Source organism: Amycolatopsis sp. NPDC101161, assembly GCF_044768185.1.
Lineage (GTDB): Bacteria > Actinomycetota > Actinomycetes > Mycobacteriales > Pseudonocardiaceae > Amycolatopsis.
Map to the genome: position 1 here is coordinate 737,203 of NZ_JBIWPI010000005.1, position 56,445 is coordinate 793,647.

The 56,445-nt window shown below is 71.3% G+C and carries 56 protein-coding genes and 1 tRNA gene (1 of these 57 only partly in view); 43 read left to right on the forward strand and 14 right to left on the reverse strand.

All coding sequences use genetic code 11. The annotated features are described in order from the left end of the window. Positions 1-328 precede the first annotated feature (328 nt). Together ACIRSS_RS36905 and ACIRSS_RS36910 are read right to left on the reverse strand one after the other, a co-directional pair. The gene (locus tag ACIRSS_RS36905; RefSeq protein ID WP_400903489.1) at positions 329-2,308 is read right to left on the reverse strand and encodes an SDR family oxidoreductase; all 1,980 of its coding nucleotides are present in this window, start codon (positions 2,306-2,308) and stop codon (positions 329-331) included. A 59-nt stretch (positions 2,309-2,367) separates the two neighbouring features. Continuing rightward, positions 2,368-2,571 (reverse strand): hypothetical protein, encoded by a 204-nt coding sequence (locus ACIRSS_RS36910; RefSeq protein WP_372670508.1) that lies wholly within the window; start codon positions 2,569-2,571, stop codon positions 2,368-2,370. Between the two features lie 206 nt (positions 2,572-2,777). On the opposite strand from ACIRSS_RS36910, the gene ACIRSS_RS36915 reads away from it, so the two are divergent. Together ACIRSS_RS36915 and ACIRSS_RS36920 are read left to right on the forward strand one after the other, a co-directional pair. Further along, on the forward strand, positions 2,778-4,001 hold the full coding sequence (locus ACIRSS_RS36915) for an NAD(P)/FAD-dependent oxidoreductase (protein ID WP_400903491.1): 1,224 nt from the start codon (positions 2,778-2,780) through the stop codon (positions 3,999-4,001). A 57-nt stretch (positions 4,002-4,058) separates the two neighbouring features. Beyond that, positions 4,059-4,511 carry a hypothetical protein gene (locus ACIRSS_RS36920; RefSeq protein ID WP_400903492.1) on the forward strand — a complete coding sequence of 151 codons (453 nt, stop codon included), beginning with the start codon at positions 4,059-4,061 and terminating at the stop codon, positions 4,509-4,511. Here ACIRSS_RS36920 and ACIRSS_RS36925 read toward each other — a convergent pair. Then, a complete protein-coding gene (locus tag ACIRSS_RS36925) occupies positions 4,413-5,231 on the reverse strand; it encodes a MerR family transcriptional regulator (protein ID WP_400903494.1) in 819 nt (272 codons plus the stop codon). The two genes, ACIRSS_RS36920 and ACIRSS_RS36925, sit on opposite strands and share 99 nt — an antisense overlap. A gap of 54 nt (positions 5,232-5,285) precedes the next feature. Between ACIRSS_RS36925 and ACIRSS_RS36930 the strand changes: the two genes are divergently transcribed. Further along, the gene (locus ACIRSS_RS36930) at positions 5,286-5,540 is read left to right on the forward strand and encodes a hypothetical protein (protein WP_400903495.1); all 255 of its coding nucleotides are present in this window, start codon (positions 5,286-5,288) and stop codon (positions 5,538-5,540) included. Here ACIRSS_RS36930 and ACIRSS_RS36935 read toward each other — a convergent pair. Next, positions 5,530-6,735: a multidrug effflux MFS transporter gene (locus ACIRSS_RS36935; RefSeq protein WP_400903497.1), complete on the reverse strand. Its 1,206-nt coding sequence runs from the start codon at positions 6,733-6,735 to the stop codon at positions 5,530-5,532. The two genes, ACIRSS_RS36930 and ACIRSS_RS36935, sit on opposite strands and share 11 nt — an antisense overlap. Positions 6,736-6,940: 205 nt before the next feature. On the opposite strand from ACIRSS_RS36935, the gene ACIRSS_RS36940 reads away from it, so the two are divergent. From ACIRSS_RS36940 to ACIRSS_RS36965, 6 genes are read left to right on the forward strand one after another with little or no spacing between them, the layout of a single operon-like run. After that, positions 6,941-7,792, forward strand: a complete 852-nt coding sequence (locus ACIRSS_RS36940; protein ID WP_400903499.1) for a fumarylacetoacetate hydrolase family protein — start codon at positions 6,941-6,943, stop codon at positions 7,790-7,792. 2 nt (positions 7,793-7,794) lie between these two features. After that, positions 7,795-9,099 (forward strand): enolase C-terminal domain-like protein, encoded by a 1,305-nt coding sequence (locus tag ACIRSS_RS36945; protein ID WP_400903500.1) that lies wholly within the window; start codon positions 7,795-7,797, stop codon positions 9,097-9,099. After that, entirely contained in the window at positions 9,092-9,838 is a 747-nt protein-coding gene (locus tag ACIRSS_RS36950; protein ID WP_400903502.1) for an SDR family NAD(P)-dependent oxidoreductase, read from the forward strand. Before ACIRSS_RS36945 ends, ACIRSS_RS36950 begins: the two co-directional genes overlap by 8 nt. A gap of 36 nt (positions 9,839-9,874) precedes the next feature. Beyond that, complete coding sequence (locus tag ACIRSS_RS36955) at positions 9,875-10,915, forward strand: sugar ABC transporter substrate-binding protein (RefSeq protein WP_400903504.1); 1,041 nt, start codon at positions 9,875-9,877, stop codon at positions 10,913-10,915. Beyond that, a complete protein-coding gene (locus tag ACIRSS_RS36960) occupies positions 10,912-12,435 on the forward strand; it encodes a sugar ABC transporter ATP-binding protein (RefSeq protein ID WP_400903505.1) in 1,524 nt (507 codons plus the stop codon). The genes ACIRSS_RS36955 and ACIRSS_RS36960 overlap by 4 nt, the downstream gene beginning before the upstream one ends. Then, positions 12,432-13,445, forward strand: a complete 1,014-nt coding sequence (locus ACIRSS_RS36965; RefSeq protein ID WP_400903507.1) for an ABC transporter permease — start codon at positions 12,432-12,434, stop codon at positions 13,443-13,445. The genes ACIRSS_RS36960 and ACIRSS_RS36965 overlap by 4 nt, the downstream gene beginning before the upstream one ends. Positions 13,446-13,473: 28 nt before the next feature. Here ACIRSS_RS36965 and ACIRSS_RS36970 read toward each other — a convergent pair whose 3' ends face one another. Further along, a complete protein-coding gene (locus ACIRSS_RS36970) occupies positions 13,474-14,205 on the reverse strand; it encodes a FadR/GntR family transcriptional regulator (protein ID WP_400903509.1) in 732 nt (243 codons plus the stop codon). Between the two features lie 80 nt (positions 14,206-14,285). Here ACIRSS_RS36970 and ACIRSS_RS36975 point away from each other — a divergent pair, with 80 nt between their 5' ends. From ACIRSS_RS36975 to ACIRSS_RS36985, 3 genes are read left to right on the forward strand one after another with little or no spacing between them, the layout of a single operon-like run. Beyond that, positions 14,286-14,624: an L-rhamnose mutarotase gene (locus tag ACIRSS_RS36975; protein WP_372670518.1), complete on the forward strand. Its 339-nt coding sequence runs from the start codon at positions 14,286-14,288 to the stop codon at positions 14,622-14,624. 5 nt (positions 14,625-14,629) lie between these two features. Continuing rightward, positions 14,630-15,598, forward strand: a complete 969-nt coding sequence (locus tag ACIRSS_RS36980) for an aldo/keto reductase (protein ID WP_400903511.1) — start codon at positions 14,630-14,632, stop codon at positions 15,596-15,598. After that, the gene (locus ACIRSS_RS36985) at positions 15,595-16,446 is read left to right on the forward strand and encodes an amidohydrolase family protein (protein ID WP_400903513.1); all 852 of its coding nucleotides are present in this window, start codon (positions 15,595-15,597) and stop codon (positions 16,444-16,446) included. The genes ACIRSS_RS36980 and ACIRSS_RS36985 overlap by 4 nt, the downstream gene beginning before the upstream one ends. A gap of 31 nt (positions 16,447-16,477) precedes the next feature. Here ACIRSS_RS36985 and shbA read toward each other — a convergent pair whose 3' ends face one another. From shbA to ACIRSS_RS37005, 4 genes are all read right to left on the reverse strand, one after another. Beyond that, positions 16,478-17,134: an RNA polymerase sigma factor ShbA gene (gene shbA, locus ACIRSS_RS36990; protein WP_400903515.1), complete on the reverse strand. Its 657-nt coding sequence runs from the start codon at positions 17,132-17,134 to the stop codon at positions 16,478-16,480. A 254-nt stretch (positions 17,135-17,388) separates the two neighbouring features. Further along, positions 17,389-17,685, reverse strand: a complete 297-nt coding sequence (locus tag ACIRSS_RS36995; protein ID WP_400903517.1) for a DUF202 domain-containing protein — start codon at positions 17,683-17,685, stop codon at positions 17,389-17,391. 493 nt (positions 17,686-18,178) lie between these two features. Beyond that, a complete protein-coding gene (locus ACIRSS_RS37000) occupies positions 18,179-18,532 on the reverse strand; it encodes a YidH family protein (protein ID WP_400903519.1) in 354 nt (117 codons plus the stop codon). Positions 18,533-18,542: 10 nt separating this feature from the next. After that, the gene (locus ACIRSS_RS37005) at positions 18,543-19,022 is read right to left on the reverse strand and encodes a GtrA family protein (RefSeq protein ID WP_400903520.1); all 480 of its coding nucleotides are present in this window, start codon (positions 19,020-19,022) and stop codon (positions 18,543-18,545) included. Positions 19,023-19,173: 151 nt separating this feature from the next. Between ACIRSS_RS37005 and ACIRSS_RS37010 the strand changes: the two genes are divergently transcribed. Beyond that, entirely contained in the window at positions 19,174-19,584 is a 411-nt protein-coding gene (locus tag ACIRSS_RS37010) for a hypothetical protein (RefSeq protein WP_400903521.1), read from the forward strand. Positions 19,585-19,667: 83 nt separating this feature from the next. Next, positions 19,668-19,961 (forward strand): iron-sulfur cluster biosynthesis family protein, encoded by a 294-nt coding sequence (locus ACIRSS_RS37015; protein ID WP_400903523.1) that lies wholly within the window; start codon positions 19,668-19,670, stop codon positions 19,959-19,961. 77 nt (positions 19,962-20,038) lie between these two features. Here the strand turns inward: ACIRSS_RS37015 and ACIRSS_RS37020 are convergent, their stop codons facing one another. From ACIRSS_RS37020 to ACIRSS_RS37035, 4 genes are all read right to left on the reverse strand, one after another. Then, positions 20,039-21,157 carry a glycerate kinase gene (locus tag ACIRSS_RS37020; protein WP_400903524.1) on the reverse strand — a complete coding sequence of 373 codons (1,119 nt, stop codon included), beginning with the start codon at positions 21,155-21,157 and terminating at the stop codon, positions 20,039-20,041. Then, entirely contained in the window at positions 21,154-22,098 is a 945-nt protein-coding gene (locus ACIRSS_RS37025; protein WP_400903526.1) for a 2-hydroxyacid dehydrogenase, read from the reverse strand. The genes ACIRSS_RS37020 and ACIRSS_RS37025 overlap by 4 nt, the downstream gene beginning before the upstream one ends. Positions 22,099-22,128: 30 nt before the next feature. Further along, positions 22,129-23,016, reverse strand: coding sequence for an SGNH/GDSL hydrolase family protein (locus ACIRSS_RS37030; RefSeq protein ID WP_400903527.1), 888 nt, complete (start codon positions 23,014-23,016; stop codon positions 22,129-22,131). A gap of 106 nt (positions 23,017-23,122) precedes the next feature. Beyond that, positions 23,123-25,201: an alpha-galactosidase gene (locus ACIRSS_RS37035; protein WP_400903528.1), complete on the reverse strand. Its 2,079-nt coding sequence runs from the start codon at positions 25,199-25,201 to the stop codon at positions 23,123-23,125. Positions 25,202-25,277: 76 nt separating this feature from the next. On the opposite strand from ACIRSS_RS37035, the gene ACIRSS_RS37040 reads away from it, so the two are divergent. The 28 genes from ACIRSS_RS37040 (at position 25,278) to ACIRSS_RS37175 (ending at position 54,613) form a co-directional block, all read left to right on the forward strand. Continuing rightward, positions 25,278-26,468, forward strand: a complete 1,191-nt coding sequence (locus tag ACIRSS_RS37040; protein WP_400903530.1) for an ROK family protein — start codon at positions 25,278-25,280, stop codon at positions 26,466-26,468. A 20-nt stretch (positions 26,469-26,488) separates the two neighbouring features. After that, positions 26,489-27,757, forward strand: a complete 1,269-nt coding sequence (locus tag ACIRSS_RS37045; RefSeq protein WP_400904028.1) for an ABC transporter substrate-binding protein — start codon at positions 26,489-26,491, stop codon at positions 27,755-27,757. Then, a complete protein-coding gene (locus ACIRSS_RS37050; RefSeq protein WP_400903532.1) occupies positions 27,754-28,710 on the forward strand; it encodes a carbohydrate ABC transporter permease in 957 nt (318 codons plus the stop codon). Before ACIRSS_RS37045 ends, ACIRSS_RS37050 begins: the two co-directional genes overlap by 4 nt. Continuing rightward, positions 28,710-29,549, forward strand: coding sequence for a carbohydrate ABC transporter permease (locus ACIRSS_RS37055; RefSeq protein ID WP_400903533.1), 840 nt, complete (start codon positions 28,710-28,712; stop codon positions 29,547-29,549). Before ACIRSS_RS37050 ends, ACIRSS_RS37055 begins: the two co-directional genes overlap by 1 nt. A gap of 23 nt (positions 29,550-29,572) precedes the next feature. Then, on the forward strand, positions 29,573-30,880 hold the full coding sequence (locus ACIRSS_RS37060) for a glycoside hydrolase family 27 protein (protein WP_400903535.1): 1,308 nt from the start codon (positions 29,573-29,575) through the stop codon (positions 30,878-30,880). Between the two features lie 174 nt (positions 30,881-31,054). After that, a complete protein-coding gene (locus tag ACIRSS_RS37065) occupies positions 31,055-31,864 on the forward strand; it encodes a CoA transferase subunit A (RefSeq protein ID WP_400903537.1) in 810 nt (269 codons plus the stop codon). A gap of 352 nt (positions 31,865-32,216) precedes the next feature. Next, positions 32,217-32,942 carry a CoA-transferase subunit beta gene (locus ACIRSS_RS37070; RefSeq protein WP_400904030.1) on the forward strand — a complete coding sequence of 242 codons (726 nt, stop codon included), beginning with the start codon at positions 32,217-32,219 and terminating at the stop codon, positions 32,940-32,942. Then, positions 32,939-34,120: a thiolase family protein gene (locus tag ACIRSS_RS37075; RefSeq protein WP_400903539.1), complete on the forward strand. Its 1,182-nt coding sequence runs from the start codon at positions 32,939-32,941 to the stop codon at positions 34,118-34,120. The genes ACIRSS_RS37070 and ACIRSS_RS37075 overlap by 4 nt, the downstream gene beginning before the upstream one ends. A gap of 12 nt (positions 34,121-34,132) precedes the next feature. Further along, entirely contained in the window at positions 34,133-34,870 is a 738-nt protein-coding gene (gene pcaH / locus ACIRSS_RS37080; RefSeq protein WP_400903541.1) for a protocatechuate 3,4-dioxygenase subunit beta, read from the forward strand. Then, positions 34,867-35,421, forward strand: a complete 555-nt coding sequence (pcaG, locus tag ACIRSS_RS37085; RefSeq protein ID WP_400903543.1) for a protocatechuate 3,4-dioxygenase subunit alpha — start codon at positions 34,867-34,869, stop codon at positions 35,419-35,421. Before pcaH ends, pcaG begins: the two co-directional genes overlap by 4 nt. Before the next feature lie 14 nt (positions 35,422-35,435). Further along, positions 35,436-36,212 (forward strand): 3-oxoadipate enol-lactonase, encoded by a 777-nt coding sequence (gene pcaD, locus ACIRSS_RS37090; RefSeq protein ID WP_400903545.1) that lies wholly within the window; start codon positions 35,436-35,438, stop codon positions 36,210-36,212. Beyond that, a complete protein-coding gene (gene pcaC, locus ACIRSS_RS37095) occupies positions 36,209-36,610 on the forward strand; it encodes a 4-carboxymuconolactone decarboxylase (protein ID WP_400903547.1) in 402 nt (133 codons plus the stop codon). Before pcaD ends, pcaC begins: the two co-directional genes overlap by 4 nt. Positions 36,611-36,619: 9 nt before the next feature. Further along, positions 36,620-37,450 (forward strand): IclR family transcriptional regulator C-terminal domain-containing protein, encoded by an 831-nt coding sequence (locus ACIRSS_RS37100; RefSeq protein ID WP_400903548.1) that lies wholly within the window; start codon positions 36,620-36,622, stop codon positions 37,448-37,450. A 71-nt stretch (positions 37,451-37,521) separates the two neighbouring features. Continuing rightward, the gene (locus tag ACIRSS_RS37105; RefSeq protein ID WP_400903550.1) at positions 37,522-37,665 is read left to right on the forward strand and encodes a hypothetical protein; all 144 of its coding nucleotides are present in this window, start codon (positions 37,522-37,524) and stop codon (positions 37,663-37,665) included. A 121-nt stretch (positions 37,666-37,786) separates the two neighbouring features. Continuing rightward, on the forward strand, positions 37,787-38,374 hold the full coding sequence (locus ACIRSS_RS37110; protein ID WP_400903552.1) for an NTP transferase domain-containing protein: 588 nt from the start codon (positions 37,787-37,789) through the stop codon (positions 38,372-38,374). A gap of 26 nt (positions 38,375-38,400) precedes the next feature. Beyond that, a complete protein-coding gene (locus ACIRSS_RS37115) occupies positions 38,401-39,267 on the forward strand; it encodes an AAA family ATPase (protein ID WP_400903553.1) in 867 nt (288 codons plus the stop codon). 258 nt (positions 39,268-39,525) lie between these two features. After that, positions 39,526-39,599 (forward strand) — tRNA-Arg (locus ACIRSS_RS37120). A 112-nt stretch (positions 39,600-39,711) separates the two neighbouring features. After that, complete coding sequence (locus ACIRSS_RS37125; RefSeq protein ID WP_400903555.1) at positions 39,712-40,824, forward strand: VWA domain-containing protein; 1,113 nt, start codon at positions 39,712-39,714, stop codon at positions 40,822-40,824. After that, entirely contained in the window at positions 40,817-41,929 is a 1,113-nt protein-coding gene (locus tag ACIRSS_RS37130; protein WP_400903556.1) for an XdhC family protein, read from the forward strand. Before ACIRSS_RS37125 ends, ACIRSS_RS37130 begins: the two co-directional genes overlap by 8 nt. A 205-nt stretch (positions 41,930-42,134) precedes the next feature. After that, complete coding sequence (locus tag ACIRSS_RS37135; protein ID WP_372670547.1) at positions 42,135-42,659, forward strand: (2Fe-2S)-binding protein; 525 nt, start codon at positions 42,135-42,137, stop codon at positions 42,657-42,659. Further along, positions 42,659-45,100, forward strand: a complete 2,442-nt coding sequence (locus ACIRSS_RS37140) for a xanthine dehydrogenase family protein molybdopterin-binding subunit (RefSeq protein WP_400903558.1) — start codon at positions 42,659-42,661, stop codon at positions 45,098-45,100. The genes ACIRSS_RS37135 and ACIRSS_RS37140 overlap by 1 nt, the downstream gene beginning before the upstream one ends. Beyond that, on the forward strand, positions 45,097-45,951 hold the full coding sequence (locus tag ACIRSS_RS37145; protein ID WP_400903559.1) for an FAD binding domain-containing protein: 855 nt from the start codon (positions 45,097-45,099) through the stop codon (positions 45,949-45,951). The genes ACIRSS_RS37140 and ACIRSS_RS37145 overlap by 4 nt, the downstream gene beginning before the upstream one ends. Before the next feature lie 79 nt (positions 45,952-46,030). Continuing rightward, the gene (locus ACIRSS_RS37150) at positions 46,031-46,786 is read left to right on the forward strand and encodes an SRPBCC domain-containing protein (protein ID WP_400903561.1); all 756 of its coding nucleotides are present in this window, start codon (positions 46,031-46,033) and stop codon (positions 46,784-46,786) included. A gap of 672 nt (positions 46,787-47,458) precedes the next feature. Beyond that, the gene (locus ACIRSS_RS37155) at positions 47,459-48,685 is read left to right on the forward strand and encodes a diguanylate cyclase (protein WP_400904032.1); all 1,227 of its coding nucleotides are present in this window, start codon (positions 47,459-47,461) and stop codon (positions 48,683-48,685) included. A 670-nt stretch (positions 48,686-49,355) separates the two neighbouring features. Next, complete coding sequence (locus ACIRSS_RS37160) at positions 49,356-50,423, forward strand: NAD(P)-binding domain-containing protein (protein ID WP_400904033.1); 1,068 nt, start codon at positions 49,356-49,358, stop codon at positions 50,421-50,423. A gap of 452 nt (positions 50,424-50,875) precedes the next feature. Continuing rightward, positions 50,876-52,435, forward strand: coding sequence for a discoidin domain-containing protein (locus ACIRSS_RS37165; RefSeq protein WP_400904035.1), 1,560 nt, complete (start codon positions 50,876-50,878; stop codon positions 52,433-52,435). A gap of 10 nt (positions 52,436-52,445) precedes the next feature. Next, complete coding sequence (locus ACIRSS_RS37170; protein WP_400903563.1) at positions 52,446-53,675, forward strand: MFS transporter; 1,230 nt, start codon at positions 52,446-52,448, stop codon at positions 53,673-53,675. Continuing rightward, positions 53,672-54,613 (forward strand): hypothetical protein, encoded by a 942-nt coding sequence (locus tag ACIRSS_RS37175; protein ID WP_400903564.1) that lies wholly within the window; start codon positions 53,672-53,674, stop codon positions 54,611-54,613. The genes ACIRSS_RS37170 and ACIRSS_RS37175 overlap by 4 nt, the downstream gene beginning before the upstream one ends. On the opposite strand, the gene ACIRSS_RS37180 is transcribed toward ACIRSS_RS37175, so the two are convergent. After that, positions 54,603-55,175 carry a TetR/AcrR family transcriptional regulator gene (locus ACIRSS_RS37180; RefSeq protein WP_400903566.1) on the reverse strand — a complete coding sequence of 191 codons (573 nt, stop codon included), beginning with the start codon at positions 55,173-55,175 and terminating at the stop codon, positions 54,603-54,605. The two genes, ACIRSS_RS37175 and ACIRSS_RS37180, sit on opposite strands and share 11 nt — an antisense overlap. A gap of 79 nt (positions 55,176-55,254) precedes the next feature. On the opposite strand from ACIRSS_RS37180, the gene ACIRSS_RS37185 reads away from it, so the two are divergent. Then, positions 55,255-56,445 carry the 5' portion of a cytochrome P450 gene (locus ACIRSS_RS37185; RefSeq protein WP_400903568.1) on the forward strand. The gene runs 186 nt beyond the window's last position, so only the first 1,191 of its 1,377 coding nucleotides appear in the window; the start codon lies at positions 55,255-55,257; the stop codon falls past the right edge of the window.

The window sequence follows — 56,445 nt, forward strand, 5'->3', positions numbered from 1 at the left end:
GCCCGGCACTCTCCCGGAGCCCGGCCCGCCGGGGGCGCGGGTGTTGGTCTTTAAGTCCGGCGTACCCCCCTCTCTCCAACCCCCACGACCGCTGACCTGCGCGGAAGCCGGAGCCGGGCACCCTCGGCCCGGCCCGGTCGTGCTCAGCCGGCCGTGGTCCGGGCCGTGCCGATCGCGGCCGTCTCATCGGCCGCGGCGAATCGTTCCCCAGTGGTGATTTCCGGCATTTCGAACTCCCCAGTTCACGCCCGTACCGGTGTACGGGACTCGCGCGAGGGTAGAAGTACCGTCGTCTCCAGAGCCAGGGTTTCCGCGGAATTCGCGGGGATCAAGCACGACGGCGCCAGATCAGGCGGGTGATCGCCGCCGCGACCGCCGCCGGCGCGGGCCGGCGGGGCAGCCCGCGCGCCTCGGGCGCGGACTCCGGCATCGCCCGGTACGCGAGGTGCGCGGCGAACCGCGCGAGCTTCGGCGCGGCGAGCGTCGCCAGCTCGGCGGCCCGGCCCTCCGGCAGGCTCAGGATCTCCGGCCGGTCTTCCAAGGCCTTCACGACGAGCGCGGCCGCGCGCTCCGGGCTGCTCGACGGGATGCCGCGGTAGCCGGTCGGCGCGATCATCGGCGTCCGCACCAGCGGCATCCGCACCGAGGTGAACGTGATGCCGTCCGAGAGGGTCTCGCGCCCGGCCGTCAGCCCGAACTCCTCCAGCGCCGCCTTCGACGCCAGGTAGGCCGAGAACCGCGGGGTGTCGGTCTGCAGGCCCTGCGTCGTCACGTTGACGACGTGGCCGAACCGCCGCCCGGCCATCGACGGCAGGAAGCCGAGGATCAGCCGCACCGGGCCGAAGTAGTTGATCGCCATCGTGCGCTCGAAGTCGTGGAAGCGTTCGGTGGACAGCGCGACCGAGCGCCGGATCGACCGGCCGGCGTTGTTGACCAGCATGTCGACCGCGCCGTGCTCGCCGAGGACGTCCTTGACCAGCGCGTCGACGGCGTCGCCATCGGTGAGGTCGCACGGGTACACCGCCGCCACACCACCGGCCGCGGTGATCTCGTCGCGGACCTCGGCCAGCTCCGACTCCCGCCGCGCCACGAGGATCACCTTCGCGCCCTTGCGCGCCACGGCGAGCGCCGACGCCCGGCCGATCCCCGACGACGCGCCGGTGACCAGCACCGTCCGTCCGGCGAGCCCGTGCTGCCGCCGGGCGCGGTCGGGGTCGAGGTGGGCCTGCCAGTACCGGTGGAGCGGCGCGGCGTAGTCCCGCAGCTCCGGCAGCTCGATTCCGCTGCCGAACAACGCGGTCGCCGTCCGCGCGGTGTCGAACACGACGTCCATGCTGAGGTGCGGCAGCACGTCCAGCGGGATGCCGAGCTCGTCCAGGACGGCGGCGCGGGTGGCCCGGCCGCCGGGGACGCGGTCGACGCCGTTCGCCGCCGCGTGGGCGAGCCGGGTGCCCACCCGCCGGACCACGCCGGACGGCCGCGCCGGCAGCACGGCGCGGATCGTGGGTCCGCCCGCGGCGCGCGCGAAGGCGTTGTAGACGGAGTTGAGCGACTGCGGCCGCGCGGCGGCGAGGTGGTAGGTCGCCCCGGACGGCGCGTCCCGGTGCATCAGGAACTCCATCGCCTCGACGACGTAGTCGACGGGCACCAGGTTCGTCGCGCCGAGGTCGGGGGCGGCGAGCGGCAGCCGCGCCGGCAACGCCGCCAGCCGCGAGATGGCGGGCAGGAAGAAGTACGGGCCGTCGACCTTGTCCATCTCGCCGGTGCGCGAGTCGCCGACGACGGCCGAGGGCCGGTAGACCCGGAACGGCAGCGACTGCTCGCGGACGAGCTTCTCGGCCTGGAACTTCGTCGCGTGGTACGGCGAGGAGAAGCGCTGCCCCAGGTCGAAGTCGGCCTCGGTGAACCGCCCGGCGTGGTCGCCCGCGACGGCGATCGAGGACACGTGGTGCACCAGGCCCGCCCCGGCCGCGGCGGCGAAGGCGAGCAGGTGCCGGGTGCCCTCGACGTTGGCGCGCCGGTTGGCCTCCTCGTCCGCGGTCAGGTCGTAGATCGCGCCGAGGTGGACGACGTGGTCGAGGTGGGGCAGCTGCGCGGCATCGACGCCGAGCCGGGGTTCGGCGAGGTCGCCGACCACCGGGTGCAGCTTCTCCGCGCCGGGCCAGGCCGCGGCCAAGGCGGTCAGGCGCTCGCGGGAGGTTTCGCGGACCAAGGCGTGCACGGCGGACGTCTCCGGCCGCCGCAGCAGGCGGGCGACCAGGCGTTTCCCGATGAAGCCCGTCGCGCCCGTCACGAAGTAGGTCGTCATGGCCGGTCCCTTCGGTAGGGGACCGACTCTAACCTACTGGAAAGTAGGAACGGTAGTTGTCAGGTTTCCAGCTGGTCGTCGGCGGTCGCCACGACGGCGTCGCGCAGGGCGGCGCGCAGCCGTCCGACGTCGAGCGGGCCCAGTACGGCCGCTTCACCCGGCGGCGCGACCAGCACCACCTTGTCGTTGCTGACGAACACCGTCACGTCCCTGCGCCTGCCGGCCAGATCCCGGCAGCCGACCGACCATTCGCCCCGACTCATGGTCGCCGCCCTCCGTTTTCTCCTGGTGGTCGTGCTTCCTGCGCAGGGGGGAGCGCCGCGCCGGGGTGCTATGACGCCGGTTCACCCGATCTGCCTACTCGCGAGTTTTCTCTTGCGCTTCGCGGATTTCCGGCGTATCCCCCGGTCGTGGCGACGCCCGTTCGGGAGTACCGTCCGCACCGTCTCGTCGACGTGGGAGGTCACTGATGTCGGAGCCGCGGAAGATCGTCATCGTCGGAGCCGGCCTGGGTGGCGCGACCGCCGCGGCCGCGCTGCGCGAACGCGGGTACACCGGCGAAGTCCTGCTGATGGGGGCCGACCCGCACCGGCCGTACGAGCTGCCGGCGCTGTCGAAGGGCGTCCTGCTCGGCAACGGCGACGAGCCCGACTGGGTGCACGAAGAGAAGTTCTACGCGGAGAAGGACATCCGCTTCACCCGCGGCGTCACGGCGACGCGGATCGAGCTGGGCGCCCGCCTGGTGCTGGACGACGCGGGCGGCGAACACCGCTACGACCGCCTGGTCCTGGCGACCGGCTCGCGGCCGCGGTCGCTCCCGGTCCCCGGCGGCGACCTGCCGGGGCTGTACACGCTGCGCAGCCTCGACGACTCGCTCAAGCTGCGTTCGGCGTTCGCCGAAGCGGAGCGCGTGGTGATCGTCGGCGCCGGCTGGATCGGCTCGGAGGCCGCCGCGGCGGCCCGGAAGCACAACGCGGACGTGACGGTCGTGGACCCGGTGCCGGTCCCGCTGGCGAACGTCGTCGGCGAGACGGTCGGCGGGGTGTTCCGCGACCTGCACGTCTCGAACGGCGTGCACTACCGGCTGGGCGAGCAGGTCGCGGAGATCACCGGCGGCCCGGACGGCGTCCGCGGCGTGCGGCTGGCCGGCGGCGACGAGATCACGGCGGACGTCGTCCTGGTCGCGGTCGGCGCGGCACCCCGGGTCGAGCTGGCCCACGCGGCGGGCCTGGAACTGTCCGACGACGGCGGGGTGTGCGTGGACGCGGGCCTGCGCACGGCGGCCCCGGACGTGTACGCGGTGGGCGACATCGCGGCGCACTTCCACCCCCGCTACGGGCGCCGGGTCCGGGTGGAGCACTGGGCGAACGCGAAGGACCAGGGCGCGCACGTGGCGCAGAACCTGCTGGGGGAGAACGAGCCGTTCCTCGGCTCGCCGTACTTCTTCACCGACCAGTACGACCTGGGGTGCGAGTACCGCGGCCTCGCGGACCCGGCGTCGGACGAGCTGGTGGTCCGCGGAGACCTGGCTTCCCGGGAGTTCACGGCGTTCTGGCTGCGCGACGGCGAAGTGGCGGCGGCGATGAACGTGAACATGTGGGACGACGGAGACGCGCTGGGAGCGTTGGTCGACGGACGTCAGAAGGTGACGGCGGAACAGCTCAGGACGGCGGATCTGGCGTCGCTCGGCTGAGACGTTCGCGGATCAGCGCGTCGAGCCGCCGCCAAGCGGGCGTCGTAGTCTCGGCGCATGAACAACACGCCTGCTTGGCTGACCATCGCAGTTGCCGGGACAACTGCGGTGGTCGCCTTGCTGACGGCGTCGATCACCACGTGGTTGACGATGAGGAACGCAAACCGGAGGTCGGCGAACGAGCTGGCCCTCCAGCGGGAGAAGTTCGTCAAGGAACTCGAGCACCAACGGGAACTGGAACGCCGGAAGCTGCTTTTCGGGTTGAGGTCGGAAATCTATCTGAAGATCACCCAGGTGTTCGCGGATGCCGTGAGCGCCCTTTCCGCCTCTTATGCCGATCAGGCCGGTGGCCACACGGAAACCGATGCCGAGCTGGCCGGCGCATTGCGCAGGTTGCAGGATCTCGTCACGTCATGCGTCATCATCGCTTCCGAAGAGGTCACTTCGACGGCTCGTACTTTCGGCGGCCGGCTCCAAGCGAGCAGGGATTGGCTCGCGTTGCGCGGGTGACGCGTTCGCCAGGCGTTCGCGGATCAGCGCGTCGAGCCGCCGCCAAGCGGGTGACGACGCGTTGACCGCGCTCTGCACCAGCGCCGGGATCGCGGAACCCCTTTCGTACGAGGGGAGTTCGGCGCCGTAGCGCGCTCGGGTGGCGGCGACGAGCCGCTCGGCCAAGGCCTCGACGCACGGGTCGTGCGGGTCGAGGTCGTGCGCCCCGTCGTACTCGAGGACCAGGGCCAGCAGGGCCGGATCGGCCAGCATCGCCGACTGGTCCCGGAAGTTCCGGTGCGCCGTCTCCGGGTGGGTCGCGAACACCAGCAGCCACAAGTCGTTCTGCAGCGCGACCCAGCGGTCGCTGAACCCGAGGCCGGGCAGGCTGGACAGGAACTCCACGACGTCGGCGGGCAACGCGGACAGCCGGCCGTCGGCGAGCTGCCGCAGCCTTTCCCGGGTGGCCCGCAGACCACGGATGCGGGCGGCCAAGTCGTCGTCGATCTGCCGCAAGGCATCCGAGAGCCCGCCGGAGCGGAGTTCGCGGATCCGCGCCAGCGGCACACCCGCCTCGGCCAGCGTGCGGATCTTGATCATCTCGACCGCGGCGGCGGCGTTGTAGCGGCGGTAGCCGGACGCGTCGCGCGGCGGCTCGGGGAGCAGGCCCTTGGCGTGGTAGACGCGGATCGTCTTGGTCGTCACCCCGACGTACCCGGCGAGCTGTCCGATGGTGAGCACCCCGCCATCGTCGCACTTGACGTTGCCCCAGGGGCAAGGTTGCACGATGGAGGCATGACCGACCACGAAACCCTGCGCGCGCTCGCCGACGAGGGCAACGAGACCGCGCTCGACCGGCTGGCCGACCTCGCCGACGCCCGCGGCGACGTCGAGGAGCTGAGCGAGCTGCTCGACGAGGGCTGCGACCACGCCGGTGCGCTGCTGACCCGGCGCGCGGTGGCCGCGAAAGACCTGCTGGAGCTGCAGCGCATCGCCGACGCCGGCCACGACCCGGCCGGTGAAGAGCTGGAACGGCTCCTCAGGAAGTGACTTCGCGCGCCAGCGTCAGGTAAGCCAGCAGCGCCAACACCGCGAAGCCCGCCATGGTCGCGGCCATCGGCACCGCCGTCCCCGGGCCGCCGAGCCCGACCAGCGGTGTCGCCACCGCGCCCACCACGAACTGCAGCACCCCCAGCAACGCCGACGCCGCTCCCGCCGACCGCGCGTGCGACGCCAGCGCCAGCGAGCTCGCGTTCGGCATCACCAGCCCGATGCTCGACACCAGCAGGAACAACGACACCAACAGGAAGGCCAGCGGCGCCCGGGACAGCGCGCTCACCAAGACGAGAGCCCCGCCGAGAACCCCCAGCAGCAACCCGGAAAGCAGCAGGACGCGTTCGCGCACCCGCCCGACGAGCCGCCCGTTGAGCTGGCCCGCCAGCACGATCCCGACGCCGTTCGCGCCGAACACCACGCTGTACGCCTGCGGACTCAGCCCGTACACACCCTGCAGCGCGAACGACGACCCCGAGATGTAGGCGAACATCGACGCGAACAGCAGCCCGGACGCCAGCGCGTACCCCGCGAACGACCGGTCCAGCGCCAGCCGCCCGTAGGTCCGCATCACCTGGCCGAGCCGCGACGGAGCCCGCGAAAGGGACGGCTCGGGCAGGAAGAACGCCACCACCGCGAGCAGCAGCGCCCCGAACGCCGTCAGCACCACGAACACCCCGCGCCACGACGTCCAGTTCAGCAGCTGGCCGCCGATCAGCGGCGCCAGGATCGGGGCCAGCCCGCTGACCAGCATCAACGTCGAGAAGAACTTCGTCATCGCGGTGCCGGAGAACAGGTCGCGCACCGTGGCCCGCGCGATCACGACGCCGGCCGCCGCGCCGAGGGACTGCACGCCGCGCGCCGCGACCAGCAGCCACGCGTCCGGGCTCACCGCGCACAGCACCGACCCCACGACGTAGAGCACGAGCCCGACCAGCAGCGGGCGACGGCGGCCGAGGGAGTCCGACAGCGGCCCGACCACCAGCTGGCCCAGCGCCAGGCCGGCGATGAACGCGGTGAGCGTCAGCTGGACCGTCGTGTCCGGCGCGTGCAGGTCGGCCGCCATCCGCGGCAGCGCGGGCAGGTACATGTCGATCGACAGCGGCCCGAACGCCGAGAGCCCGCCCAGGATGAGGACGAACTTCAGCTGCGACCGCCGGCTCGGCGCGGTACGTTCCGCCGTGGTGGTCATGCGCCTCCTGTCGCTCTCGACTTCGAGCAGCGACGCGATGACCTGCGGTATTCCGGCCTGTGATCGGTGACACGCCGTGCTCGAACGAGTACTGGACCGGTACTGATCCGATCAATTTTCCGGCCGATTGGGCGTCAGCTCTGGATCGAGCGAACCGGCTGCGATATACATCGGATGTCTGGTCGGGCGGGTGAAGGGAAAATCCGTGCAGCTTGTGCGTCTCGGGGAGCCGGGGAGTGAGCGTCCGTTCGTGCGTGCCGGCGACGGCACGACCTACGAGCTGGGCGGGATGACCGCCGACATCGACGGCGGGTTCCTCGCCACCGGCGGCGTCGCCCGCGTGGCCGCCGCGCTCGCCGCCGGGGAACTGCCCGTCGCTTCGGAAGCCGGTCTCCGCGTCGGCTCGCCCATCGCCCAGCCGGGCAAGGTCGTCTGCATCGGCATGAACTACCGCCGCCACGCCGAGGAAACCGGCGCGACGCCGCCCACCGAGCCGGTCGTCTTCATGAAGGCGCCGGACGTCGTGGTCGGCCCCGGCGACGACGTCCTCATCCCGCGCGGGTCGGTCAGCACCGACTGGGAGGTCGAGCTCGGCGTCGTCATCGGCAAGACCGCGCGCTACCTCGACAGCGTCGACGAAGCCCTCGAGTACGTCGCCGGCTACGTCGTCTCGAACGACGTCTCCGAGCGCGCGCTGCAGTTCCGCACCGCCCAGTGGGACAAGGGCAAGTCGTGCGAGAACTTCAACCCGCTCGGCCCGGCGCTCGTCCCGGCGGGTGAAGTGCCCGACCCCCAGGATCTCGGCCTGCGGCTGTGGATCAACGGCGAGAAGAAGCAGGACTCGTCCACCAAGGACATGATCTTCTCCGTGGCCGAGATCATCCACCACCTGAGCCAGGTGATGGTGCTGCGGCCGGGCGACCTGATCAACACCGGCACCCCCGAAGGCGTCGCGCTCGGGCAGCCCGACCCGAAGCCGTACCTGCGCGACGGCGACGTCGTCGAGCTCGAGATCGACGGGCTCGGCCGGCAGCGCCAGGTCGCGAGGCAGGCCTGACCATGGCGAAGATCACCGGTATGGAGGTCCTCGACGTCCGGTTCCCGACGTCGAAGGAGCTGGACGGCTCGGACGCGATGAACCCCGACCCGGACTACTCGGCCGCCTACGTCGTGCTGCACACCGACGGCGGCCCGGACGGCTACGGCCTCGCGTTCACCATCGGCCGCGGCAACGACGTCCAGGCCGCGGCGATCCGCGCGCTCGCGCCGCACGTCGTCGGCCGGGACGTCCCGGAGGACGCGGCCGCGCTCGGCGACCTGTCGCGCACGCTCGTCGGCGACTCGCAGTTCCGCTGGCTGGGCCCGGAAAAGGGCGTCGCGCACATGGCCGTCGGCGCGATCGTCAACGCCGCCTGGGACCTCGCGGCCCGCCGCGCGAACCTCCCCGTCTGGCGGTTCGCGGCGCGGATGACCCCCGAAGAACTGGTGTCACTGGTCGACTTCCGGTACCTGTCCGACGCGCTCACCGAGGCCGAGGCCCTGGAGATCCTGCGCCGCGCGGAACCCGGCCGGGCCGAGCGCGTCAAGCAGCTCGAAGCGCACGGCTACCGCGCGTACAGCACGTCGCCGGGCTGGCTCGGGTACGCCGACGCGAAGCTCGTCCGGCTGGCCGAGCAGGCGGTCGCCGATGGCTTCGAGATGATCAAGCTGAAGGTCGGCGGCAACCTCGAGGACGACGTCCGGCGGATGAAGCTGGCCCGCGAGACGGTCGGGCCGGACGTCCGGATCGCCGTCGACGCCAACCAGCGCTGGGACGTCCGGGCCGCGGTCGACTGGATGACCGAACTCGCGCCGTACGACCCGTACTGGATCGAGGAACCGACGTCCCCGGACGACGTCCTCGGCCACGCGGCCATCGCGAAAGCGCTTGCGCCCATCCGCGTCGCGACCGGCGAGCACGTCCAGAACCGGGTGGTCTTCAAGCAGCTGCTGCAGGCGGACGCGATTTCGGTGCTGCAGCTGGACGCCGCCCGCGTCGGCGGGTTCAACGAGAACCTCGCCATCCTGCTGCTGGCCGCCAAGTTCGGCGTCCCGGTGTGCCCGCACGCCGGCGGTGTCGGCCTGTGCGAACTCGTGCGGCACCTCTCGATGTTCGACTTCGTGGCGGTGTCCGGCGCCGACGCGGACCGCTCGATCGAGTGGGTCGACCACCTGCACGAGCACTTCACCGACCCGGCCGTCGTCGAGCGCGGCCGGTACCTCGCCCCGACCGCCCCCGGGTTCTCCGCGCGCATGCACGACGCCACGCTGCGCCGGTTCCGCTTCCCGGACGGTCCCGAGTGGACGGAGACCGCAAGTGAGTGAATTCGAGGGCCTGGTGGCCGCCGTCACCGGAGGCGCCTCGGGGATCGGCAAGGCCGTCGCCACCCTGCTGGCCGAACGCGGTGCGCAGGTGGCGGTGCTCGACCTGAAGCCGGGCGACGACGGCTTCCGCTGCGACGTCTCCTCGGACGACGAAGTGCGTTCGGCCATCGACGCCGTCGTGGAACGCTTCGGGCGCCTCGACATCCTCGTCAACAACGCCGGGATCGGCGCGCAGGGCGACGTCACGGGCAACGACGACGACGAGTGGCACCGCGTGTTCGACGTCAACGTCGTCGGCATGGTCCGGCTCGCCCGCGCCGCGCTGCCGCACCTCAAGAACTCGCCGTCCGCGGCGATCGTCAACACCTGCTCCATCGCGGCCTGGGCCGGCCTGCCCAACCGCGCGCTCTACTCGGCCACCAAGGGCGCGGTGCTCTCGCTGACCCTGGCGATGGCGACCGACCACCTGCCCGACCGCGTCCGCGTCAACTGCGTGTGCCCGGGCACGGCGGACACCCCCTGGGTGGGCCGGCTGCTCGACGCCGCCGACGACCCGGCGGCGGAACGCGCGGCCCTCGCGGCGCGCCAGCCGATGGGCCGGCTGGTCACCGCCGACGAGGTCGCGAACGCGATCGTCTACCTCGCCAGCCCGCTGTCCGCGTCGACCACCGGCACCGCGCTCGCGGTCGACGGCGGCATGTACGGCCTGCGTCCCCGCGGTCCCGTTCACCACGACTGAGAAGACTTGATTTCCGCTGTCATCAAGGAGGATGCGGTGCGCACGAAGGTGATCAAGGTGGCCGTTGTCGCCGCCTGCGGCCTGGTACTGGCCGCCTGTGGGTCCACAAAGGACAATGCCGCGGCACCCGCGGTGGGCGGCGGCGCGGGCGGCAAGGTCGGGGCCACGCTGCCCCTGCTGACCTCGCCGTTCTGGCAGGCCTACAACAACTACGTGCCGAAGATGGCCAAGGAAGAGGGCGTCGACGTCCTCCCGACGGTCAACGCCGACAGCGACCCCGCGAAGCTGATCACCGACATCGGCACCTTCCTCAACCAGGGCGTCAAGGGCCTGGTCGTGACGCCGCTGGACTCGGCCGCCATCGTCGCCGGGCTCAAGCAGGCCGAGAACAAGGGCGTGCCGGTCGTCGCGGTCGACGTCGCCCCCGAGAGCGGCAAGGTCGCCATGGTCGTGCGGGCCGACAACAAGGCCTACGGCACCAAGGCGTGCGACGCGATCGGGCAGAAGGTCAAGTCCGGCAAGGTCGTGCAGATCATGGGCGACCTCGCGTCGGTCAACGGCCGCGACCGCTCGGAAGCCTTCCGCGACTGCATGAAGTCCAAGTACCCCGGCATCCAGGTGCTGGAGATCCCGGCCGAGTGGAAGGCCGACAAGGCGTCCTCCGGCCTGGACAGCATGCTGACCGCGAACCCGGACATCAAGGGCGTCTACATGCAGGCCGGCGGCGTCTACCTCGCCCCGACCGAGCAGGCGCTCAAGCGCAAGAACCTGTTCTTCCCGGTCGGCGACCCGAAGCACATCGTGCTCGTCTCCAACGACGGCATCCCGCAGGAGCTGGCCGCGATCCGCGCCGGCGAGCTGGACGCCACGGTGTCGCAGCCGGCCGACGCGTACGCGAAGTACGGCCTGTACTGGCTGAAGAAGGCCATGGCCGGCGAGACGTTCAAGCCGGGCCCGACCGACCACGACAGCACCATCGTCGAGATCAGCCCCGGCATCCTCGAGGACCAGCTGCCCGCGCCCGTCATCACCAAGGACAACGTGGACGACAAGGCCCTCTGGGGGAACAACCTGTGACCGCGCTGCCCGCCGGCGAATCCGCCGTCCCGGTGGTCAGCGCCGTAGGAGTCGGGAAGCGCTACGGCCCCACCGTGGCGCTCCACGACGTCAGCCTCACCGTGCACCCCGGCGAGTCGCACGCGCTCGTCGGGCGCAACGGGGCCGGCAAGTCGACGCTCGTCTCCATCCTCACCGGACTGTCCGCCACGGACACCGGGCACGTCGAGTTCGGCGGCGAGCCGGCCCCGCCACTGTCCAAACAGGACGACTGGAAGGCGCGCGTCGCCTGCGTGTACCAGCACGCGATGGTCGTCCCGCAGCTCACCGTCGCCGAGAACCTGTTCCTCAACCGGCAGGCGGCCGGCGGGTTCTCGATCGGCTGGAAGTCGTTGCGGCGCAAGGCCCGCGAGCTGCTCGACTCGTGGGACGTCCACGTCGACGTCGACACCCCGGCGGGCGAGCTGTCGGTCGAGGACCGGCAGTTCGTCGAGATCGCCCGCGCGCTGTCCTACGGCGCCCGGTTCATCGTCCTCGACGAGCCGACCGCGCAGCTGGACAGCCAGGCCATCGAGCGGCTCTTCGAGCGGATGCGCCAGATGCAGTCGGGCGGGGTGACGTTCCTGTTCATCTCGCACCACCTGCACGAGGTCTACGAGGTCTGCCAGGCGGTGACCGTGCTGCGCGACGCGAAGCACGTGCTCACCGCGCCGGTCGCCGAGGTCGGCAAGGCGCGCCTGGTCGACGCGATGACCGGCGAACCGGGTGGCCTTTCGGTCCGCGACGCCGCTTCCCGCGAGTCGCTCGAAGACGACGCCGAAGAGATCCTGTCGGTGGACGGGCTCTCCGGCGACGGCTTCCGCGACGTCTCGTTCCGGCTGCGCCGCGGCGAGGTCGTCGGGCTCGCGGGCAGCAACGCCAGCGGGAAGCACCAGGTCGCCGAGACCGTCTACGGCCTGCGGACGCCGTCCGCGGGCACGGTCCGCGTCGACGGCTCGCCGCTGCGGCCGGGTGACATCCCGGCGGCGCTGCGCGCGGGCATCGGCTGCGTGCCGCGCGACCGGCACCACGAAGGCCTGGTCCTGGACCACTCGATCGCCGACAACGCGACGATGTCCATCCTGGACAAGCTGGGCCGCGGCGGGATCGCGTCGCCGCGCACCCGGTTCGCGAGGGCGTCGCAGGCTTTGAAGGACTACGACATCGTCGCCGCGAGCGCCGAGCAGCCCGTGTCGGACCTGTCCGGCGGCAACCAGCAGAAAGTCGTGCTGGCGCGGGCCTTGATCGGCGACCCGCGGGTGGTCGTGCTGATCAACCCCACCGCGGGCGTGGACGTGAAGTCGAAGGAGGCGCTGCTCGCGGTCGTGGACCGGGTGCGCGCCGAGGGAAAGGCGGTGCTGATCGTCAGCGACGAGCTGGACGACCTGCGCCTGAGCGACCGGGTCCTGGTGCTGCGCGCCGGGGCCGTGGTCGCCGAACACCAGGCCGGGTGGTCCGACGGCGACCTCGTGGCCGACATCGAAGGAGTCGAGCTTTCGTGACCGACGTGATGACCTCCCCGCAGACGGAGCTGCCCGCCCCACCCCGGCGCCGCAAAGCCGTCTGGCTGCGAGAACTCGCCCTGCTGCCCGCCCTGGTCGTCGTGTTCGTCATCGGCGGCCTGGTCGACGACACGTTCGTCGGCTGGAGCAACATCGTCAGCATCCTGACCGCGTCGGCGGCGCTGTCGCTGGTCGTGCTCGGCGAGTCGCTGGTGCTGATCACCGGGAAGTTCGACCTGTCGCTGGAGTCGACGATGGGCCTGGCGCCCGCGCTGGGCGCGATGGTCGTGATCCCGGCGGCCTCGGCCGGTTTCGGCGTCGAGCTGCCCGCCGCGATCGGCCTCTTGGTGATCCCGCTCTGCGGGGCACTGGTCGGGTTCGTCAACGGCTTCCTGATCGTGAAGCTGAAGCTGAACGCCTTCATCGTCACCCTCGCCATGCTCACCGTGTTGCGTGGCGTGCAGGTCGGCTCGACCAAGGGCAAGACGCTGTTCAACCTGCCGGACTCGTTCACCAACCTGGCGACGACGACGTTCGCCGGGCTGCCGATGTCGGTCTGGCTGGCGGCGCTGCTGTTCGCCGTGGCCGGGTGGGTGCTGCGCTACCACCGCGTCGGCCGGGCGCTGTACGCGATCGGCGGCAACCGCGAAGCCGCGCGGGCGGCCGGTGTGCGCGTCGACCGGATCGCGTGGGCGGTGTTCGTCGTCGCCGGCGTCCTGGCCGCGATCGGCGGGCTCGCGTACACGGGTTACGTCGGGGCCTTGGGCGCGAACCAGGGATCCGGCATGATCCTGCAGGTGTTCGCGGCGGCGGTGATCGGCGGCGTCTCGCTCGACGGCGGCAAGGGCACCCTCGTCGGCGCCCTGACCGGCGTCCTGCTGCTGTCGTCGGTGTCGAGCCTGCTCAACTACGCGCACGTGACGGCGGAGTGGCAGGGCGCGATCTACGGCGCCATCATCCTGGTCGCGCTGATCATCGCCCGGTACGCGGGCGGGAAGCCCCAGACCTGATGGTCAGCCCGTGATCATCGGATCACTGTCAGGAAGCTTCGGCGGCCGGCCCGTCGTCCGAATCGGGCACCGTCGGGTCGTCCGCGGTGCCCAGGGCGTTGCGCAGCCACTGCTCCACGCCCGCGACGTGCACGGTCGCCCACGAGCGCGCGAGCTCCGGCTCGCGCGCCGCGATGGCCTCGTAGATCGCCGAGTGCTGCTCCCGCGTCTTCGCGACCGCGCCCTCCTGGGTGAGGCCGCGCCAGATGCGGGCGCGAGCCGTCGGCCCGGAGAGGCTGTCGAGCAGCGAGCACAGCACCGGGTTGCCGGAGCCGTCGGCGATCTTGCGGTGGAACTGCAGGTCGTTCGCGACGAGCGCCTCGACGGTCGGCGAGTCCTCCAGCTCCCCGAGGAGCTGGCCGAGCTCGGTGATGTCGTCGTCGCTCATGTGCAACGCGGCGAGCGCGGTGGCGGCCGGCTCGAGGATCCGCCGCACGGCGAGGAAGTCCAGCACGGTGTCGTCGCGGTGGAAGTCGACCACGAACGTCATCGCGTCGAGCAGCAGGTTCGGCTCGAGGCTGGTGACGTACGTGCCGTCGCCCTGGCGGACGTCGAGCACCCTGATCAGGCACAACGCCTTGACGGCTTCCCGCAGGGAGCTGCGCGAGAGCCCGAGCCGCTGGGCCAGCTCGGCCTCCTTCGGCAGCCGGTCGCCCGGCGCCAGCTCGCCGGAGATGATCATGTCCTTGATCTTGTCGATCGCGACATCGGTGACGGGCATCGCGTCCGCCCTCCCTGCAACAGACCTCGGATGTTTCGGTGTTCGACACCAGCGTGCCATGACCCGGCCAAGGAGTGGTGATGACCCACCAGCCCGCACCACAAAGAGTGGCTCTGCACACCCGGCTCAAGCCGGGCAAGGAAGCCGAGTACGAGTCCGTCCACGCGGTGATCCCGCCCGAGCTGGACACCGCCCTGCGCGAAGCCGGTGTCCGCACTTGGCGGATCTGGCGTAACGGTCTCGACCTCTTTCACGTCGTCGAAGTCGACGACTACGCGGCGATGCGGGCGGCCCTGCGGGACCACCCCGCGAACGTCCCCTGGCAGGCCAGGATGGCCGAGCTGCTGGCCGTCGAGGACGACTACTCCGGCGGCGACACCGGCATCGGGCTGGTCTGGGAACTGCCGGAAAAGGAGTGACGGCGTTGGAACTCTCCCTGTCCCCGCTGGGCCTCGGCTGCGCGCAGCTGGGCAACCTCTACCACGCGATGAGCGACGAGACGGCCGCCGCGACCGTGCACCGCGCGTGGGACGAGGGCATCCGGTACTTCGACACGGCACCGCACTACGGTCTCGGCCTCTCGGAGACCCGTCTCGGCGCGGCCCTGCGGTCCCAACCGCGCGACGAGTACGTGCTCTCGACGAAGGTCGGCCGCGTGCTCGAACCGAACCCGGACGGCGCCACCGCCGTCGACGACCAGGGCTTCGCGGTCCCGGCCGCGTACAAGCGACGGTGGGACTTCAGCCGCGACGGCGTCCTGCGCTCCCTCGAAGACAGCTTGACGCGGCTCGGGCTCGACCGCGTCGACATCGTCTACGTCCACGACCCCGACGACCACTTCGAGGAGGCCCTGCGCGGCGCCTTCCCGGCGTTGCGCGAACTGCGCGAGCAGGGCGTGATCGGCGCGTTCGGCGCCGGGATGAACCAGGCCCCCATGCTCGCGGAGTTCGTCCGCCGGACCGAGCTGGACGTGCTGCTGGTGGCGGGGCGCTACACGCTGCTCGACCAGCCGGCGCTCGACGAGCTGCTGCCGCTGTGCCTCGACCGCGGCGTCCGGGTGGTCGCCGGCGGCGTCTTCAACGGCGGCATCCTGGCGACCGCCGAGCCCGGCCGGGTCTACGACTACGCCGAAGCCCCGAGGGAGCTGGTCGAGCGGGCCGAGCGGATCGCGGCGATCTGCGCGCGGCACGGCGTCGAGCTGCCGGAAGCCGCGCTGGCGCTGCCGATGGCGCATCCCGCGGTGGCGTCGGTCGTCGTCGGCGCGCATGATCCTTCTCAAGTCAGCGTGAACGCGCGGCGCGCGCGGGCCGTCGTGCCGCCGGGGCTGTGGACCGACCTGGTCGACGCGGGCCTCTTGCGCGCCGACGTCGTCCTCGCCGAAGGAGTCTCATGATCGACGCGCACCACCACCTGTGGGACCCGGCGCGGCGCGAGTACCCGTGGATGGCGGGGGAGGCACTGGCCCCGATCCGCCGTCCGTACACGGTGGACGACCTGCGCGCGGTGACCAAGGCGGCCGGTGTGCACGCGACGGTGCTGGTCCAGACGGTTTCGTCGGCCGAAGAGACTTCGGAGTTCCTGGCGATCGCCGAGGCCGAGCCGGTGATCGCGGGCGTCGTCGGCTGGGTGGACCTGGCGGCCCCGGACGTCGCGGACCGGCTGGCTTCCTCGGACGGCCCCTTGGTGGGGATCCGGCACCAGGTGGAGAACGAGCCGGACGACGACTGGCTGCTGCGCCCGGAGATCGTCGCCGGGCTGAGCGCGGTGGCGTCGGCGGGCTTGGCGTACGACCTGCTGGTGCGCCCGGCGCAGCTGCCCGCGGCGGCCGAGGTCGCGTTGCGGCTGCCGCAGCTGCGGCTGGTGCTGGACCACGCGGCGAAACCGCCGATCGCGGCGGGGGAGTGGGAGCCGTGGGCGTCCGGCGTCGCGGCGCTGGCCGCGCGCGAGAACGTCGTGTGCAAGCTCTCCGGGCTGGTCACGGAGGCGGACTGGACGGGCTGGGAGGTCGGGCACCTGCGCCGGTACGTCGACCACGTGCTGGACGTGTTCGGCCCGGAGCGGCTGCTGTTCGGCTCGGACTGGCCGGTCTGCGAACTGGCCGCGTCCTACGAGGTGGTCCTGGACGCGGCGATCGCGCTGACCGGCTCGCTGTCGGACGCCGAGCGGCTGGGCGTGTTCGAGCACAACGCCCGCCGCGTCTACGGCTTGGATGCGAGCGGGGAAACCTCTTCCAGGGGGTAAAAGAGGTTTCCCCGCCCGCCGCTGGGGTGGCTCAGAACTCTTCGACGCTGATCATGCCGCGCAGCCGCGTCAGCGCGCGGTGCTGCGTGACGCGGACGTTGCCCGCGGAGATGCCGAGGGCTTCGGCCGTTTCCTGGGCGGAGAAGCCGACCGCGATGCGCAGGGTCAGGATCTCCTGCTGCACGCGCGGCAGCGAGGCGAGCAGCCGGCCGAGGCGGGCACCGAGGTCGAGGTGCAGGGCGTGGGACTCGGGCTCGTTGCCGGCCACGTGCGGGCTCTCCGGGAGCTCGGGGACGGGTTCGGAGCGGTCGCGCGCGACGGCGCGGTAGGCGTCGGCGACCTTGTTGGCCGCGATCGCGTGGACGAGGTAGAGGAAGGAGCCGCCGCGGTCCTGATAATCCGGAAGGGCCTTCAAGACGGCGAGGCAGACCTCTTGGGCGACGTCGTCGGCCGAGAGGTACGAGAGGTCGCGGCCGCCCATCCGCGCGCGGCAGTACCGCACGACGACCGGTTCGATCATCTGGAGCAGGTTGTGGATGGCGGCGGGGTTGCCCTCGCCGGCATCCTTCACCAGAGGGTCGAGGTCCTCCTTCGTCAGGCGTCCGCTCGGCCTGGGAGATGACTCCAGGGTGCGATAATCGCGAACGTCGGAAGCGGATTGCTCGGTGGTCCTCGGCGGTGCTGTCATGGTCGTCTCCCCGGCCGACCCTCGACCGTCGCTGCCGGGGGCTCCACTCTCCGTGACTTTTCGATTGCAGATCTTCCCGGGCTCCCCCGCTTGACCTGCGCTCGGTGCGACGCTCGGTAATCGTAAGCACCTCCCGGGCCATCAGTCCAGATTTCAACGACCAATACCCCGTTAGCAGCAGTGACCGTGATGTTCCCGCGACCCGGCCGCGCACATTGCGATTAATCGGTTTCAGGATGTGCCGAGTTCACCCGTCAGTGGAGGACGGCCACGGAAGCGGCAGTCACGGTCACGGCGAGCGACGCCACGGCGGGCAGAATCGGGCCCATCGCGACAGGCGTTTCGGTCCGAAGGGCGCGTTCCCGCCGCACGCCCACGCCCGCGAGCAGCGCAGATGTGGCGGCGGCGAGCACCACGGGGACCAGCGAGACACCCCAATGGCGCTGGGCGGCGGAGTGCAGGAGCAGTACGGTGCAGGCGGCGGAGGCGAGGGCGGTCCGCCGCCAGGCGAGCCCGGTCCGCTCGGCTTGAGCCCCGCCGAGGCTGGTCACGCGGGGGTCCTTCGGGGAATGACGGTACTTCTGACGTCGTGATAATCGCGAAGCAGCGGTATTCGGGTGCGACGCCGAGGTGAAGCGGGGTTGAGCCGAACGGCCGGAGCGGCGGCCGCGGGGGTGTGGATAACCCGATCGGGTGGGTGGGCGCCGAGTGCGGTCCGTGGTCGCGCGAACGGCCCAATTCGGACGTGGGCGGCGCGGGTGGGCGGAAGGCTCATGGCTCGCGAGGTCGACCCGGTCCACGGCGGCCGAGTGCGGTGCACCCTCGCGGCCGATGGGGTTCGCGCGGTGCGGGGTGCCTCGGTCGGGGTCGGGCGGGTCGGTCGCCGGCGCGACATGGCTCGAAGTTGCTCGGTCCCGGCTGGGGTGGCTCGTCGTCGGCGCGGCATGGCCGGGGCGATTGCGGCAGGCGTGGCCGGTCCGCCGCGCCGCCCTCGCGCGCTCGGTGTGGTCGGCTCGCCGCCCGTCCGCACCTCGCTCCGCTGGCTCACGACACCATCAGCAGCACCGCCGCGGCCACCGTCAAAGCCAGCAGCCCGCCCGTCAGCACCACGATCATCCAGCTCCGCGGCAACGGCTCCCCGGCCCGCATCGCGATCTGCACCCGCCGCCACCGCGGATAGGCCGTCGCCGCCAGGGCTGCCGCCAGTACTACGCACAGCCCCGCCAGGACCGCGCTCGCCGGGGCTGGGGCCGGGACCAGCTGGTGGACCGCCACTCCGCCCGCCAGCAGCCCCAGCGCCGTCCGCAGCCACGCCAGGAACGTTCGCTCGTTGGCCAGGGTGAAGCGATAGTCCGGTTCGCTGCCGCCCGAGTGGGGCGTGATGTCGTCCGAGGCCACGGCCCCGACGCTAGCCGGTGTGGGCCGCCGCGGCGCCTTCGGTGCCGTGCGCGAACACCCACCAGCGCAGCACCGCGAACCGCACGAACCCGCCGACCAGGCTGGCCAGCAGCAGCGTGCCCGTCTCCTCCCACGACGTCGGCCGGTCGACCACGGCGTCGAGGATCGCCAGCACCGCCGAGCCGTACCCGGCGTAGAAGGCGAACGTCAGCAGGTCCTGCAGGTGCCGTTTGCCCGCGTTGCTCCGCCGCCCGGCGAAGGTGACGCGGCGGTGGAACTCCGTGTTCCCGACCGTCGTCAGCGCGATCGCGACCAGGTTCGCCACCTGGGAGCCGAGCTCGTCGCGCAGCAGGAGGAACAGCACGGCCTGGACGCCGGTCGTCACCACGCCGGCCACGACGTACCACGCCGCGTGGGTGCCGAGCTCGTGGTGGCGTTCCGGATCGGTGGCGAGCAGCCGGTGCTCCGGTGCGCACCTGGTGGTGGCCATGATGCCAACCTACCTTGCGTTCACAAACTTGTGAATGTGTTAAACCGGTTGAAGAAATGTGATCCCGGCGACACCGCCGGAGTTTCGGCCCCCGGGACCCCGGGTAGGTCACCACCGATGATGCCTGTTTCCTACGCGCCGGGAGAGACCAGTGAGTGACCGTGACGCGGCCGAACCGGAAAGCTTGGCCCCCAGCGAAGCGCTGGACGAGGACGAGCTGCGCGTGGACCCGCTCGAGGAGGGCGTGGAGCCGCCCGAGCACTGGAGCGCCGCCAACCGCTTCGGCACGACGCCCCGAGAAGCCCGCGAAGGCGAGCCGATGGACCAGCGCCTCGCCGAAGAGGTGCCGGACACCGAGCCGGAGCCCGTCCCGGAGCGCCCGCTCGCGGTGACCCCGGCGGACCAGCTCGACGAGACCGTCGAGGACGCCCCGGCCGACTTCGAGCCGGTGGCCCCGGAAGACGAAGTGCCGCGCCGGCACGCCGACCCCGATCCGCGCGAACAGGCGGACTACGCGGGCGGGTCCGTCGCGGATGCCATCCGCGAGGCGCGGCAGAGCTGATCCGCTCAGACTGCACGTCCGAACGGACGCCCCTAGCGTGGGGGCTTCCAGTGCATCGGACCGCGACGAAGGGAAGGCCGAAGATGCTGACCGTGACCGAAGCCGCCAACGAGGCGATCACCGCACTGACCAGCCAGGGGGAGGGCGACGCCGGGCTCCGCCTGGCTGTCCAGAACGCCGACGGCGAGAGCGCCCAGCTCGCGCTGTCGGTCGCCCCCGAACCCGCGGAGGGCGACAGCGTGCTCGGCGCCGAGGAAGGCCCGAAGGTCTTCCTGGAGCCGCAGGCCGCCGCGTTGCTCGACGACAAGGTGCTCGACGTCCAGGAGGACGAGGCCGGCGGAGTCGCCTTCGCCGTGCTGCCGCAGCACACGAGCTGACCGCGGCGGACGGGCCTTTCGCAGCGGCGCGGAAGGTCCGTTCGCCGACCGGGCGGCCGACGTCGTGAACGAGTTGCTCAGGCTCGCCAGGCGCGCACCACCTCCGCCGCGCGAGCCCGAAGCAACTCCGCCGCGTTCGCTCGCGCGTAGTCCAGCGACGGCGCGTGGTCGATCAACGCGCTGCTCCCCACCACTCCCAGCCGCTCCAACCCGGCGGCGTCGAGCTGGATCCGCCCGGCCAGCGCCAGCAGCGGGACCCCGCGCGGTCGCGCCCGGTCCGCGATCCCGGCGGGCGCCTTGCCGTTCAGGCTCTGCTCGTCGAGCGACCCCTCCCCGGTGATCACGAGATCGGCGCCGTCCAGAGCCTGGTCGACCCCGGTCAGCCCGGCGATGAGGTCGAACCCGGATTCGACGCTCGCCCCGAGCGCGATCGCGGCCGCGGCCACCCCGCCGCCGGCCCCGGCACCCGGGACCTGTGAGACGTCCGGAGCGCCACCCACCTTCAAGGCGTGCGCCCACCGCCCGAGCGCTTCGTCGAGCAACGCGACTTCCGACGGCCCCGCGCCCTTCTGCGGCCCGAACACCGCCGCCGCCCCCGATGGCCCCAGCAACGGGTTCGTGACGTCGGTCGCGACCGCGACGCTCACCCCGTCCAGGCGCTCCCGCACGGGAGCCAACTCGGTCGACGCGACGCGCCCCAACGTGCCGCCGCCCAAGCCGACCGGCGCGCCGAACGCGTCCAGCACACCGGCACCGAGTGCGCCGAGCATCCCGGCGCCGCCGTCGGTGCTGGCGGTTCCGCCGACGGTCAGGACGAGCCGGCGGGCGCCGTGGATCAACGCGTCGGCGAGGAGCTCCCCGACACCCCAGGTGTGCGCGGCCAGCGCGGTTTCCGGGCTGGGCTCGACGAACTCGATCCCGCACGCGCGCGCCGACTCGATGTACGCCGTGCCGTCCAGGACCGCGTAAGAAGCCTTGACCGGCTCCTCCAGCGGCCCCCGGACCGTCAGCCGGACGATCCGCGCGCCCGCCGCTTCCAGGACGTCGAGGGTGCCTTCGCCGCCGTCGGCGACCGGGCACGTGACGATTTCCGCGTCCGGCAAGGCATCGCGCACGCCGAGCGCGATCGCCTCCGCAGCCTCGACCGCGGTGAGACTGCCCTTGAACTTGTCGGGCGCGATGACGACCCTGGTCACGGCTTCACCTCCGTCAGCGGGGGACGCCCGGCGAGCACCGCCGCGACGTTGCGGGCCGCCAGCACGGCCATCTCCGTTCGCGTTTCCACTGTGGCGGACCCGAGGTGCGGGCTCAGCACGACGTCGTCACGGCCGAGCAGCCGCGGTTCGACGTCGGGCTCCTTCTCGAACACGTCCAGCGCGGCGCCCGCGATCTCCCCGGCTTCGAGCGCGTCCGCCAGCGCGGCTTCGTCCACGACCGGCCCGCGCGTGGTGTTCACCAGGTAGGCACCGGGTTTCATGGCGCGCAACGCGGCGGCGTCGATGAGGTGCCGCGTCTCGGGAGTCAACGGACAGTGCAGCGAAACGACGTCCGAGCGCGCCAGGAGTTCTTCGAAGGACACGTATTCCGCGTCGAAGTCCTGCTTCGACCGTCCCGAGTAGACGATCGACATCCCGAACGCCTGAGCGCGCCGGGCCATCGCCCGGCCGATCTGGCCGAGCCCGACGATGCCGAGCGTCTTGCCCTGCAGGCCCGAGCCGAGCAGGAACCCGAGGTGGAACGACCACGGCGTGCGCGAGCGCAGCAGCCGTTCCCCTTCGCCGATCCGCCGCGTGACCGCGAGCAGCAGGCCGAAGGCGAGGTCGGCGGTGGCGTCGGTCAGCACCCCCGGGGTGTTCGTGACGACGATCCCGCGGGAGGCCAGCGCCGGGACGTCGACGTTGTCGTACCCGACGGCGACGTTCGCGACCACCTTCAACCCGGGCCCGGCGGCGTCGGCCAGCGCGCCGTCGAGCCGGTCGTGCAGCATCCCGACGACGGCCGAAGCGCCGGAGACGAACTCGTGCAGTTCGTCCGGCGCCAACGGCCGATCGGCGGGCGACACCACCACGTCGCCCGCCTCGGCGAGGAGCTTCACCGCGTCGTCCGGGATCCATCGGGTCACCACGATCTCGGCCACCCCGACAGACTAGTTCACCGCACCGACAATTCAGCCCCGCTGAACCGCGTCCAAGACGATCTCCGACTGCGCCGCGGCCCCGGCTCCGTTGGGGTGGAAGGGGAACGCGAGCAGCAGCGGGTTGCTCGCCGAGATCGGGATCAGGCCCTCGACGTACCGCACGGTGGGCGCCTGGCACGCGTCGTGCCCGAGCGTGGGGGAGTAGGTGTCGACGAGTTCGACGCCGTTGTCCGCGGCCACGCGCGCCAGCATGGCGTTCATCGAGAGGAACTTCGCCTGCAGGTACGCGACGTCGCCATCGGCGATCGGGATGACCGGCCAGCAGCCCTTCCCGCTCGCGGGCAGCCCGGCGAGGTAGTTCACCAGCAGGATCCGCGCCCGCGGCGAGCGCTCCTTGATCGCCCACAGCGATGCCGCGATCTTCGGTGCCGTCGCCGTGACCGCGTTTTCCAGCTGGTCGACGCCGCCCGCGGTGAACTTCGCCTTGCACGTGCTCACCGGCAGCGGGTTGAGGCACTTGGTCACGGCGGAGGCGAGCCCGATGTCGTTGCCGCCGATCCCGACGGTGACCAGGTCCGTGGTCGCCGTGAGCCGGTCGAACTGCGGCGGGTTCGTCCCGCCCAGCGGCAGCTTCTGCGGCTGCGTGAAGTCGGTCGTCGTCGCACCGCCGCAGCTGGCGTCGCGGAACGTCCCGACGCCCAGCGCGCCGGCCAGCTCGTGCGGGTAGTCCGAAGTGGACTGCGCGCAGTCGAGCGGGGTGAACTCCGTGGTGGGTGGCAAGGTGACGAACACGTCGGCGGTCCACGAATCGCCCAGGGCGACGTACTCGTGGTAGCCCGTGCTCGCGGACGCCGGAGCGGCGAAGGCGAGCACGGCGAGCGCGGGGACGACGAGCAGGGCGGACAGGCGCTTGCGCATGCTGGCTCCGTTGGCGAGCAGGGTGAAGGACTTTCACATTCCGCTCGTGGTGCGTGAAAAGTCAATCGGTCTCACCCGCCCCGGTCACGCCGATCGGCGTGGGTAATCAGACCCTGGTCAGCCGCACGACCGCGCTCGCGTAACCGCTTCCCGGCAGGTCGACGTCGAGGCCGTGGCTCAGCAGCACCGCGCCGTCGTGCACGACGCCGCCGGAGTCGCGGTACCGCGCGAACGGCTCCAGTCCCGCCAGCCGCGGCGGTGTCACCGGGCGCGCGAACTCCGTGGGACGCCGCCAGAAGAACACGACCACGTCGCCGCCCAGGACGTACTGGACCGCGGTCAGCGCCGACGTCGCCGGGTCCGCCAGCCGGTACAGCTCGCCGTGCTGCACGACCGGCCGGATCTCCTTGTACAGCGCCACGAGTTCCGCCGCTTCCGCGAGTTCGGCGGCGGACCAGCGAGGCAGGTCGCCGCCGAGACCGAGCACCCCCGCCATCGCGACGTGGAAGCGGAAGCTCAGCGGCGCTTCGCGGCCGGTGGTCGGGTTGGGGCTGTCGGTGACCCACGCCGACATCGTGCCCGCGGGGTAGATCTGGCCGTAGCCGTGCTGGATGGTGATCCGGTCGGCGGCGTCGGTGTTGTCGGACGCCCAGATCTCGTCGGTGCGCGCGAGGATCCCGAGGTCGGTGCGCCCGCCGCCGCCCGCGCAGCCCTGGACGCGCAACGCCGGGTGGTCGGCGCGCAGCCGGTCCAGGATCGCGTGCACCGCGCGGACGTGGTCCACCCACACGCGCCCGGCGTCGCCGCCCGGCCAGCCGGCTTCGGTGAACGCGCGGTTCATGTCCCACTTGAGGTAGTCGATGCCGTGCTCGCCGACGAGCCGGTCGAGCCACTTGTGCGCCCAGTCCGCGACGTCCGGGCGCGCGAAGTTCAGCACGAGCTGGTTGCGCAGCGTGGTGCGTTCGCGGTTCGCCATGTGCAGCACCCAGTCCGGGTGCGCGCGGTAGAGGTCGCTGTCCGGGTTGACCATCTCCGGCTCGACCCACAGCCCGAACTTCATCCCGTGCGCGTGGACGGCGTCGACCAAGGGCCGCAACCCCGCGGGGAAGCGCTGTTCGTTGGGAGTCCAGTCGCCGAGCCCGGCGGTGTCGCCGGTGCGGGCGCCGAACCAGCCGTCGTCCATGACGAACAGTTCCGCGCCGAGCTTCGCGGCGGCCTCGGCGAGCGAGGTTTCGGTCCGCTCGTCGACGTCCCAGCCGGTCGCCTCCCACGAGTTGTAGACGATCGGCCGCAGCTCCTCCGGGTGCGGCTGGACGAACTCGCGGACGTAGGCGTGCCAGCGACGGCTGGTGCCGCCGAAGCCGTCGGCCGCGTAGAGCCCGGCGAACACCGGCGTCTCCCAGGTCTCCCCGGGCCGGAGCGACCAGCCGACGTGCTCGTGGCCGAACCCGCCGGTCCACGTGACGCGGCCGGTGTGCGTGTGCTCGACGGTGATCCGCCAGCTCCCGCTCCACGCGAGCGCGGTCGACCACACCTCCCCGGACGTCTCGGTCGCGTCGCCCGCGTCGAGCATCACCCACGGGTTGACCTGGTGGCTGGACACGCCGCGACGGCTGGTGAGCGTCGTTTCGCCGACCGGCACGGCTTCGCGCAGCACGCCGTACTCGGCGCTCCACGCCCCCGACGTCCGGGTCAGCCGCGCCCCGGCGCGCCGGGGGAGCGTCCAGGACGCGGAATCCGTGCGCAGCAAGGAAACGGGCTCCTCGGAGCGCAGGGAGACCCAGCGCTCGACGACGTCGCCGCGGACGCGGTAGTGCAGCGAGAGCTCCAGGGGGTAGTGCCGGTCCACGAGCCGCACGACCAGGGAGTCCTCGGTGCTGGTGTGCCCGTCGTAGCGCCACTCGAGCGCGGACGTCCCGTCTTCGTACCGCACAGCCAGCGCCGCGACGCCGAAGAAGGCGCCGCCTTCCGCGGGCAGTTCCTGCCGCTCGTCGCCCGGCTCGTCGAAGCTGCTGTCGGCCGGGTTGCGGCGCGCGGCGACCTGCGTGGCCTGGGCCAACGTGAGCGGCGCGCCCCAGTGGACGTGCCGCGGGCGGTCGTCGGCGTCGAGCCGGAAGGCGTACGAGCTGCCGGGGGTGCGCAGCAGCCAGAGCCGGTGCACGGGGTCGTGTTCGACGAGCGACATGATCCCGAGCGTAGGCATGACCAGGCGAAAAATAAATTCTTGACGAAGTTAATTAATCCTGCCTACCCTTCCGGCCATGCCTCGCAGTGCACCGGCAAGGGCGCCGATCACCAGTCCCGCGGCGGCGACCGTGTTCACCACGGTCCTGACCGAAGGGCCGGTTTCCCGCGTCGACGTCGCCCGGCGCACCGGTCTGTCCTCGGCCGCGGTCACCAAGGCGGCCCGGCCGTTCATCGAAGCCGGTTACCTCGAAGAACTCGCCTCCGAAGGCCGCACCGCGCCGGGTGCCGGCCGCCCCGCCAACCCCCTCGCGATCCGCCCGGACCGCGAGTACTTCGTCGGCGTCAAGATCACCGGCGACGACCTCATCGGCGTGGTCACCGACCTGCGCGCCGACGTCCGGGCCAGCGCCCACCATGCGTTGACCAGTCACGACGTCGACCACGTCGTCCGCGCTCTGGCCGACCTGGTCCGCGAACTGCTGGGCGGGCCGACCCCGGACGGCACCAGCAACCTGCGCGAACGCGCCTACTGCCTCGGCGTCGCGGTGTCCGGCGACGTCGACCGCGCGTCCGGCGTCGTCCGGTACTCGCCGTTCCTCGGCTGGCGGGACGTCCCCTTGGCGTCCCTCTTGGAAGACGCCACCGGGCTCACGGCCACTTTGGAAAACGACGTCAAGGCGCTCGCCGTGGCCGAGCAGTGGTTCGGCGAAGGCGTCGGCGCGTCGTCGTTCGCGCTGGTCACGGTGGGGACCGGCATCGGCAGCGCGCTCGTCGTCAACGGCGACCTCGTCCGCGGCGCGCACGGCGTCGCCGGCGAGATCGGGCACGTCCCGGTCGCCGACGGCGGCCCGGCGTGCCACTGCGGTGGTCGGGGCTGCGTCGAAGCGATCGCGTCCACCGAAGCGATCGTCGCGCGTGCCCGGGTCGTGACCGGCGATCCGGCGTTGACCATGGAAGACGCCGTGACGGGGGCCCGCGGCGGCGACGAACCGCTGCGCGAGGTGTTCGCCGGAGCCGGGCACGCGATCGGGCTCGGCCTGGCCGCGCTGGTCAACCTGTTCGGCCCGGAACGGGTCGTCGTCTCGGGTGAAGGCGTCGCCACCTACGACCTGTTCGAGGACCAGATCCGCCGGACCTTCGCGGTCCAGGCGTTCGGCAGTGCCGCCCGGTGCGGCCTGGTGATCCGGCCGTTGCCGTTCGAGGAGTGGGCGCGGGGCGCGGCCGCCGTCGCCATCCAAAGTCTTTTCGTCGCCGAGAGCGTCTAAGGAGAGTCCTCGTGAGCCCCATGAATCGCAGAAGCTTCCTGGTCGGTTCCGTGTTGTTCGCCGGGGGAGCGGCCCTCGCGGGCTGCACTTCGGACCCGCTGAACAAGAACGCGGGCGCCGCTTCGGGCGCGAAGGTCACGTTGCAGCAGTGGTACCACGCGTACGGCGAATCCGGGACGCAGCAAGCCGTCCAGCGGTACGCGCAGGAGTTCACCAAGGCCAACCCGGACATCGCGATCAACGTCAGCTGGATCGCCGGCGACTACGAGACCAAGCTGAACTCGGCGATGCTCACCGCGCAGGCGCCGGACCTGTTCGAGCTGGGCGACTTCCGCTACCAGAACGTCAAGAACGGCCTGCTCGCGCCGCTCGACGACATCGTGGACCCGGTGAAGGCCGACTTCAGCCAAGCCGCGCTGGACACCGTCACCGTCGACGGCAAGGTCTACGGCGTCAAGATGATCGACGACGTCATGATGCTGTACTACCGCAAGAGCGCGCTGCAGGCCGCGGGCGTCCAGCCGCCGCAGACGTTCGCCGAGCTGCTCGAGGCGACGCGGAAGCTGAACACCGGCAAGCAGAAGGGCCTGTACGTCGGCACCGACGGCGTCGGCGAGGCCGCGACGCTCCTGCTCTGGTCGTCCGGCGGGGACTTCTTCGACTCGAGCGGCAAGAAGGTCGCGTTCGCGTCACCCGAGGCGATCGCCGCGATCGGCGGGCTCAAGCAGCTGCACGACACCGGCGGCCTGCTTCAGGGCTACCCGACGGACTGGTCCGACCCGGGCGCGTTCGCCAACGGCGCCACCGCGATGCAGTGGGGCGGCCTGTGGTCGCTCCCGGACATCAAGAAGGCCCTGGGCGACGACTTCGGCGTCGTCGCGTGGCCGAAGTTCGGCGACGCCGGCAAGCAGGTCGCCCGCGTCGGCGGCTGGTACCAGCTGGCGAACGCGAAGTCGGCCAACTTGGCCGCCGCCAAGAAGTTCATCGACTGGCTGTGGGTCAAGAACGCCGACCTGCAGAAGGACTGGTGCGTCAAGTACGGCTTCCACATCCCGGCCCGCAAGGAGGTCGCGGCGCAGACGACCGAGTTCTCCAGCGGTCCCGCGAAGGACGCCGTGACGATCTCTCAGCAGAGCGGCAAGTCGTACTCGGGGCTGTGGAACAAGGCGTCGGCGACGCTGTTCCTGCAGGCCGCGACGAAGATCGCGAACGGGCAGGCCGACCCGGCCGCCGAGCTCGCCGACGCGGCGAAGAAGGCGCAGGCCGAAGTCGACAAGCAGCTGGCATGACGGCCTTGATGGAGGCTCCCGCGGCCCCTCCGGTGGTGGCGAAGAAGCGTCGCCGCCGCAGGGACTGGCGCGCGATCGGCGCGTTCGCCGTGCTGACCGGGCCCGTGGTGATCGGGCTGGGGCTGTTCAAGTACGTCGCGATCGCGTGGAGCTTCCTGCTCAGCTTCAACGACGCCCGCGGCACGATCACGCTCGGGCACTGGATCGGCTTCGACAACTACGCGTTCCTGCTCAGTGACGACGCCTTCCTGACGTCGTTGTCGACCATCGCGGTCTTCACGATCTTCATCGTGCCGATCACCTTCGTGGCTTCGCTCGGTCTCGCGGTGCTGATCAACAGCATCAAGCGCGGCAAAGCGTTCTTCCGGACGGTGTTCCTCATCCCGGCGGCGGTGTCGTACGTCGTCGCGGCGCTGGTGTGGAAGATGGCGCTGTTCAACGGCCTGCCGTCCGGCGTCGCGAACGTCCTCGGCGGCCTGTTCGGTGCCGACCCGGTGCCGTGGCTGTCGACGACGAGCCCGCCGGTGTACTGGGTCGCGGTCGTGACGCTGCGGCTGTGGCTGCAGGTCGGGCTGTACATGATCCTGTTCCTGGCCGGGCTGCAGGCGATCTCGCCGACGCTGTACGAGGCCGGTGAGCTGGACGGCACGACGAAGTGGCAGGCCTTCCGCTACATCACGTTGCCGCAGCTGCGGAACACGTCGGTGGCGGTGCTGCTGCTGATCCTGATCGCCGCGTTCCAGGCGTTCGACGAGTTCTACAACCTGTTCGGCACCGGGCTTTCCGGCACGGCGACCGCGCCGGTGAAGCCACCCCTCGTCTACCTGTACGACTCCGCGCTCGGCGACCAGAACTACGGCGTCGGCTCGGCGGGCGCGTTCCTGCTCACCGTGCTCATCGTCGTGATCACGCTGCTGCAGGGCCGGTTCGTCGGCTTCGGGAAGAAGGACTGATGGCCGTCCTCGCCGCCCCTCGCGTTCGCAAGGCGCCGAAGTACGTCCTGGCGTCGGTGCTCTCGCTGATCTTCCTGCTGCCGTTCTACATCATGGTGCGCAACGCGCTGATGACGCGTCAGCAGGTCAGCTCGCCGGACTGGTCGTGGCTGCCGGACCCGCTGTCGTGGGTCAACTTCGGCGACCTGTTCGCTGACGCGTCGGTCCCGATGGCGCACGCGTTGGGGAACTCGTTCCTGGTCGCCGTGATCACCGCGCCGGTCGGCACGCTGTTCGGTTCGATGGCGGGGTACGCGCTGGCCCGGATCAACGTGCCGGGACGGCGTGCGGTGTTCACGTACGTGCTGGTCACGCTGATGATCCCGCAGTCGGTGACGTTCGTGCCGACGTTCGTCGTCGTCGGTTCGATGGGGGGCGTCAACACCGAGTGGGGCATCATCGCGCCGAACCTGTTCAGCGCGTTCACCGTGATCCTGTTCCGCAACTTCTACCTGCGGTTCCCGGCCGAGATCGAGGAGGCCGGGCGGCTCGACGGGCTCGGCTACCTCGGCGTCTACCGGCGGCTCGTGCTCCCCAATTCGGGCAGCATGATCGCGTCGCTCGGGGCGCTGATGTTCATCGAAAGCTGGAACGCGTTCCTGTGGCCGCTGGTGATCGGGCAGGACCCGTCGTCGTGGACCGCGCAGATCGCGCTTTCGACGTTCCTGACCGCCCAGTCGGTCAACCTGCCGGCGCTGTTCGCCGGTGCTTTGGTCACCATCGCGCCGCTGGTCGCGATGTTCCTGGTCGCCCAGCGGTTCATCGTCCGCGGGATCGCGGCCGGCGGGCTCAAGGAGTAGGTCCCCCTATCGAGGAGTGTTCAGTGAAGCGCCTCCTTTCCGTTTTCCTCGCTGTGCTCGGGCTTTTCTCGCTGGTCGTTCCGCCGGCCGACGCGCGGACTCCGTTCGTGAAGGCGTTCATGGGCTGGAGCAGCTGGAGCCTCGAGTCGTCGACCCGCGCGGGTTACGGCACTTCGTGGCTGAACGAGTCGCACGTCCGCGACGCGGCTTCGGCGATGGCTTCGAAGCTCAAGTCGGCCGGGTACACGTACGTCAACATCGACTCGGGCTGGAACGCTTCGCAGTCCTGGGTCTTCCACACCGACGTCAACGGCATCCCCGACCCCGATCCGACGCGGTTCCCCTCCGGGATCGCGGAGTTGGCTTCTTACGTGCACTCCCTCGGGCTGAAGCTGGGCCTGTACGCGGTGACCGGGCTCGAGAAGGAGGTCTACGCCAAGAACGCGCCGATCCTCGGGACGTCGTGCCACGCCCAGGACATCGCGTACCAGCCGCTGACGCCGTCGAACGGGTGGGGCGGCAACTGGAAGGTCGACTTCGCGAACCCGTGCGCGCAGAAGTACTACGACTCGATCGTGGCCCGGTTCGCGTCCTGGGGCGTCGACTTCGTCAAGGTCGACGGGACGACCGCGGACAACGTCGCCGACATCAAGGCGTGGTCGGCGGCGATCGACCACTCGCGGCGGCCGATGTGGCTGACGGCGAGCGCGTGGCCGGTGCCGCGGTCCATCGGTTCTTCGCTGGCCCCGTACGCGAACGGCGTGCGCGTCGACACCGACGTCGAGTGCTACTGCGAGACGGTGTCCACTTGGGACAGCTCGGTCAAGGCGCGGTGGTCGGACCTGCCGGACTGGCTGGGTGTGTTCGGGCCGCAGTACCGGCCGGACCTGGACTCGATGCCGATCAGCAACAACACCGGGTCCGGCATCCAGGACGGGATCTCCGACGTCGAGCGGCAGAGCGTGATGACGTTCTGGTCGATGGCGTCGTCGCCGTTGTACGTCGGGGGAGACATCTACTTCCTGGACGCTTCGGCGGTGTCGATCCTGACGAACCCCGAGGTCATCGCAGTCGACCACGCCGGTTCGTATCCGACCCGGATGACCGGTGGGAACCTGCAGGTCTGGAAGAAGAAGGCACCGGACGGGACGTGGTACGCGGCGGTCTACAACCTGGGTTCCGCTCCGGCGGACATCACGGTGGACTTGGGGATTCCGGGCGCGCGGCCGGTGCGTGACCTCGTGGCGCGCAAGGACCTCGGGCGGTTCCGGGGCTCCTGGACGGCGGCCGCGGTGCCTCCGCACGGCTCCCGGCTGGTCCGGATCGGCTGAGCTTCTCGCACGAAGGGGACTTTCTTCGCTTGCTGGCTTGCTGGCGCGAGGAAAGTCCCCTTCGTCGTGTGTGCGTCATCCATTGGGTGGAAGACGTCTGGTCGGTGCTGCCCCGTCGTGCTATGTTCGGTTGCAGAACGAGTGTGCGTGATGCGAACGGATTCGGAGCGTGGGATGGCGGAGCTGCTGTCACTGGAAGAGGCCGTCGGCCGGCTGGTGCGCGACGGCGACACCGTCGCGCTCGAAGGGTTCACGCACCTCATCCCGGTCGCGGCCGGGCAGGAGATCATCCGGCAGGGCAGGCGGGGCCTGACGCTGGTGCGGATGACCCCGGACATCGTGTACGACCAGCTGATCGGCGCGGGCTGCGCGAGCAAGCTGATCTTCTCGTGGGGTGGCAACCCCGGAGTCGGCTCGCTGCACCGGTTCCGCGACGCGGTCCAGCACGACTGGCCGGTCCCGCTCGAGATCGAGGAGCACAGCCACGCGGGCATGGCGAACCGGTACGTGGCCGGCGCGTCCGGCCTGCCGTTCGCGGTGCTGCGCGGCTACACGGGCACGGACCTCCCGGCCCAGACGGACACGATCAAGCCGATCACGTGCCCCTTCACCGGCGAGCGGCTCACAGCCGTCCCGGCGCTGAACCCGGACGTGACGATCGTCCACGCCCAGCGCGCGGACCGCGACGGCAACGTCCAGATGTGGGGCATCACGGGAGTCCAGAAGGAAGCGGTCCTGGCGGCGAAGCGCTCGATCGTGACGGTCGAGGAGATCGTCGACGAGCTGGAGCCGAAGCCGGGAGCGGTGATCCTCCCGGCGTGGGTGGTCACGGCGGTGGCCGAGGTGCCGGGAGGTGCGAAGCCGTCGTACGCGGCGGGGTATTACGAGCGCGACAACTCGGCGTACCAGGCATGGGACGAGATCGGCCGCGACCGCGAGGCGTTCACGAAGTGGCTGAACGAGCTGACCGGGGTGAAGGCATGAGCACCAGCCTGTCGGGCCGGCCAACCCGCCGTCGCGGAATTGCCCAGCCGGTTCCGGCCGCCCCGGGCCACCTGGCCCTGGCCCAGATGGCCCGCCCCGCCTCGGTGCGACCCACCCCCGCCTCTCCGAGCCGCTCGGTTTCAACCCGAGCCCGCGCGGCCTGCCGCCTCACCTCGGCCCGACCTGCTCCCGTGTCGGCGAGCCACCTGGCCCCGCCACAAGCCCGCGCGGCCTGCCACTCCGCCTCGGTCCGGCCCGCTCCCATCGCCCCGAGCCGCCCCACCTCGACTCGTCCCACCGTGCCCGACTCCGCGGAGGTCCCAGCGTGAGCACCGACTACACCGCCGACGAGATGATGAGCATCGCGGCCGCCCGCGCCCTCGCCGACGGCACCTCCTGCTTCGTCGGCATCGGCCTCCCCAGCAAGGCGGCCAACCTCGCCCGCCGCGCCCACGCCCCGAACCTCACCCTCATCTACGAATCCGGCTGCCTCGGCGCGAAGCCGTCCCGCCTCCCGCTGTCCATCGGCGACGGCGAGCTGGCCGACACCGCCAACGCCGTCGTCAGCGTCCCCGAAGTGTTCAACTACTGGCTCCAGCCGGGCCGCATCGACGTCGGCTTCCTCGGCGCCGCCCAGCTCGACAAGTTCGGCAACATCAACACCACCGTCATCGGCTCCGACTACCACGACCCGAAGGTCCGCCTCCCCGGCGCGGGCGGCGCCCCCGAGATCGCGGCCTCCTGCGGCGAGGTGTTCATCGTCCTCCGCCAGAGCCCCCGCGCCTTCGTCGAGAAGGTCGACTTCGTGACGTCCTTCGGCCACGGCGCGGGCAAGGGCGACCGCGAGAAGCTCGGCCTCCCCGGCAAGGGCCCGACCCTGGTGGTGACCGACCTGGGCCTGATGCACCCCGACCCGGAGACCGCCGAGCTGACCCTCACCGAGCTCCACCCGGGTGTGGAGCTCGACCAGGCGATCAAGGCCACGGGGTGGACACTGAAGGTCGCGGACGACCTGAAGGTCACCCCCGCCCCGACCGAGCAGGAGCTGACGGTGCTCCGAGACCTGGAGAAGGCATGACCGACGTCTACGTCCTCGACGCGATCCGCACCCCGTTCGGCCGGTACGGCGGCGCGCTGGCCGGCGTCCGCCCGGACGACCTGGCCGCCGGTGTCCTCAAGGCACTCCAAGCCCGCAACGACCTCGATCCGTCCACCGTGGACGAGGTGACCCTCGGCGACGCGAACGGCGCGGGCGAGGACAACCGCAACGTCGCCCGCATGGCCGCCCTCCTCGCCGGCTGGCCGACGAGCGTTCCGGGCAACACCGTCAACCGCCTCTGCGGCTCCGGCCTGGACGCGGTGATGCAGGCCAGCCGCGCGATCCAGGTCGGTGACGCCTCCCTGGTCGTCGCCGGCGGCGTCGAGTCGATGACCCGCTCGCCGCTCGTCATGCCCAAGCCGGAGAAGGCCTTCCCGGCCGGCAACCAGACCCTCTACAACACCGCGCTCGGCTGGCGCATGGTCAACCCGGCGATGCCGGCGCAGTGGACGATCTCCCTCGGCGAGTCCACCGAACTGCTCGCCGAGCGCTACGGCATCGGCCGCGACGAGCAGGACGCCTTCGCCGCCCGCAGCCACATCAACGCCGCGAAGGCCTGGGACGAAGGTTTCTACGACGACCTGGTGGTCCCGGTCGAGGGCGTCGACCTGGCCCGCGACGAGGGCATCCGCCCGGACTCCAGCCCCGAGAAGCTCGCCAAGCTGAAGCCCGTCTTCCGCAAGGGGAACGGCACCGTCACGGCCGGCAACGCCTCCCCGCTGAACGACGGCGCCTCGGCGCTCCTCCTCGGCGACGAGGCGACCGCGAACCGCCTGAACAAGACGCCGCTGGCTCGGATCGCCGGCCGCGGCGCGGCGGGTGTCGACCCGGACGTCTTCGGCATCGGACCGGTCCGCGCGGCCGAAATCGCCCTCGAACGGGCCGGCATCGGCTGGGACGACCTGGTTGCGGTGGAGCTCAACGAAGCCTTCGCCGCGCAGTCGCTGGCCTGCCTGCGCGACTGGAAGAAGCTCGACCCGGAGATCGTCAACACCCACGGTGGCGCGATTGCCATCGGTCACCCGCTCGGCGCGTCCGGTGGGCGGATCCTCGGCACCCTGGCCCACGACCTGCACCGCCGCGGCGGGGGCTGGGGACTGGCCGCCATCTGCATCGGCGTCGGCCAGGGCCTGGCCGTCGTCCTCGAAGGCCGGTAAGGGAGAGAAAACGTGGCCACTCCGACCGAATTCAGGCTGCCGCGCTACGGGCAGGACCCCGAAGGCACGCACCCGCCCCTCGGCTTCACCGGCTACCGCTCGACGGCGCTGCGGCACCCGAAGCAGGACCTCCTGCTGCTGCCGCAGATGCTGACCGAGGTCACCGGCCCGCTGCTCGGCCCCGGCCGCCTCGGCGAGCACGACAACGACCTCACTCGCCAGCACGAGGGCGAGCCGCAAGGGCAGCGGATCATCGTCACCGGCCGGCTCCTCGACGGCGATGGCCGTCCGGTGCGCGACTCGCTCATCGAGATCTGGCAGGCCAACGCGGGCGGCCGCTACCGCCACACCGGCGACCGCTGGCCGTCGCCGCTGGACCCGAACTTCGACGGCGTCGGGCGCACCCTGACCGACAGCGACGGCCGCTACACCTTCACCACCATCAAGCCCGGCGCGTACCCGTGGAAGAACCACGACAACGCCTGGCGCCCCGCGCACATCCACTTCTCGGTGTTCGGCTCGGCGTTCACGCAGCGGCTGGTCACCCAGATGTACTTCCCGGACGACCCGCTCTTCTCCCAGGACCCGATCTTCAACTCGATCCCGGACGAAAAGGCCCGGCAGCGCATGGTCTCCCGCTACGACCACGAGGTCACCCAGTCCGAGTGGGCGCTCGGGTTCCAGTTCGACATCGTGCTGCGCGGGCGGGACGCGTCGGTGTTCGAAGAGGAAGAGGACGAGGACGAATGACCAAGCTGCTGCCCACCCCGTCGCAGACCGTCGGTCCGTACCTCTCGATCGGGCTGCCCTGGCCGGACGGCCCGCACGTGGTGCCCGAAGGGACGCCCGGCGCGTTCTGGATCCGCGGCACCGTCCGGGACGGCAACGGCGACCCGGTCCCGGACGCCATGATCGAGACGTGGCAGGCCGACCCGGACGGCGGCTTCCGCCACCCCGACGACCCGCGCGGCGAGGCGGCCGGCGACTTTCGCGGCTTCGGCCGCTGCCCGACCGAAACCGATGGGACGTACGGAATCCTCACGCTGCTGCCGGGCCCGGTGCCGGGCGTGCACGGCACCACGCAGGCGCGCCACATCGACGTCTCGGTGTTCGCCCGCGGCCTGCTCAACCGGGTCGTCACGCGCATCTACTTCGAAGACCAGGACAACTCCGCCGACCCGGTGCTGGCGACGGTGCCGGAGGAGCGGCGCGGCACGCTGATCGCGGCGAAGACCGAGGACGGCTACCGCTTCGACGTGCGGCTGCAGGGCGACGGCGAGACGGTGTTCTTCGCCGTATGAACGGAGGTGGGAACGTGGGCGCCGTGCGGGTGCACCGGGTCGTGGAAGGCCCGGAGGACGGGCCGGTGGTGGTGCTCGGCGGGTCGCTGGGCAGCGACGTCCGGATGTGGGAACCGCAGGTCGTGCCGCTGCTCGAACGCGGCTTCCGCGTGGTCCGCTACGACACGCGGGGGCACGGCGCCTCGCCGGTGCCGCCCGGGCCGTACGAAATCGGCGACCTGGGTGACGACGTCCTCGCGCTGCTCGACGAGCTCGAGGTCGCGCGGGCGCACCTGGTCGGCCTGTCGCTGGGCGCGATGACCGGCATGTGGCTCGGCGCCCACGCGCCCGACCGGGTCGCGAGCCTGGTGCTCTGCTGCACGTCCGCGAAACTGGGCCCGCCGCAGATGTGGGCGGACCGGGCCCGCACGGTCCGCGCCGAAGGCACCGCCGCGGTCGCCGAGGCCGGGGTTGCCCGCTGGCTGACCCCCGCCTACGCCGAGCGGCACCCGGACCGCGCCGCGTTCCTGCGTTCGATGATCGCCGGGGTCCCGGCCGAGGGCTACGCGGCCTGCTGCGGCGCGATCGAGCGAATGGACCAGCTCGACGCGCTGCCGAAGATCACCGCACCGACCCTGGTCATCGCGGGCGCCGAAGACCCGTCCACCCCGCCGGAGGGGCACGCCGACCTGATCGCGGCGGGCATCCCCGGCGCGCGGATGGAGGTCGTCGCGGACGCGGCGCACCTGGGCAGCTACGAGCGGCCCGAAGAGTTCACCCGGCTGATCCTGGACCACTTGGAGCGAGTGTGACCGACCGCCACGAGCAGGGCATGAAGGTGCGGCGTGAGGTGCTCGGCGACGAGCACGTCGACCGCGCGGTCGCGGGCACGACGGAGTTCAGCCGGCCGTTCCAGGACTACATCACCGAAGGCGCGTGGGGCTCGGTCTGGGCCCGCGACGGCCTGGACCGCCGGACGCGCAGCTGCGTCACGCTCGCGGCGCTGACCGCGCTGCAGGCGCACAACGAGCTGGCGATGCACGTCCGGGCCGCGATCCGCAACGGCCTGACGGCGGCGGAGATCAGCGAGGTCCTGCTGCACACGGCGGTCTACGCGGGCGCCCCGGCGGCGAACGCGGCGTTCGCCATCGCGCAGCGCACCCTGGCCGAGCTCGGCGAGCCGACCGCCCGCCCCGCCGACGCCGGATAGGGTGCGGTCATGGACGTGGGGAGGCAGGGCGAAGCCGAGGCCGACACCGAACCGGCGCAACGCGGTGCCCACCACGTGCAGTCGCTGGAGCGCGGCCTGGCCGTGATCAAGGCGTTCCACGCGGAGGCGCCGGAGCTGACCTTGAGCGACGTGGCCCGGTCGACGGGCCTCACCCGCGCCGCGGCCCGCCGGTTCCTGCTGACCCTGACCGACCTGGGGTACGTCCGCACCGACGGCAAGTACTTCTCCCTCACGGCCCGCGTGCTGGAGCTGGGGTATTCGTACCTGTCGAGCATGACGCTGCCGGAGGTCGCGCAGCCGCACCTGGAGCAGCTGTCGGCGAGGGTGCACGAGTCCAGTTCGGTGTCGGTCCTGGAGGGGACGGACATCGTCTACGTGGCCCGGGTGGCGGTCTCCCGCATCATGACGGTGAGCATCAACGTGGGAACCCGCTTCCCGGCGTACGCGACCTCGATGGGGCACGTCCTACTGGCCGGCCTGAGTCGGGCGGAGCTGGAAGCGTTTTTCGTGGTGGCGAAGTTCGACCCGCTGACGGACCGCACGGTCACCGTGCCCGAGGTGCTCCGCGCGGAACTGGCCAAGGTGACCGAACAGGGCTGGGCAATGGTCGACCAGGAGCTGGAGGAAGGCCTCAGATCAGTGGCGGCCCCGATCCACGACCGCCGCGGCCGGGTGGTGGCGGCGGTGAACCTGTCAACGCACGCGAGCCGCACAACGGCGGAGTCGGTGGAGAGGGACTTGGTACCCCCGTTGCTGGAAACGGCGAGGGCGATCGAGGCCGACTTGGCAATCGGCGCCCCAGGCCGAGCCCATGCCTGACAACAGCCGGGCGTTCGACCCGGTGGCTGCGGCGGCCGAACCCGCGGCCGGGGTCGCTGGGCAGGCATTGGGTGCGCCGGTCGGTCCGGTGGCTGGGCCGGCCGAACCCGTGGCTGGGGTCGCTGGGCCTGCAGTGGGTGCGCCGGTCGGTCCGGTGGCTGGGCCGGCCGAACCCGTGGCTGGGGTCGCTGGGCCTGCAGTGGGTGCGCCGGTAGGTCCGGTGGCTGGCGCTGCCGACCGGACCCTGGGCGCGCTGGTCGAGCCCCTGGCCGGCGATTCCCACCGTGCGATCGGCTCGCCGATGACCCAGCCCCTCACCAGGAAGCCGGCGCGCCGATGACCCAAGCCTCCCCACCCGTCGCCGGGCTGCTGCTAGCCGCCGGGGCCGGGCGGCGGTTCGGGGGACCCAAAGCCCTCGCCGAACTCGACGGCCGGCCCCTCGTCCTCCGCGCCCTCGACGCCCTCTCCGCCGCCGGCTGCGACCCCATCCGCGTTGTCATCGGCGCCGCCGCCGAACAAGTACGTGCCCTCCTGCCCGAGCCGCGCCAAGCCGTCTTCGCCGAAAGCTGGGAGACCGGCATGGGCGCCTCCCTCAAAGCCGGCCTCGCCGCACTCTCCTCAGAACCCGGCCCGGTCGCCGCCCTGGTGCACCTCGTCGACCTGCCGTGGGTCGGCGCCGACGTCCTCACCCGCGTCGCCGCCAACGCCACCACCGAGTCCGTCGCCCGCGCCTCCTACGACGGCGTTCCCGGCCATCCCGTCCTCTTCGGCCGCCGCTGGTGGTCCGAAATCGCCGGTTCCGCCCAGGGCGACCGCGGGGCCCGGGACTGGCTGTCCACCCGCTCCGAACTGACACTCGTCGAATGCGGGGACCTCGGCAGCGGCCGGGACGTCGACCGCCGGGCCGATCTGCCCGGCCGGTGACCAGCGTGCCGCCTACGATCGACAGCGTGACCGACTCGCCTGAAGAACTCGCCGCCGCGCTGGACGCGACCGGGTACCTCGCCGACGACGGGCTCGCCACCGCCGGGTTCCTCGCCCTGCGGATGGGCCGCCCCCTCTTCTGCGAAGGCGAACCCGGCACCGGCAAGACCTCGCTCGCCATCGCCCTGGCCACCGCGCTGGAGCGCCCGCTCATCCGCCTCCAGTGCCACGAAGGCATCGACGCCGCCCAGGCGCTGTACGAGTGGGACTTCCCCCGCCAGCTCCTGCACCTGCGCGCCCTCGAGGCCGCCGGCGACGGGCACCTCGACGTCGAGGCCGCCGAACGCTCGCTCTACACCGAACGGTTCCTGCTGGCCCGGCCGCTCCTGCAGGCCCTCACCGCGCCGTGCGTCCTGCTCGTCGACGAGATCGACCGCGCCGACGACGAGTTCGAAGCCTTCCTCCTGCAGCTGCTCGACGAGCACGCCGTCACCATCCCCGAATACGGCGAAGTCCGCGCCGAACACCCGCCGCTTGTGGTGCTGACCTCGAACCGGACGCGCGAAGTGCACGACGCCCTCAAGCGCCGCTGCCTCTACCACTGGCTGGAACACCCCGACCTGGCGCGGGAGGTCGTCATCCTGCGCCGGCGGATCCCCGAGATCGGTGAGGTCCTGGCCCGCCAGGTCGCCGAAGCGGTGCACCGCCTCCGCGAGATGGACCTGCTCAAGCCGCCGGGGGTGGCGGAGTCGCTCGACTGGGCCCGCGCCTTGCTTGCGCTGCACCGCGACGAACTGGACGCGGCATCGGCGGCCCGGACGCTCGGAGCCGTCCTGAAGTACAGCGAAGACCTCGACCGCGTCCGCGCGAAACTCGACGCGCTGTTCGCCTGAGCGTCCACAAAGGACGGAAGGATTAAATGCGTTGCCCGGCGCGCCGGGCTCCGGCATCCTTTTCCCAACACCGCGGGAACCGCCGCCGAGAGGAGGAGATCGTGAACCGGCAAACGCACCGCTGCGGCACGATCTCCCGTGCCGTTCGCTGAATCTTCCTGAAGGCTCTTCGCGCCCACCCCTCGCTACCTCGGGTCGGTCGCCGCGAAGAGCGCGGTCTGCGCCCGTCCGGGGAGGGACGTGCGCGCAGACCGCCCCGTCCCGGTAGCTCAGCAGGACAGAGCGCGGCGCTACGAACGCCGAGGTCCGAGGTTCGACTCCTCGCCGGGACGCCGAAAACGAGCTCCCGTTTTCCACGCCAGCGGAGGGCACCGACAATCTCCGTCGCCCGAGGCCGCCTTGTCCACAGGGCCGGCTGTCGCCGGGTGAGCGCACAATGGAGTCATGACCACCGCCGCCGATCCCGTCGCCGGGTACGCCGGGTTCGCCGCCGCCCTGCGAGAGGCCGGTGTCGCCTGCGATGCCCATCGCGTGCAGGCCTACCTGGCCGCCGTCGCCGAGATCGATGTCGCCGAACCCACCCAGCTCTACTGGGCCGGCCGGCTCACCCTCTGCTCCAGCCCCGACGACCTCCCCTGCTACGAAGAAGCGTTCAGCCAGTGGTTCGCCATCGAAACGACCACCCCGCAGCGCGCGAAGGCCGCCGCGCCCAAGCAGGCCCGCATCGCGCCGCTCGTCGACGCCGACGGTGGGCAAACCACCACCGAAGACGCTCCTGACCAGCTCAAAGTCGCCGCCAGCGCGCAAGAGGTCCTGCGCCACCGCGACCTCGCCGCCCTCACCACCGCCGAACGCGAACACCTCCGGGAGCTCCTCGCCACCCTGAGGCCCGTCCCGCCGACACGCCCGGCCGCGCGCCGGACGCCGTCGCGCCGGGGACGGCTCGACCCCTCCCGCACCCTGCGCGCCATGCTCGCCAGCGGCGGCGAACCCGTGAAGCTGCAGCACGTCCGCCGCGGCAGCCGGCCGCGCCGGGTCGTGCTGCTCATCGACGTCTCGGGCTCGATGTCGCCCTACGCCGACGCCCTGCTGCGCTTCGCCCACGTCCTCACGCGGTCGGCGCCCCAATCCGTCGAGGTCTTCACGCTCGGCACGCGCCTCACGCGGGTCTCGCGCCAGCTGCGGCAACGCGACCCCGAACGCGCCATGCTCGCCGCGGGCTCGGCCGTGCCCGACTTCGCGGGCGGCACCCGGCTCGGCGAAACGTTGCAGGCCTTCCTCGACCGCTGGGGCCAGCGCGGGGTCGCGCGCCGCGCCGTGGTCACCGTCTTCTCCGACGGCTGGGAACGCGGCGACACCGGCCTGCTCGGCGAACAGCTCGCACGCCTGCGCCGGCTCGCGCACGCCGTATTCTGGGTGAATCCGCACGCCGGCCGTGCGGGGTACGCTCCGGTCCAGTCGGGCATCGTGGCCGCGTTGCCCCACATCGACCGGCTCCTGGCCGGGCACACCCTGGCCACCTTGGAACGACTGCTCGGGGAGATTTCCGATGCGTGACGTACTCGACGACGTGTTCCGCCGCTGGTCCGACGGCGAGACGGTCGGCCTCGGCACCGTGGTCGCGACCTTCTCGTCGGCGCCGCGCGCGCCCGGGGCCGCGATGGTCGTCGCTCCCGACGGGACCGTCGCCGGCAGCGTGTCCGGCGGCTGCGTCGAAGGCGCGGTCTACGAGCTCGCGCAGGAGGTCGTCGCCGAGCGCAAGCCGGTGCTGCAGCGCTACGGCGTCACCGACGACGACGCCTTCGCGGTCGGGCTGACCTGCGGCGGGATCATCGACATCTACGTCGAGCACGTCGACCGCGCGTCGATGCCCGAGCTCGGCGACGTCGTCGCGTCGGTGCGCGGCGGCGAGCCCGTCGCGGTCGTCACGGTCATCGAGCACGAGCGCGAGGGCCTGGTCGGCGAGCACATGATCGTCTGGCCGGACCGGACCGCGGGCTCGCTGGGGTCGTCGCGGATGGACGACGCGGTCGCCGACGACGCGCGCGGCCTGCTGGCCAGCGGCCGCACCGGCACGCTGCACTACGGCCCGGACGGGCAGCGCCGCGGCGAAGGCATGGCGGTGTTCGTCAACTCGTTCGAGCCGCCGCCCCGGCTGCTGGTCTTCGGCGCGATCGACTTCGCCGCCGCGATGGCCCGCATGGGCGCCTACCTCGGCTACCAGGTCACGGTCTGCGACGCGCGGCCGGTGTTCGCGACCAGCAGCCGTTTCCCGGACGCGCACGACGTCGTCGTCGACTGGCCGCACCGCTACCTGACGGCGGAGGCCGAGGCGGGCCGGATCGACCAGCGCACGGCGATCGCGGTGCTGACCCACGACCCGAAGTTCGACGTGCCGCTGCTGGAGGTCGCGCTGCGCCTCGACGTCGGCTACGTCGGCGCGATGGGCTCCCGCAAGACGCACGACGACCGCTTCGCCCGCCTGCGCGAAGCCGGGATCACCGAGGCGGAGCTGGAAAGGCTGTCGTCGCCGATCGGCCTCGACCTCGGTGCCCGCACCCCGGAGGAGACGGCGGTGTCCATCGCCGCGGAAATCATCGCGTTGCGGTGGGGCGGCGGCGGCAAGCGCCTCGCCGAACTCACCGGGCGCATCCACGGCTGACTACGCCGGGTGGCCCACAAAAGTTCACCCATCCGGACTTCCGCAGATGCGGCGGCGAATGCGTGAGCACCGCGCATCTGCGGAACAAGTAGTTGAACGTGTGACATCAGGACTTGTCCGCGCGAAGGTCGCGTAGCACGCTCGGGAGTCTGTGAGCCCGATCACGGTCGGGCAGGCCGCTCCCGAACCGGCTTTTGGAGGCCTGATGCGCATCACCGTCACCGTCGACGGGACGAAGTACACCGACGAAGTCGAGCCCCGCACCCTGCTCGTGCACCACCTGCGCGAAAAACTCGGCAAGGTCGGCACCGTCGTCGGCTGCGACACGAGCAACTGCGGCGCCTGCACCGTCCACCTGGACGGGCACAGCGTGAAGTCCTGCTCCGTCCTGGCCGTGCAGGCCGACGGCTGCGAGGTCACCACCATCGAAGGCCTGGCCCGCGACGGGCAGCTGCACCCCGTGCAGAAGGCCTTCAACGACAACCACGCGCTGCAGTGCGGGTTCTGCACGCCCGGCATGATCATGCAGTCGATCGACCTGCTGGCCGACAACCCGGATCCCGACGAACAGGCGGTCCGCGAAGGTCTCGAAGGCAACCTCTGCCGCTGCACCGGCTACCAGAACATCGTCCGCGCGGTCCGCGACGCCGCGCAGCACATGAGCCCCGGCGCCGGCCCCGAAGCCGAGCGCATCGCCGAGACCAAGCACGTCGGCGTGGGTGGTGACTGATGACCGCCACGATCGAACCGGAAGTCGGCAAGTCCCGTCGCCGCAAGGAAGACGAGCGGCTGATCACCGGCCGCACCCGCTGGACCGACAACATCTCGCTGCCCGGGATGCTGCACATGGCGGTCCTGCGCAGCCCGTTCGCGCACGCCAAGATCGTCTCGATCGACACGTCGGCGGCCAAGGGCGCGTCGGGCGTCGTCGCCGTGTACACCGGCAAGGACCTCGACCCCGACGGTGCGATCGGCATGCCCTGCGCGTGGCCGATCACGCCGGACATGAAGGCGCCGCGCCGCCCGGTGCTCGCCTCCGACACGGTCAACTTCGCCGGTGAAGGCGTCGCGGTCGTCGTCGCACGCACGTCCGCCGAAGCGCACGACGCGCTCGAGGAGATCGACGTCGAGTACGACGAGCTGCCGGTGATCCTCGACATGGAAGCCGCCATCGCCGACGGCGCCCCGCTGGTCCACGAGGACCTGGGCACCAACACGAGCGCGGTCTGGAAGTTCGACTCGGCCGAGGCCGGCACCGGCGGCAACGTCGAAGACGCGATCAGCTCGTCGGAGGTCGTGCTCAAGCGCCGGTTCCGCCAGCAGCGCCTCGTCCCGGCGTTCATGGAGCCGCGCGCCTGCGTCGTCGACCCCACCAGCACGCAGATCACCATGTGGGCGGCCACGCAGGTCCCGCACATCCTGCGGGTGATGTCGGCGCTGACGCTCGGGATCCCCGAGCACAAGCTGCGCGTGATCGCCCCGGACGTCGGCGGCGGCTTCGGCGGCAAGATCGGCGTCCTGCCCGAAGAGATGATGTCGCTGCTCGTCGCGCAGAAGCTCGGCAAGCCGGTCAAGTGGAACGAGACGCGGTCGGAGACGATGCTCGCCGCGCACCACGGCCGCGACCAGATCCAGGACATCACCATCTCGGCGACCCGCGACGGCCAGGTCACCGGCCTCAAGGTCGAGCTGCTCGCCAACCTCGGCGCGTACAACGGCCTCGTCGGACCCGGCGTGCCGATCCTCGGCGCGTTCATGTTCAACGCGATCTACAAGATCCCGGCGTACCACTTCGCGTGCACCAACGTGTACACGACGACGACGCTGACCGACGCCTACCGCGGCGCCGGCCGGCCCGAGGCGACGTTCGCGATCGAGCGGATCATGGACGAGCTCGCCGTCGAGCTCGGCGTGGACCCGATGGAGCTGCGCGAAAAGAACTGGATCAAGCACGAGGAGTTCCCGTTCACCACGGTGTGCGGGCTGACCTACGACTCCGGCAACTACGAAGCCGCCACCGAAAAGGCCAAGCAGCTCTTCGACTACGACGGCCTGCGCGCCGAACAGGACAAGCGCCGCAAGGCGGGCGACAAGGTCCAGCTCGGCATCGGCATCTCGACGTTCACCGAGATGTGCGGGCTCGCGCCGTCGCGGGTGCTCGGCTCGCTGGACTACGGCGCCGGCGGCTGGGAGTACGCGTCGATCCGGATGCTGCCGACCGGCAAGGTCGAGGTCACGACCGGCGCGTCCGCGCACGGCCAGGGCCACGAGACGGCGTGGAGCCAGATCGTCGCCGACCAGCTGGGCGTCGCGTTCGAGGACGTCGAGATCCTGCACGGCGACACCCAGTCGTCGCACAAGGGCATGGACACCTACGGCTCGCGGTCGCTGGTGGTCGGTGGCATCGCCGTCATCAAGGCCGCCGAGAAGGTGATCGCCAAGGCGAAGCCGATCGCGGCGCACCTGCTCGAATGCGCCGAGGACGACCTCGAGTTCGCCGGCGGCAAGTTCACCGTCAAGGGCACCGACACGTCCACGACCATGGGCGACATCGCGCTCGCGGTCTTCGCGGCGCACAACCTGCCCGACGGGATCGAGCCGTCGCTCGACTCGGACGCCACGTTCGACCCGGAGAACTTCTCGTTCCCGCACGGCACGCACCTGTGCGCCGCCGAGGTGGACACCGAGACGGGCCGGATCAAGCTGCGTTCCTACGTCTGCGTCGACGACGTCGGCGTCGCGGTGAACCCGCTGATCGTCGAGGGCCAGGTGCACGGCGGGCTCGCGCAGGGCATCGCGCAGGCGCTGTTCGAAGGCACCGAGCACGACGACAGCGGCACGCTCACCACCGGCACGTTCGCCGACTACCTGCTGCCGTCGGCGGCCGACCTGCCGTCGTTCACCACCGACCGCACGGAGACGCCGGCGACGTCCAACCCGCTCGGCGCCAAGGGCGTCGGCGAGGCGGGCACCATCGCGTCCACCCCGGCGGTGGTCAACGCGGTGGTCGACGCGGTGCGGCAGTTCGGCGTGAACGACATCGAGATGCCGTTGACGCCGATGCGGGTGTGGCACGCCATCCAGCACGGCACGACCGACGCGGGCGGTCCCGGCCGCGACGAAGCGGGCGGCGGGCTCGGTTCCATCGACGCCACCGGAGGTGCGCAGTGATCCCGGCTTCCTTCGACTACGTCCGCCCGTCCACAGTGGACGAAGCGGTGCAGGCGCTGGCGTCGGCGGGCGAGGACGCCAAGGTGCTGGCGGGCGGGCAGAGCCTGCTGCCGGTGCTGCGGATGCGGCTGGCCGCGCCGACGACGCTGATCGACCTCGGGCGCGTCGCGGAGCTGCGCGGCGTGCGGGAGGAGGGCGACGAGCTGGTCATCGGCGCGATGACCACGCACTACGACGTCCAGCGGGACGCGTTGGTGGCCGAGCACGCGGCGTTGCTCAAGGAGGCGACGGACACGGTGGCCGACCCGCAGATCCGCCACCGCGGGACGTTGGGTGGCGCGATCGCGCACGCCGACCCGGCGGGCGACCTCCTCGCGCCGGTGCTGGCGCTGGAAGCGTCGCTGGTGATCGCCGGGCCGTCCGGGCGCCGGACGGTGCCGGCCGCGGAGTTCTTCCAGGACCTGTTCACGACGGCGCTGGCGCCGGACGAACTGCTGGTCGAGGTCCGCGTGCCCAAGCACACCGGGTGGCGGGCGCACTACGAGAAGTTCAACCGGGTCGCCCAGGCGTGGTCGATGGTCGCGGTCGCGGTCACCGTCCGCACCGAGGCGGGCGTCATCGAGGAGGCCCGGGTCGCGCTGACGAACATGGGCTCGACGCCGGTCCGCGCGTCCGGTGTCGAAGCGGCGCTGGTCGGCGTGCAGGCGTCGGCCGATTCGATCGCCGCGGCGGCCTCGCATGCGGCGGAGGGCACGAACCCGCCGGTCGACAGCAACGCCGACGTCGAGTACCGCCGCCACCTGGCCCAGGTGCTGACGGGCCGCGCGATCGCGGCGGCGGCCGGAGCCTGACGCGTCACACCCTGGCCGTCGCCCCGGCGGCGGCTAGGGTGGGCAGCAGACCCGTCGTCTTCAGGAAGGAGGTCGGCCCGTGCGGCTCGACCACGAATTCACCGTCCCGGCACCGATCGGCGAGGTCTGGCAGGCGGTCGTCGACCCCGAGCGAGTCGCCCCGTGCATGCCGGGCGCGACGCTGACGAAGGTCGAAGGCGACAAGTTCAGCGGCACGGTGAAGGTCAAGCTCGGGCCGATCTCCTTGCTGTACAAGGGCAACGGCGAGTTCCTGGAGAAGGACGACGCCGCCCACAAGGTCACGATCAAGGCCTCGGGCAAGGACTCCCGCGGAGCGGGCACGGCGGCGGCAACGGTAACGCTGACGCTGACGGAGGCCGAGGGCGGAACGCATGGAGCGGTGGCGACGGACCTGTCGATCACGGGCAAGCCGGCCCAGTTCGGCCGCGGCCTGATCAGCGAGGTGGGCGGCAAGATCCTCGACACGTTCGCGGGGTGCTTGTCGGGCAAACTGGCCCCGGCGGCCGCGCCGGCGCCATCACCAGTGGCCGCAGCGCCGACGCCGGAGCCGACTGAGACTGCGGAGCCGGTGGCCAAGCCGGCCCCGGCGGTCAAACCGGCCCCGACGACGGCGGAGATCAACACGGACCCGAAGCCGGCGGCGACGTCGGCGGACCGCCCACCGTTGCGAAGCGTCCCGGCTGCCCCGGAGACGGAAGCGATCGACCTGCTCGACTACGCGGGGCAGTCGGTGCTGAAGCGAGTGGCGCCGGTACTGCTCGGGATCGCGGCGGTGGTGGGCTTGGTGGCGATCATCCGAGCCCTGCGCAAGTAGGAGTTTCTCCGGAGCGAAGCCGAGCCGGGCGCGCTGGCCGAGGCTTGCCACCGGTGTTGCGGCGCTGGTCAGGCCGTGGCGCCGTGCCGTGCCGCCGCCTCAGGGTTCGTACTGCGGGCGGGCCCGCGCGAGGTCGCGCCAGGTGGTCGCGCTGCCGGCCGCGGCATTCGCGCTGCATGCCGAGCCGGGTGGAGCTTGCGTCGCGCGCTGGTGTTCGTGCACTTTCCAGCTGATCTGCGCCTGCCGGGATTCGCGGACCCGCGCTCGTGTCGCCGGTCGCCGGGTCCGGAGGTCTCGCGGTGGTCTTGCTCTTCCCTCGGCGAGGGTGGGATCGCTGAGGTGGGATTCCCACTTCGGCGTTCCCAGGTTGGCGTTCCCGCTGCTGCGTTCTCGGGTCCGTTTTCCCCGGGCGATGATCCGCTCGTGCGGCGCTGAGCTGGGTGGATCTACCCTGCGCGGGTGTTCGGGCAGGCGCGTTGCCCGCAAATCGCCCGGACTGGCGACGCGCGTCGTCGGAACGGCTACGCTGGGCTACCTGGTCGGCCGAACTTCGCGCAAGGGGTACGTCACGATGCCGGTCCGTCACTTCCGTGGCTTCGGCTCTTGAGAGCCCAGGCCGCCGTGCGCCGGGAAGCGCTTTCCGCCTGGCCGGGCTGGCCCGCGCGGTGGCAGATGTGGGCCGGGGCGAAAGCTCGCTGGATCACCTACGCGCTCGGGTGTGAGCTGGTCGCCGTCGTCGCGACCGGGACCGCGCTGGTCACCGGGTTCGGCGGGCCCGTGCGGCCGGTGTGGTTCGCGGTGCTCGTCGCGCTCGGCGTGGCGCAGGCCGAGATGTCGCGCCGGATCGAGCGGCTGCGGCGGTGGATGAGCGGGCAGACGCACATCAACGTCACGTCGGTCTGGTACCTCGCCGGCGTCGTGCTGCTGCCGCCGGCGTGGGTGGCGCTGCTGGCTGTCGTGCTCTACACGCACCTGTGGGTGCGCGTGTGGCGTCAGGTGCGTACGCGGCCCGCGCACCGCTTCGTCGCCAGCACGGCTTGGGCGATGCTCTCCTGCTTCGCTGCTTCGTCCGTTCTCGCGGTTTCCGGGTTGCACGGAACGCCGTTGCAGACTGCGCGCGGGCTGTTCGCGCTTTGCCTGGCCGCGGTGGTGTTCGAGCTGGTGAACATCGGCCTGGTCGCGGCCGGGATCTGCCTCTACACGAGCCAGCGCTCGGCGGCCGACCTGATCGGCACGTGGGAGGACAACGCCTTCGAGCTGGCGACGCTCTGTCTGGGCGGCCTCGCCGCGTTGGCACTGGCCGAGCAGCCGGTGCTGGTGGTGTTCGTGGTCGCGCCGTTGCTGCTGTTGCACCGGTATCTGTTGCTGAAACAGCAACTGCAGGTAGCAGCGGTGACGGACGAGAAGACGGGCCTCCTCAACACGGCGGGCTGGCACGAATCGGCGGTGCGAGAACACACGCGCGCGCAACGTCGCGGCCCGGCGGGCAGCGGGTTCGCGGTGCTGATGATCGACCTCGACCACTTCAAGCGCATCAACGACACGTACGGCCACCTGACCGGCGACGACGTCCTGGCTGCGGTGGCGGTGGCGATCTCGGGCTCGGTGCGCCAAGGCGACACGGTCGGCCGCTTCGGCGGCGAGGAGTTCGTGGTGCTGCTGCCGGCCATCGGCCGCGCGGACGTACTGGCGATCGCCGAGCGCGTGCGGGCGGCGGTGGGGGAGCTGAACGTGGTGATCTCAACGGGCGGCGGCACGGTCCGGGTGAGCGGTTTGTCGGTCTCGATCGGCGTGGCGCGGCATCCGGACGCGGGGCCGACACTGGACGACGTGCTCAGGTCCGCCGATGCGGCGTTGTATCGGGCGAAGGAGGCTGGGCGGAACCGGGTTGCCGTGTGAGGGGTGCGCGCGGGGCAGCTGATCGGTGGAGGTGCTGCGGGCGGCGGCCAGTAGCTGGCTGCGGTGCCGCGCGGCGCGGGTGCCGGCCGAGGAGCGCGCGGGGCGGCTGATCGGTGGAGGTGCTGCGGCCAGTAGCTGGCTGCGGTGCCGTGCGGCGAGGGCCGGAGGGTGAGGAGCGCGCGGAGGCAGGACGAGGAGCCTGGTGCTGGCCGGATCGGTTGGGGCTGGCGCGGGCAGCGGCCGCCGTGGGGTATCGACCGGGCGGTCGGCTGCAGAAGTGAGTGGTGAGGACCCGGTCGAGGAATGCGCGGGGTCTTTCCAGGACCGCGGTGCGGTTGGGCGGGCACGGTCGGCCGGTTGAGGTGCTGCGGGCGGCGGCCGGCTGCGGTGCCGTGCGGCGAGGGGAGTACGCGGACGCGCGGGTTTGGACAGGCGGAGACCGGACTGGGTCGATTGGGAGTGGCGCCGGCAGTGCCGAACCGGGCGGGTGGCTGCGGTGCCGTGCGGGTGAGGGAGCCGGGGACGCGAAAGCGCTGGTTCGGGCGGGTGCTGGACGTGCGCAGGCTAAGCCGGTCGGCGTCGGGGTGCGGGCTGGCTGCGGTGGCGCGCAACACCTGCCCCTGTGATGAACGGCGCGAAATACCACCTCGCCGTAACCGTTGAAACCGGCATGAGCCGTGCGGATCACGAGACCGACGTCGTGGTGATAGGGGCTGGGCAGGCCGGCCTCTCGGCCGCCTATCACCTTCGGCGGGCCGGGTTTGCCAATGGCGATGGCTTCGTCGTCCTCGACCATGGCAAACGCGCTGGGGGTGCCTGGCAGTACCGGTGGCCCTCCCTGGTTCTCGGCAAAGTGCACGGCATCTACGACCTGCCCGGCATGGCCTTCGGTACCCCGGACGTGACGCGGCCCGCCTCCGAAGTCGTCTCGGAGTACTTTGCCCGGTTCGAAAGCGTCTATGACCTCCCTGTCTTGCGACCCGTCGACGTCCAGTCCGTGACGCGGGCGGGGGATCGGCTCGTGGTGGCGAGCCCTGCGGAATCGTGGGCCGCGAAGGCCGTCATCAGTGCCACCGGTACGTGGGACCGGCCCTTCTGGCCGCGCTATCCCGGGCAGGACACCTTCGCCGGACGTCAGGTGCACACGGCCGACTACACCGGGCCCGAAGAGTTTCGCGGCCGGCGGGTTGTCGTCGTCGGAGGTGGGGCCTCCGCCGTTCAGCTACTCATGGAGTTCGCTCCGCTCGCTCGCGCGACGGCGTGGGTCACCCGGCGGCCGCCCGTGTGGCGGGACGAGCCCTTCAGCGAGAACTGGGGACGCGACGCCGTCGCGAAGGTCGATGAACGCGTGCGTGCCGGGCTTCCTCCCGAGAGCGTGGTGAGCGTGACCGATCTGGCCGTGACGCCCGAGGTGCGCGCCGCGCGGGCCGCGGGGATCCTCGATCGGCGGCCCATGTTCGAGCGCATCACGCCCGACGGGGTCGTCTGGGCGGACGGCTCTCGCTTCGACGCCGACGTCATCCTCTGGGCAACCGGGTTCCGCGCGGCCATCGACCACCTCGCGCCGTTGCACGTCCGGGAACCCGGGGGCGGGATCCGGATGGACGGCACGCGCGTGGTGCGCGAGCCGCGGCTGCACCTCGTGGGGTACGGGCCCTCGGCGAGCACCGTCGGGGCGAATCGGGCGGGACGGGCCGCGGTCGGCGAGATCAAGAAGCTGCTGAGTTCGGACGCTTGAGGTCATGAATCCGAAGCTACCCGAACACCTGTGCGACGATCATCGCTGGATCGGGTGAACTCGGCGGCGACGCGGAAGCTCGATTTTGTTGTGGAGCAAGGGAAAGGCGATGGGCGCTGCCCCCGGTTCCCACGCTACCCGCGACCACCGACAAAGCCGGAAGCCGCCGGGAAAGGTCGGACCGCCGTCCCGCGGCGCGGTGCAGTATTCCGCTCATCGAGACATGCTCTGAGCTGGGGAAATCGCCTAAAACTCACCCTCTTGACCGATTCAACGACAAGACACGTCTTGTCAGCCGAAACCGATCATCGATACAGTCTGCTTAGTTAGGAAAGTTTCCTAACAGTTTAGCTCCCGTTAACCCGACGCCGCAGCCCACCCGCCACCGCCAGGCCCGTAAGGAGCGCGACGTGCCGTCGACCCGTCTACGAACATTCACCCGCCTCACCCCCGTGCTAGCCGCGGCCACCCTGCTGCCCTCCGCGATCGTCGTCGCGCACGCCAGCGAACAGGCCGATGTCCTTCTCTCGCAAGGAAAACCGGTCGCGACCTCGACCGTCGAAAGCTCCTCCTACGCCGGGAGCAAAGCCGTCGACGGCAGCGCCACCACGCGGTGGGCCAGCGCCGAAGGCGCCGACCCGCAGTGGCTGCGGATCGACCTCGGCCAGTCCTCCGCGATCCACCGCGTGCTCCTCAACTGGGAAGCCGCCTACGCCAAGAAGTACCGCATCGAAGTCTCCGACGACGGCACGAACTTCACCGCCGCCACGTCCGTCGACGCCGGCGACGGCAAGACCGACGACCTCACCCTGAACGCGCACGGCCGGTACGTGCGCTTCGTCGGCGTCACCCGCGCCACCAGCTACGGCTACTCCTTCTGGGAAATGCAGGTCTTCGGCAGCACGGACTCCTCCGGCGACACCCAGCCCCCGACCACCCCGGCCGGCCTCACCGCCGGCACGACCACCGCCACCAGCGCCGCCCTCACCTGGACCGCCGCCACGGACAACGTCGGCGTTGCCGGGTACGACATCCTGCGCAACGGCACCCCCGTCGCCACCAGCACCACGACGTCCTACACCGACACCGGCCTCGCGCCCGACACCAGCTACACCTACGCCGTCCGCGCGCGCGACGCCGCCGGGAACGTCTCGGCCGCCAGCACGCCGGTCACCGTGAAGACCAAGGCGGGCAGCGGAACGAGCTTCGTCCTCGCCGCGGCCGGCGACATCGCCGAACGCTGCACCTCGAGCAGTTCGAGCTGCGCCCACGTGAAAACCGCGAAGCTCGTCGAAACGATGAACCCGGCCGCCGTGATCACCATGGGCGACAACCAGTACGACGACGCGCACCTCTCGGACTTCAAGTCGTACTACGACAAGACGTGGGGCAAGTTCAAGAGCATCACCCACCCGATCCCCGGCAACCACGAGTCCTACGACGACACGCCCTTCAAGGGCTACGAGGACTACTTCGGCGCCATCGCCAAGCCGCAGGGAAAGCGCTACTACAGCTGGGAAATGGGCAACTGGCACTTCATCGCCCTCGACTCCAACGACTTCGTCACCCACGACGACTTCGCCGAGCCGCCCCAGATCACCTGGCTCAAGCAGGACCTGGCCAACAACACGAAGGGCTGCGTCGCCGCCTACTACCACCACCCGCGCTGGAGCTCGGGTGACCACGGCGACAACCCGGACAGCATCGAGCTGTGGAACATCATGACCGCCAACAAGGTCGACCTCGTCCTCAACGGTCACGACCACGACTACGAGCGGTTCCTCCCGCAGAACGCCGACGGCCAAGCGGACGCGAACGGGCCGGTCGAGATCGTCGGCGGCAGTGGCGGCGCGAGCCTGTACGACCTTCACACCGCGCACCCGACGACCGCCAAGCTGCTGAAGACCTACGGCGTCCTCAAGCTGTCGATGACGGACACCTCGTTCCAGTCGCAGCTCATCGGCGTCGACGGCAAGGTCCTCGACAGCAGCCCGACCTACACCTGCCACTAGGAGCCGGGGCATGTACATCGCGGCGAGCCGTACCTCGGACCTGGCGGCCGGCGAGAACCGGAAACCCGCGCTCAAGAGGGTCTCCGCCAACGTGGTCGCGCTGGGGATGGTCAGCCTGGTCACCGACGTCTCCTCGGAGATGGTGACCGCCGTCCTCCCGCTCTACCTGGTGCTCGGCCTCGGCCTGAACCCGCTGCAGTTCGGGCTGCTCGACGGGCTCTACGCCGGCGCCACCGCCCTGGTGCGGGTGCTCGGCGGCCACCTCGCCGACCGGTGGCGGCGCCTGAAGGCCGTCGCCGGGTTCGGGTACGGCTTGTCCGCGGTGTGCAAACTCGGCCTGGTCGCGGCCGGCTCGTCGGTCGCCGCGATCGGCGTCGTCCTCGCCGCCGACCGCACCGGCAAGGGCGTGCGCACCGCCCCGCGCGACGCCCTGATCTCGCTGTCCAGCGAGCCGGACGCGCTCGGCCGGTCGTTCGGCGTGCACCGCGCGCTCGACACCGTCGGCGCGTTCCTCGGGCCGCTCGTCGCGATGGCCGTGCTCGCGCTGAGCCTCGGCAGCTACCCCAGCGTGTTCTTCACCAGCTTCTGCGTCGCGGCGATCGCCGTGCTGCTGCTGGCCCTCTTCGTCCGCGACCGCCCCGGCGGCGTCGACCGCGCCGCGGTGTCGCTGCGAACGGCGGCGGGTCTTCTCAAGCAGAGCGACTTCCGGCGCGTGACGCTCTGGGCCGCGCTGCTCGGCCTGGTCACGGTCGGCGACTCCTTCGTCTACCTCGCCCTGCAACGGCGCTGGGAGATCGCGGCGACGTTCTTCCCGCTGCTGCCGCTCGGCACCGCCGGGGTCTACCTGGTGCTCGCCGTGCCGCTCGGCAAGCTCGCCGACCGGATCGGCCGCTGGCCGGTGTTCCTCGGCGGCCACGCCGCGCTGTGCCTGGCGCTGGTCCTGCTCTGCGGCCCGGCTTACGCGGCCATCCCGGTCGTCGCGCTCGGCCTGCACGGCGTGTTCTACGCGGCCACCGACGGCGTCCTCATGGCCGCCGCCGGCCCGCTCATCCCGCGTGACCTCCGCGCCACCGGGATGGCCGTCGTGCAGACCGGGCAGGCCGTCGCCCGCATGCTCTCCTCCGTCCTCTTCGGACTGGCCTGGACGCTCTGGGACCTGCGGCCCGCGGTGCTCGTCGCCGCCGGCTGCCTGGCCGCCGTGGCCCTCGCCGCCGCCCTCGCGAAACCGGTGCGCCCGTGAAGAAAATCGTCGTCGCCCTGGCCGGTACAGCCCTCTTGGTTGCCGCGGCCGTCGTCTACACCGTCAGTGCCCGCCACGACGCGGACGCCACTCCGGCCGCCCAGCTCACCCTGGGCCCCGGCCAGCTGCTGTTCCGCGACACGGCGACCGGCCGCATCGGAGCCGTCCCGCTCGCCGACACCGGCAAGAAACCCCAGCTCAGCGGCCTGAAGTGCGACCGGTTCGCGGTGGCGAAGCAGACGGCGGTGTGCCTGGCCGTCCAGCCGGGCACGCTCCCCGCGGTCACCGACGTCCTCGTCCTCGACGACCACCTCGCCGTCCGCCACACCGAGTCGCTGCCGGGCACGCCGAGCCGCGCCCGGGTCTCGCCGGACGGCAAGCGCGTCTACTGGACGCTCTTCGTCACCGGCGATTCCTACGCGGAGACCGGGTTTTCGACGCGCGCGGGACTGTACGAAGTGGACACAGGTCGGCTCGTCAAGACGATCGAGGAGCTGCCGGTGTTCGTCGACGACAAGCGCTACTTCGCCGCCGACGCCAACTACTGGGGCATCACCTTCGCCCCCGATGGCAACCGCTTCTACGCCACCCTCGGCAGCAAGGGCAAGACGTACCTCGTCGAGGCCGACTACAAGCGCTACCGGGGGAAAGCCCTCCGGGAGAACGTCGAATGCCCGTCGCTGTCCCCGGACGCCACCCGGGTCGCCTTCAAGAAGAAGGTCGGCGACGGCGTCTGGCGGCTGTCGGTCCTCGACCTGAAAACCCTGCGGGAAACCGAGCTGGCGGAACAGCAGAGCGTCGACGACCAGGCCCTGTGGCAGGACGACCACACCGTCCTCTACGGGCGGGACAACGCCGTCTGGGCGGTCCCGGCGGACGGTTCCGGCGCCCCGCGGAAGCTGGCCGAGAGCGCCGCGTCGCCCGCCGTCACGGGGTGACGCCGACCGCCGCGAACAACGTCCGCACGCAGAGGTCGCGCAGTTCTTCCTGGGTGACCTTCGGCTGGTCCAGCCACTCGAGGATGGTCGCCGCGACGAACGTCAGCCAGCCTCGGACGGCCAGCCGCGTCACTTCGGTGACGGGCGTCAGCACGCTCACCGCGTCGAGGATGCGGGTGGCGTTCGCGGCCATCCCGGCCTCGCGGATCTCCTGGATCTCGCGGTCGGCGCCGCTCGCGGCGCGGTGCACGATCCGGTAGCCGTCCGGGTGCGTGCGCGCGAACTCGAGGTAGACGTCGAGCCCGGCCCGCAGCTGTTCCGCCACGGGCAGCGCCGGGTCGGGCTCGCTCATGGCCAGGAGCTGGTCGCGTTGCGCGCGGACGATCGACGCGAAGAAGTCCTTCTTGGTGGGGAAGTAGTGGTACAGCAGGCCGCGCGAGACCTGCGCGATCTCGGCGACCTCCTCGATCCACACCTCGTCGTACGGCCGGTTCGCGAACAGGCCGGCGCCGATCGCCAGCAGCTGCTCGCGACGCTGTTCGGTGCTCAGCCGCGTCCGCATCCCCCGAGCTTACTTGACACGGGTTCAGTAGCGGGGGATCGTGACCCTATTGGATACGGGTTCAATAGAGGGGCACGCCGTGGACACCACCGGGATTCCGCACCGGCCGGGCCGCCTGCCGGTGATCGGTGACCTGATCGGCGCCAACCCGCGCACGCCGCTGCAGGACACGCTGCGCATCGGCCGGCGCGTCGGCCCGATCTTCACGCGCAAGGTCTTCGGCTTCGAGATCGTCTTCGCCGGCGGCGTCGACCTGGTGACTGAGCTGAACGACGAGACGAAGTTCGGCAAGCACGTCGGCCTGGGCGTCGAGAACCTGCGCGCGGTCGCCGGCGACGGGCTGTTCACCGCGCACACCCACGAGCCGAACTGGCGCCTGGCCCACGACATCCTGCAGCCCGCGTTCTCCGCCGAGGCGATGCGTCGCTACCACCCGGTGATGCTGGAGGTCGCCCACGAGCTGACGTCGGCCTGGGACGCGGCGGACGGCCCGGTCGACGTCTCCGCCGACATGACCCGCCTGACCCTGGAGACGATCGGCCGCGCCGGGTTCGGCTACCGCTTCGGCTCGTTCGAACGCGCCGAGCCGCACCCGTTCGTGACGGCGATGATCCGCGCGCTGCGGTACGCGCAGCTGCAGAACGTCAAGCTCCCGTTCGTGCGACGCGCGTTCGCCGGGACGCCCGAGCAGAACCGGGCCGACATCGCGACGATGACGAACCTGGTCGACGAGGTCATCGAAGCCCGCGCCGGCTCGGACAACCTGCTGGAGCTGATGCTCACCGAGGGCCACCCGGTGACGGGGGAGCGGCTGGACCCGGTGAACATCCGCAACCAGGCCATCACGTTCGTCGTCGCCGGCCACGAGACGACGTCCGGCGCGCTGTCGTTCGCGCTGTACTACCTGACGCGCCACCCGGAGCTGCTGGCGAAGGCGCGCGCGGAGGTCGACGCGGTGTGGGGTGACCGCGAGCCGGCGTTCTCGGACGTCGCGAAGCTGCGTTACGTGCGTCGCTGCCTCGACGAGGCGATGCGGCTCTGGCCGACCGCGCCCGGTTACTCGCGCGAAGCACGCGAACACGTCGTGCTCGGCGGGAAGTACCGGATGCGCAAGGGGGACTGGGTGATCGTGCCGCTTCCCTTGGTGCACCGCGATCCCGCGGTCTGGCCCGACCCCGAGCGGTTCGACCCGGACCGCTTCGAACCCGCCGCGGTGAAGAAGCGGCCGGCGCAGGCGTACAAGCCGTTCGGCACGGGCGAGCGCGCCTGC

Excerpts from the sequence above, each read along its gene's own strand:
- ACIRSS_RS36905 (WP_400903489.1), bottom strand. The coding sequence starts at position 2,308 with ATGACGACCTACTTCGTGACGGGCGCGACGGGCTTCATCGGGAAACGC.
- ACIRSS_RS36910 (WP_372670508.1), bottom strand. The coding sequence starts at position 2,571 with ATGAGTCGGGGCGAATGGTCGGTCGGCTGCCGGGATCTGGCCGGCAGG.
- ACIRSS_RS36915 (WP_400903491.1), top strand. The coding sequence starts at position 2,778 with ATGTCGGAGCCGCGGAAGATCGTCATCGTCGGAGCCGGCCTGGGTGGC.
- ACIRSS_RS36920 (WP_400903492.1), top strand. The coding sequence starts at position 4,059 with ATGAACAACACGCCTGCTTGGCTGACCATCGCAGTTGCCGGGACAACT.
- ACIRSS_RS36930 (WP_400903495.1), top strand. The coding sequence starts at position 5,286 with ATGACCGACCACGAAACCCTGCGCGCGCTCGCCGACGAGGGCAACGAG.
- ACIRSS_RS36935 (WP_400903497.1), bottom strand. The coding sequence starts at position 6,735 with ATGACCACCACGGCGGAACGTACCGCGCCGAGCCGGCGGTCGCAGCTG.
- ACIRSS_RS36945 (WP_400903500.1), top strand. The coding sequence starts at position 7,795 with ATGGCGAAGATCACCGGTATGGAGGTCCTCGACGTCCGGTTCCCGACG.
- ACIRSS_RS36970 (WP_400903509.1), bottom strand. The coding sequence starts at position 14,205 with ATGCCCGTCACCGATGTCGCGATCGACAAGATCAAGGACATGATCATC.
- ACIRSS_RS36975 (WP_372670518.1), top strand. The coding sequence starts at position 14,286 with ATGACCCACCAGCCCGCACCACAAAGAGTGGCTCTGCACACCCGGCTC.
- ACIRSS_RS36985 (WP_400903513.1), top strand. The coding sequence starts at position 15,595 with ATGATCGACGCGCACCACCACCTGTGGGACCCGGCGCGGCGCGAGTAC.
- shbA (WP_400903515.1), bottom strand. The coding sequence starts at position 17,134 with ATGACAGCACCGCCGAGGACCACCGAGCAATCCGCTTCCGACGTTCGC.
- ACIRSS_RS37005 (WP_400903520.1), bottom strand. The coding sequence starts at position 19,022 with ATGGCCACCACCAGGTGCGCACCGGAGCACCGGCTGCTCGCCACCGAT.
- ACIRSS_RS37015 (WP_400903523.1), top strand. The coding sequence starts at position 19,668 with ATGCTGACCGTGACCGAAGCCGCCAACGAGGCGATCACCGCACTGACC.
- ACIRSS_RS37030 (WP_400903527.1), bottom strand. The coding sequence starts at position 23,016 with ATGCGCAAGCGCCTGTCCGCCCTGCTCGTCGTCCCCGCGCTCGCCGTG.
- ACIRSS_RS37035 (WP_400903528.1), bottom strand. The coding sequence starts at position 25,201 with ATGTCGCTCGTCGAACACGACCCCGTGCACCGGCTCTGGCTGCTGCGC.
- ACIRSS_RS37040 (WP_400903530.1), top strand. The coding sequence starts at position 25,278 with ATGCCTCGCAGTGCACCGGCAAGGGCGCCGATCACCAGTCCCGCGGCG.
- ACIRSS_RS37045 (WP_400904028.1), top strand. The coding sequence starts at position 26,489 with ATGAATCGCAGAAGCTTCCTGGTCGGTTCCGTGTTGTTCGCCGGGGGA.
- ACIRSS_RS37050 (WP_400903532.1), top strand. The coding sequence starts at position 27,754 with ATGACGGCCTTGATGGAGGCTCCCGCGGCCCCTCCGGTGGTGGCGAAG.
- ACIRSS_RS37055 (WP_400903533.1), top strand. The coding sequence starts at position 28,710 with ATGGCCGTCCTCGCCGCCCCTCGCGTTCGCAAGGCGCCGAAGTACGTC.
- ACIRSS_RS37065 (WP_400903537.1), top strand. The coding sequence starts at position 31,055 with ATGGCGGAGCTGCTGTCACTGGAAGAGGCCGTCGGCCGGCTGGTGCGC.
- ACIRSS_RS37070 (WP_400904030.1), top strand. The coding sequence starts at position 32,217 with ATGATGAGCATCGCGGCCGCCCGCGCCCTCGCCGACGGCACCTCCTGC.
- ACIRSS_RS37075 (WP_400903539.1), top strand. The coding sequence starts at position 32,939 with ATGACCGACGTCTACGTCCTCGACGCGATCCGCACCCCGTTCGGCCGG.
- pcaG (WP_400903543.1), top strand. The coding sequence starts at position 34,867 with ATGACCAAGCTGCTGCCCACCCCGTCGCAGACCGTCGGTCCGTACCTC.
- ACIRSS_RS37100 (WP_400903548.1), top strand. The coding sequence starts at position 36,620 with ATGGACGTGGGGAGGCAGGGCGAAGCCGAGGCCGACACCGAACCGGCG.
- ACIRSS_RS37110 (WP_400903552.1), top strand. The coding sequence starts at position 37,787 with ATGACCCAAGCCTCCCCACCCGTCGCCGGGCTGCTGCTAGCCGCCGGG.
- ACIRSS_RS37125 (WP_400903555.1), top strand. The coding sequence starts at position 39,712 with ATGACCACCGCCGCCGATCCCGTCGCCGGGTACGCCGGGTTCGCCGCC.
- ACIRSS_RS37130 (WP_400903556.1), top strand. The coding sequence starts at position 40,817 with ATGCGTGACGTACTCGACGACGTGTTCCGCCGCTGGTCCGACGGCGAG.
- ACIRSS_RS37135 (WP_372670547.1), top strand. The coding sequence starts at position 42,135 with ATGCGCATCACCGTCACCGTCGACGGGACGAAGTACACCGACGAAGTC.
- ACIRSS_RS37140 (WP_400903558.1), top strand. The coding sequence starts at position 42,659 with ATGACCGCCACGATCGAACCGGAAGTCGGCAAGTCCCGTCGCCGCAAG.
- ACIRSS_RS37155 (WP_400904032.1), top strand. The coding sequence starts at position 47,459 with ATGTGGGCCGGGGCGAAAGCTCGCTGGATCACCTACGCGCTCGGGTGT.
- ACIRSS_RS37160 (WP_400904033.1), top strand. The coding sequence starts at position 49,356 with ATGAGCCGTGCGGATCACGAGACCGACGTCGTGGTGATAGGGGCTGGG.
- ACIRSS_RS37170 (WP_400903563.1), top strand. The coding sequence starts at position 52,446 with ATGTACATCGCGGCGAGCCGTACCTCGGACCTGGCGGCCGGCGAGAAC.
- ACIRSS_RS37180 (WP_400903566.1), bottom strand. The coding sequence starts at position 55,175 with ATGCGGACGCGGCTGAGCACCGAACAGCGTCGCGAGCAGCTGCTGGCG.